The sequence below is a fragment of the Halomonas sp. ALS9 genome (assembly GCF_001651035.1).
Lineage (GTDB): Bacteria > Pseudomonadota > Gammaproteobacteria > Pseudomonadales > Halomonadaceae > Vreelandella.
The window spans coordinates 57672-115342 of sequence record NZ_LXRG01000076.1; the positions used below are offsets into that span (position 1 = coordinate 57672).

At 54.5% G+C, this 57671-nt stretch carries 47 protein-coding genes and 4 tRNA genes (2 of these 51 cut by a window edge); 34 read left to right on the forward strand and 17 right to left on the reverse strand.

From position 1 onward, the window contains the following. On the reverse strand, nucleotides 1-3 hold the 5' end (the start) of the coding sequence (gene trxA / locus A6R74_RS06430; RefSeq protein ID WP_064233632.1) for a thioredoxin. The gene continues 321 nt to the left of window position 1, outside the view; the window shows 3 of its 324 coding nt (coding positions 1-3); it begins with the start codon at nucleotides 1-3; its stop codon lies beyond the left edge, outside the window. A gap of 513 nt (nucleotides 4-516) precedes the next feature. Between trxA and cysB the strand changes: the two genes are divergently transcribed. Further along, entirely contained in the window at nucleotides 517-1491 is a 975-nt protein-coding gene (cysB, locus tag A6R74_RS06435; RefSeq protein WP_064233633.1) for an HTH-type transcriptional regulator CysB, read from the forward strand. Nucleotides 1492-1500: 9 nt separating this feature from the next. Here cysB and A6R74_RS06440 read toward each other — a convergent pair whose 3' ends face one another. After that, nucleotides 1501-2121 carry a phosphoadenosine phosphosulfate reductase domain-containing protein gene (locus tag A6R74_RS06440; RefSeq protein ID WP_064233634.1) on the reverse strand — a complete coding sequence of 207 codons (621 nt, stop codon included), beginning with the start codon at nucleotides 2119-2121 and terminating at the stop codon, nucleotides 1501-1503. 159 nt (nucleotides 2122-2280) lie between these two features. Continuing rightward, entirely contained in the window at nucleotides 2281-3636 is a 1356-nt protein-coding gene (gene pabB, locus A6R74_RS06445; RefSeq protein ID WP_064233635.1) for an aminodeoxychorismate synthase component I, read from the reverse strand. A gap of 308 nt (nucleotides 3637-3944) precedes the next feature. On the opposite strand from pabB, the gene A6R74_RS06450 reads away from it, so the two are divergent. The 6 genes from A6R74_RS06450 to prpD all read left to right on the forward strand — a co-directional run bounded on the left by A6R74_RS06450 (nucleotide 3945) and on the right by prpD (nucleotide 12325). Next, the gene (locus tag A6R74_RS06450; RefSeq protein ID WP_240488181.1) at nucleotides 3945-4745 is read left to right on the forward strand and encodes a GntR family transcriptional regulator; all 801 of its coding nucleotides are present in this window, start codon (nucleotides 3945-3947) and stop codon (nucleotides 4743-4745) included. Between the two features lie 35 nt (nucleotides 4746-4780). Further along, a complete protein-coding gene (prpB, locus tag A6R74_RS06455) occupies nucleotides 4781-5671 on the forward strand; it encodes a methylisocitrate lyase (RefSeq protein ID WP_064233636.1) in 891 nt (296 codons plus the stop codon). Nucleotides 5672-5746: 75 nt separating this feature from the next. Further along, on the forward strand, nucleotides 5747-6874 hold the full coding sequence (gene prpC, locus A6R74_RS06460; RefSeq protein ID WP_064233637.1) for a bifunctional 2-methylcitrate synthase/citrate synthase: 1128 nt from the start codon (nucleotides 5747-5749) through the stop codon (nucleotides 6872-6874). A 66-nt stretch (nucleotides 6875-6940) separates the two neighbouring features. Then, nucleotides 6941-9553, forward strand: a complete 2613-nt coding sequence (gene acnD / locus A6R74_RS06465; RefSeq protein ID WP_064233638.1) for a Fe/S-dependent 2-methylisocitrate dehydratase AcnD — start codon at nucleotides 6941-6943, stop codon at nucleotides 9551-9553. Nucleotides 9554-9568: 15 nt separating this feature from the next. After that, on the forward strand, nucleotides 9569-10747 hold the full coding sequence (gene prpF, locus A6R74_RS06470; protein ID WP_064233639.1) for a 2-methylaconitate cis-trans isomerase PrpF: 1179 nt from the start codon (nucleotides 9569-9571) through the stop codon (nucleotides 10745-10747). Nucleotides 10748-10816: 69 nt separating this feature from the next. After that, nucleotides 10817-12325, forward strand: a complete 1509-nt coding sequence (gene prpD / locus A6R74_RS06475) for a 2-methylcitrate dehydratase (protein ID WP_064233640.1) — start codon at nucleotides 10817-10819, stop codon at nucleotides 12323-12325. A gap of 68 nt (nucleotides 12326-12393) precedes the next feature. Here prpD and A6R74_RS06480 read toward each other — a convergent pair whose 3' ends face one another. Further along, on the reverse strand, nucleotides 12394-12675 hold the full coding sequence (locus tag A6R74_RS06480; RefSeq protein WP_064233641.1) for a ComEA family DNA-binding protein: 282 nt from the start codon (nucleotides 12673-12675) through the stop codon (nucleotides 12394-12396). A 241-nt stretch (nucleotides 12676-12916) separates the two neighbouring features. Here A6R74_RS06480 and pyrF point away from each other — a divergent pair, with 241 nt between their 5' ends. Next, nucleotides 12917-13618: an orotidine-5'-phosphate decarboxylase gene (gene pyrF, locus A6R74_RS06485; RefSeq protein ID WP_064233642.1), complete on the forward strand. Its 702-nt coding sequence runs from the start codon at nucleotides 12917-12919 to the stop codon at nucleotides 13616-13618. A 17-nt stretch (nucleotides 13619-13635) separates the two neighbouring features. Here the strand turns inward: pyrF and lapB are convergent, their stop codons facing one another. The 3 genes from lapB to A6R74_RS06500 all read right to left on the reverse strand — a co-directional run bounded on the left by lapB (nucleotide 13636) and on the right by A6R74_RS06500 (nucleotide 15556). Continuing rightward, the gene (gene lapB, locus A6R74_RS06490; RefSeq protein WP_064233643.1) at nucleotides 13636-14841 is read right to left on the reverse strand and encodes a lipopolysaccharide assembly protein LapB; all 1206 of its coding nucleotides are present in this window, start codon (nucleotides 14839-14841) and stop codon (nucleotides 13636-13638) included. Continuing rightward, on the reverse strand, nucleotides 14842-15147 hold the full coding sequence (locus tag A6R74_RS06495; protein WP_064233644.1) for a LapA family protein: 306 nt from the start codon (nucleotides 15145-15147) through the stop codon (nucleotides 14842-14844). It abuts the gene before it with no gap. 112 nt (nucleotides 15148-15259) lie between these two features. Next, on the reverse strand, nucleotides 15260-15556 hold the full coding sequence (locus A6R74_RS06500; RefSeq protein WP_007113226.1) for an integration host factor subunit beta: 297 nt from the start codon (nucleotides 15554-15556) through the stop codon (nucleotides 15260-15262). A 204-nt stretch (nucleotides 15557-15760) separates the two neighbouring features. On the opposite strand from A6R74_RS06500, the gene A6R74_RS06505 reads away from it, so the two are divergent. Together A6R74_RS06505 and A6R74_RS23030 are read left to right on the forward strand one after the other, a co-directional pair. After that, nucleotides 15761-16054 (forward strand): FAD assembly factor SdhE, encoded by a 294-nt coding sequence (locus A6R74_RS06505; RefSeq protein WP_064233645.1) that lies wholly within the window; start codon nucleotides 15761-15763, stop codon nucleotides 16052-16054. Continuing rightward, a complete protein-coding gene (locus A6R74_RS23030; protein WP_240488182.1) occupies nucleotides 16014-16442 on the forward strand; it encodes a hypothetical protein in 429 nt (142 codons plus the stop codon). The genes A6R74_RS06505 and A6R74_RS23030 overlap by 41 nt, the downstream gene beginning before the upstream one ends. A 10-nt stretch (nucleotides 16443-16452) precedes the next feature. Here the strand turns inward: A6R74_RS23030 and nadB are convergent, their stop codons facing one another. From nadB to uvrY, 7 genes are all read right to left on the reverse strand, one after another. Then, nucleotides 16453-18048 carry an L-aspartate oxidase gene (nadB, locus tag A6R74_RS06515; RefSeq protein ID WP_064233646.1) on the reverse strand — a complete coding sequence of 532 codons (1596 nt, stop codon included), beginning with the start codon at nucleotides 18046-18048 and terminating at the stop codon, nucleotides 16453-16455. A 248-nt stretch (nucleotides 18049-18296) separates the two neighbouring features. After that, nucleotides 18297-18383 (reverse strand) — tRNA-Leu (locus A6R74_RS06520). A gap of 68 nt (nucleotides 18384-18451) precedes the next feature. Further along, a tRNA-Cys gene (locus A6R74_RS06525) sits at nucleotides 18452-18525 on the reverse strand. An 11-nt stretch (nucleotides 18526-18536) separates the two neighbouring features. Then, nucleotides 18537-18611 (reverse strand) — tRNA-Gly (locus tag A6R74_RS06530). Nucleotides 18612-18691: 80 nt separating this feature from the next. Continuing rightward, nucleotides 18692-19240, reverse strand: coding sequence for a CDP-diacylglycerol--glycerol-3-phosphate 3-phosphatidyltransferase (gene pgsA / locus A6R74_RS06535; protein WP_064233647.1), 549 nt, complete (start codon nucleotides 19238-19240; stop codon nucleotides 18692-18694). 96 nt (nucleotides 19241-19336) lie between these two features. Beyond that, nucleotides 19337-21151, reverse strand: coding sequence for an excinuclease ABC subunit UvrC (gene uvrC / locus A6R74_RS06540; RefSeq protein WP_064233648.1), 1815 nt, complete (start codon nucleotides 21149-21151; stop codon nucleotides 19337-19339). A gap of 41 nt (nucleotides 21152-21192) precedes the next feature. Continuing rightward, complete coding sequence (gene uvrY, locus A6R74_RS06545) at nucleotides 21193-21843, reverse strand: UvrY/SirA/GacA family response regulator transcription factor (protein WP_064233649.1); 651 nt, start codon at nucleotides 21841-21843, stop codon at nucleotides 21193-21195. A 173-nt stretch (nucleotides 21844-22016) separates the two neighbouring features. Here uvrY and A6R74_RS06550 point away from each other — a divergent pair. Further along, a tRNA-Ala gene (locus A6R74_RS06550) sits at nucleotides 22017-22092 on the forward strand. 87 nt (nucleotides 22093-22179) lie between these two features. Here A6R74_RS06550 and argF read toward each other — a convergent pair. Beyond that, complete coding sequence (gene argF / locus A6R74_RS06555) at nucleotides 22180-23100, reverse strand: ornithine carbamoyltransferase (protein WP_064233650.1); 921 nt, start codon at nucleotides 23098-23100, stop codon at nucleotides 22180-22182. A gap of 254 nt (nucleotides 23101-23354) precedes the next feature. Between argF and grxD the strand changes: the two genes are divergently transcribed. From grxD to A6R74_RS06595, 8 genes are all read left to right on the forward strand, one after another. After that, nucleotides 23355-23705 carry a Grx4 family monothiol glutaredoxin gene (gene grxD / locus A6R74_RS06560; RefSeq protein ID WP_064233651.1) on the forward strand — a complete coding sequence of 117 codons (351 nt, stop codon included), beginning with the start codon at nucleotides 23355-23357 and terminating at the stop codon, nucleotides 23703-23705. A gap of 160 nt (nucleotides 23706-23865) precedes the next feature. Further along, nucleotides 23866-25914 (forward strand): DNA polymerase III subunit gamma/tau, encoded by a 2049-nt coding sequence (dnaX, locus tag A6R74_RS06565; RefSeq protein WP_064233652.1) that lies wholly within the window; start codon nucleotides 23866-23868, stop codon nucleotides 25912-25914. 84 nt (nucleotides 25915-25998) lie between these two features. Further along, nucleotides 25999-26325 (forward strand): YbaB/EbfC family nucleoid-associated protein, encoded by a 327-nt coding sequence (locus tag A6R74_RS06570; protein WP_064233653.1) that lies wholly within the window; start codon nucleotides 25999-26001, stop codon nucleotides 26323-26325. Between the two features lie 3 nt (nucleotides 26326-26328). Continuing rightward, nucleotides 26329-26934 carry a recombination mediator RecR gene (gene recR, locus A6R74_RS06575; protein ID WP_064233654.1) on the forward strand — a complete coding sequence of 202 codons (606 nt, stop codon included), beginning with the start codon at nucleotides 26329-26331 and terminating at the stop codon, nucleotides 26932-26934. A 47-nt stretch (nucleotides 26935-26981) separates the two neighbouring features. Continuing rightward, entirely contained in the window at nucleotides 26982-28118 is a 1137-nt protein-coding gene (rnd, locus tag A6R74_RS06580; RefSeq protein ID WP_064233655.1) for a ribonuclease D, read from the forward strand. After that, nucleotides 28115-28423, forward strand: a complete 309-nt coding sequence (locus A6R74_RS06585; protein WP_064233656.1) for a YcgL domain-containing protein — start codon at nucleotides 28115-28117, stop codon at nucleotides 28421-28423. The genes rnd and A6R74_RS06585 overlap by 4 nt, the downstream gene beginning before the upstream one ends. 6 nt (nucleotides 28424-28429) lie before the next feature. After that, complete coding sequence (locus tag A6R74_RS06590) at nucleotides 28430-29005, forward strand: acyl carrier protein phosphodiesterase (RefSeq protein WP_064233657.1); 576 nt, start codon at nucleotides 28430-28432, stop codon at nucleotides 29003-29005. 35 nt (nucleotides 29006-29040) lie between these two features. Beyond that, complete coding sequence (locus A6R74_RS06595; protein ID WP_064233658.1) at nucleotides 29041-29496, forward strand: YcgN family cysteine cluster protein; 456 nt, start codon at nucleotides 29041-29043, stop codon at nucleotides 29494-29496. Here the strand turns inward: A6R74_RS06595 and A6R74_RS06600 are convergent. After that, nucleotides 29474-32965: an EAL domain-containing protein gene (locus A6R74_RS06600; protein ID WP_064233659.1), complete on the reverse strand. Its 3492-nt coding sequence runs from the start codon at nucleotides 32963-32965 to the stop codon at nucleotides 29474-29476. The genes A6R74_RS06595 and A6R74_RS06600 overlap by 23 nt on opposite strands. A 526-nt stretch (nucleotides 32966-33491) precedes the next feature. Here A6R74_RS06600 and A6R74_RS06605 point away from each other — a divergent pair. From A6R74_RS06605 to A6R74_RS06615, 3 genes are read left to right on the forward strand one after another with little or no spacing between them, the layout of a single operon-like run. Continuing rightward, nucleotides 33492-38054 (forward strand): EAL domain-containing protein, encoded by a 4563-nt coding sequence (locus A6R74_RS06605; RefSeq protein WP_082906609.1) that lies wholly within the window; start codon nucleotides 33492-33494, stop codon nucleotides 38052-38054. 1 nt (nucleotide 38055) lies between these two features. Next, nucleotides 38056-39543 (forward strand): GAF domain-containing protein, encoded by a 1488-nt coding sequence (locus tag A6R74_RS06610; RefSeq protein WP_064233660.1) that lies wholly within the window; start codon nucleotides 38056-38058, stop codon nucleotides 39541-39543. Continuing rightward, nucleotides 39536-40120, forward strand: a complete 585-nt coding sequence (locus A6R74_RS06615) for a biliverdin-producing heme oxygenase (protein WP_064233661.1) — start codon at nucleotides 39536-39538, stop codon at nucleotides 40118-40120. The genes A6R74_RS06610 and A6R74_RS06615 overlap by 8 nt, the downstream gene beginning before the upstream one ends. Here A6R74_RS06615 and A6R74_RS06620 read toward each other — a convergent pair. Next, entirely contained in the window at nucleotides 40068-42170 is a 2103-nt protein-coding gene (locus tag A6R74_RS06620; protein ID WP_064233662.1) for a S9 family peptidase, read from the reverse strand. The two genes, A6R74_RS06615 and A6R74_RS06620, sit on opposite strands and share 53 nt — an antisense overlap. Nucleotides 42171-42232: 62 nt before the next feature. Here A6R74_RS06620 and A6R74_RS06625 point away from each other — a divergent pair, with 62 nt between their 5' ends. The 12 genes from A6R74_RS06625 to pstC form a co-directional block, all read left to right on the forward strand. After that, nucleotides 42233-42658, forward strand: coding sequence for a hypothetical protein (locus A6R74_RS06625; RefSeq protein ID WP_064233663.1), 426 nt, complete (start codon nucleotides 42233-42235; stop codon nucleotides 42656-42658). Nucleotides 42659-42727: 69 nt separating this feature from the next. After that, on the forward strand, nucleotides 42728-43507 hold the full coding sequence (locus A6R74_RS06630; protein WP_064233664.1) for a class II glutamine amidotransferase: 780 nt from the start codon (nucleotides 42728-42730) through the stop codon (nucleotides 43505-43507). 212 nt (nucleotides 43508-43719) lie between these two features. Then, a complete protein-coding gene (locus A6R74_RS06635) occupies nucleotides 43720-45390 on the forward strand; it encodes an AMP-binding protein (protein WP_064233665.1) in 1671 nt (556 codons plus the stop codon). Nucleotides 45391-45565: 175 nt separating this feature from the next. Beyond that, the gene (gene hrpA, locus A6R74_RS06640) at nucleotides 45566-49585 is read left to right on the forward strand and encodes an ATP-dependent RNA helicase HrpA (RefSeq protein ID WP_064233666.1); all 4020 of its coding nucleotides are present in this window, start codon (nucleotides 45566-45568) and stop codon (nucleotides 49583-49585) included. A 126-nt stretch (nucleotides 49586-49711) separates the two neighbouring features. Continuing rightward, nucleotides 49712-50833, forward strand: coding sequence for a beta-ketoacyl-ACP synthase III (locus tag A6R74_RS06645; protein WP_064233667.1), 1122 nt, complete (start codon nucleotides 49712-49714; stop codon nucleotides 50831-50833). Nucleotides 50834-50872: 39 nt separating this feature from the next. Continuing rightward, complete coding sequence (locus A6R74_RS06650) at nucleotides 50873-51667, forward strand: MlaA family lipoprotein (RefSeq protein WP_064233668.1); 795 nt, start codon at nucleotides 50873-50875, stop codon at nucleotides 51665-51667. A gap of 128 nt (nucleotides 51668-51795) precedes the next feature. Beyond that, a complete protein-coding gene (locus A6R74_RS06655) occupies nucleotides 51796-52989 on the forward strand; it encodes a PP2C family protein-serine/threonine phosphatase (protein WP_064233669.1) in 1194 nt (397 codons plus the stop codon). Beyond that, the gene (locus tag A6R74_RS06660) at nucleotides 52979-53497 is read left to right on the forward strand and encodes an STAS domain-containing protein (protein ID WP_064233670.1); all 519 of its coding nucleotides are present in this window, start codon (nucleotides 52979-52981) and stop codon (nucleotides 53495-53497) included. Before A6R74_RS06655 ends, A6R74_RS06660 begins: the two co-directional genes overlap by 11 nt. A 137-nt stretch (nucleotides 53498-53634) precedes the next feature. Further along, complete coding sequence (locus tag A6R74_RS06665) at nucleotides 53635-54831, forward strand: multidrug effflux MFS transporter (RefSeq protein WP_064233671.1); 1197 nt, start codon at nucleotides 53635-53637, stop codon at nucleotides 54829-54831. Between the two features lie 48 nt (nucleotides 54832-54879). After that, entirely contained in the window at nucleotides 54880-55611 is a 732-nt protein-coding gene (locus A6R74_RS06670) for a sulfite exporter TauE/SafE family protein (protein ID WP_082906611.1), read from the forward strand. A gap of 120 nt (nucleotides 55612-55731) precedes the next feature. Further along, nucleotides 55732-56742 (forward strand): substrate-binding domain-containing protein, encoded by a 1011-nt coding sequence (locus A6R74_RS06675; protein WP_064233672.1) that lies wholly within the window; start codon nucleotides 55732-55734, stop codon nucleotides 56740-56742. A 168-nt stretch (nucleotides 56743-56910) separates the two neighbouring features. After that, a protein-coding gene (gene pstC / locus A6R74_RS06680; protein WP_064233673.1) for a phosphate ABC transporter permease subunit PstC crosses the window boundary here: on the forward strand, nucleotides 56911-57671 show its 5' portion. 496 nt of this gene lie beyond the right edge of the window; 761 of the gene's 1257 nt are visible here — the first part of the coding sequence; it begins with the start codon at nucleotides 56911-56913; the stop codon falls past the right edge of the window.

The following is a 57671-nucleotide window of genomic DNA, read 5'->3' on the forward strand; positions in this document are numbered from 1 at the left end:
CATTTGCTTCTCCGTTTGCGTTGCTCTTACTGTTTCGTTGCCTCAAATGGAGCAACGGTCATTACGCGATCAATTGGCGCTCGTTCACCACGCCTCATGTCTATCGCGATAAGCGTGGGCAGATGTTAGCGGGCGCGGAGGTTGCTGGCAAATTTCCTGCATAGTGAGTTAACTAAATAGCAGAAATTAATGAGTGCTGGTAGGGCGTTTTTTTTATAATATAAAGATATTATTATGATGTTTTTTATTCTATATGGTGCTGTAGAGTGTCGAATCGACAGCGCAACCTCCCAGACGCGATGAATAGCAGCGCTTGGGGTGTTGATTGAATGGGCTGACAAGGTTTTTTGAAAGGGTTTGTTGATAGGGTGTGTTGATAAGGTTTGTTGATAAAGTTTATCGAAAGAGCTTGTTGATAGAGCTAGTTGATAGAGCTAGTTGATAGAGCTTGTGGAAAGAGTTTGTCGATAGGTACGGCCTACATAGATCTGTTTAGAGAATAAATAAGGTGAGGATATGAAGCTACAGCAGCTACGCTATATCTGGGAAGTCAATCGACATAACCTAAACGTCTCAGCCACAGCGCAAAGTCTATTTACCTCACAGCCAGGGATTTCCAAGCAGATACGTTTGTTGGAAGATGAACTTGGCGTCGAGATTTTTGCCCGTAGCGGTAAGCACCTGACTCGGGTTACGCCTGCCGGGCAGTCGATTATCGACCTGGCCGGGCAGGTGTTGCGTCTGACAGAAAACATCAAGCAGGTGTCTCAGGAGCATAGCGATGAGCGCCGCGGTAGCCTAGCCATTGCCACAACTCATACCCAGGCTCGCTACGCGCTGCCCCCCATTATCAGCGAATTTACTCTGAAATATCCGGATGTGGCCCTGCATATGCAGCAGGGTACGCCCAAGCAGATCGCGCAGATGGTCAGCGAAGGGCAAGCCGATTTCGCCATCGCGACCGAGTCGTTAGAACTGTTTACCGATTTAGTGCTGCTGCCGTGCTATCGCTGGAACCGCTGCGTACTGGTGCCTAAGGGACATCCTTTGGCAACCCATGACGGCCCGCTAACCTTAGAAGCGCTCGCTGAACACCCGTTGGTGACCTATGTGTTTGGATTTACTGGCCGCTCGCAGTTAGACGACGCTTTTAAGGCCAAAGGCCTAACGCCCAATGTGGTGCTGACTGCCGCTGATGCTGACGTGATCAAAACCTACGTACGGTTGGGCATGGGAGTTGGCATTGTGGCGCATATGGCCGTGGATGAGGCGCTTGATAATGATTTGGTAGCGCTCGATGCTAGCCATTTATTTGCGAGTTCCACTACCAAGATTGGTATTCGTCGTGGCACTTTTATGCGCGGCTATATGTATGATTTCTTGGAGCGTTTTGCGCCTCACTTAACCCGTGACCGGGTCGAGGAAGCGCTAATGGCAGGCCCGCGTCACGAACAGACGCTGTTCGATGGCTTAGACCTGCCCGAATATTAAGTGGCGGGGTTAATGCTGTAAATGCAATCCGCATTCGCGCTTCTCTTCCACTTTGGTGGGGTCGAAGTAGTCGAAGTTGTCGGGCAGATTATGAGCCTGTAGGTACTGGTACATATCTTTAGCACTCCACTGCAGCAGCGGAGCCACTTTCAATAGGCCATCGCTGTTGCGGCTAACCGGCTGCATTTTGGCCCGCTCAGGGGTGTCTTCAGCGCGCAGCGCGGTAAACCATACGTCGGGCTGCATTTCACGCAGCGCGCGTTCAAAAGGCTCAATTTTGACTTCCTGAGTAAAGGCTGCGTGGCGTGGGTCGTCGATACCGGGCATAGGGCCTTCCAACGCTTCACGGTGGGCGCGGGTGCGCTGGGGAATAAAGCTCACCAGATTGAGATTGAGCTGTTTAATGACCTCGTCAGCAAACTGATAGGTCGCCTCAGTATTGTAGCCGCTGTCCATCCAGACAATGGGAATATCCGGGCGCACCTGGGTGACCATATGCAAAATCACTGCCTCAAAGGGTCGAAAGTTGGTGGTGCAAATAGGCCGCGCGCCCTGGGCAAGCGCCCACTCGACTAATCCTTGGGGGTTATTTGCGAAATCTCTGTTAATCGCTGCAAGCTCTGAGGACATGCTGCCTCCTAATCGGGAATTAAATGTCGGGAATTAATTATCGATAGTTAAATATCGAAAGTTAAATAATGCTGACTAGGCTACCAAACAGGAGGCAGCGAACCCCAATACCGTTTAGTTTGGCTTTTATATTCCTTTTTGATATAGAGCTCGCGCTGCTTATTCCAAAGCGCCAATTAGGTGACGAATTTTATCCAGCGTCTCGGTGTACTCTTCCTCCGCCTGGGAGTCTGCTACTAAGCCTCCGCCGCCCCATACATGCACTCTTCCTGCCTCGGCCACCATAGTACGAATAGCGATGGAGGTGTCCATGCTGCCGCGTACATCCACATAGCCTAAGCTGCCGCAGTAAACGCTGCGCTGGCAGGGCTCCAGCTCCTCGATGATCTGCATCGCGCGAATTTTGGGTGCGCCGGTAATTGAGCCGCCGGGAAAGGCCGCCTTAAGCAGTGCCAGTGGTGTGTAGTGGCTGGCCAGCGTTCCCTGCACCACGCTAACCAAGTGGTGCACGTTAGGGTAGCTCTCTAAGCGACATAGTTGCGGAACGCGAATGGAGCCTGGCTGACAGACTCGGCCCAGGTCATTGCGCAGTAGGTCGACAATCATCACATTCTCAGCGCGATCTTTAGTGCTGCTCATTAACTGTTCAGCCAGCGCCTGATCTTCTTCAAGCGTCGCGCCTCGCGGGCGGGTACCTTTTATCGGCCGTGTTTCGACCTCGCCGTTGCGGCACTGAATAAACCGCTCGGGCGAAAGTGACAGTACGGCCTTATCGCCCCAGGCCATAAAACCTGAATAGGGCGTGGGGGTTGCTTTGCGTAACTGTAGGTATGCCTGCCACTCATCCCCTTGGTAATCGGCATAAAAGCGCTGAGCCAAATTGATTTGGTAGCAGTCACCCGCCCGAATATAGCGCTGCACGGCGTTAAAGCGCTCGACGTACTCGGCATGGCTAAGTTCTGCTTTGAAGGTATCAGTTACTGCGAATGGGCTGGGCGGCACTGGCGTCTGGGTAAGCCAGCTCTCCACTTGCTCACGACGCTGCGAGGTGGCGATTAACCACGCCTGCTGAGCCATGTGATCCAGTGTGATGCACCAGTCGTAAAGCCCTAAACGGGCTTGGGGTAGTGTGACTGGGCTTTTCTGACCGCTTGGGATGGATAAGGTTTTACGACCAAGATCGTAGCCCCAGTACCCTATTAGGCCGCCTAGGAAAGGGAGTTCGCTGGTTTTATCAGGGATATCCAGTTGGTTCAGTAGCCACTGCTGAAGGGCAAAGGCATCGTTGACCAAATGCGCCGGCGGGCTAAGCTGATCCGACGCGATACTTGCTTCGCCATAATGACCAACTTCCAGCGTAGCAAGCGGGTCGCTACTGATGATATCAAATCGACCGGTGGCGACAGGGCGACCACTATCGAGTAGCACCGCGCCGGGCCTGGCACGCAGGCAGGCGAATATCCCCAATGGGTCGGGTGAATAGGGCAGGGCAGTTATCGTCAACGCCTTGATCATTAAGCAAACGCCTGGCCAGTTAGGGCGGGCCATTTTAGAGTGGCGTAGACGATGACACCAGCACAGGGCTTCGACGCCTTTCTCACGTTCGACCTTTATGCACTCCCATCTCGCAGAGCGCTAACGCTATTTGCCAGTAGCGCAATTCATATAACGAATGACCAATAACAGTTTGATTGTTGACAGGCCAGGTTTTGTTGTCACTGCCAGTACAACGAAAGGCGTATAAAATCGGCTAACATGGCTAGTTGACGGTTTAATTATCACGCGCTAGAGTCTGTTTACTTTTCAATTGTCGACAATTCCCCATGGATACACTCGCTACAAGCTCACTATCTCGCTCACTGAAAGCCGCTGAAGTGGCATCCGACAGCGATGAGTCTGAGGACGCAATTTCTGCAATCTCGGCTTCTGAAGCAACCGTGCCTGAAGTTCGCACGCTCGCCGAGCGGGTATTTCATCAGCTACAGGATGCCATTGTGCGCGGCGAGCTTGCGCCCGGCAGTAAAATAACCGAGCCAGGGCTATCTAAAACCTATGGTATTTCTCGTGGCCCGTTGCGCGAGGCGATGCGGCGTTTGGAAGCCCACCGCCTGATTGAGCGCGTTCCTCATGTGGGCGCACGGGTGGTTAAGCTTTCGATGAAAGAGCTTCTAGAGCTGTTTGACCTGCGTGAAGCCCTTGAAAGCATGGCGGCGCGTCTGGCCGCTGAGCATATGTCACCGGAAGAGGTTCAGGGCTTGCGAGATGTGCTGGCGCTGCACGAAGGCCAGGCGGATTTAAAGCGTGGTGAAGCTTACTACCAACGCGAAGGTGATCTCGATTTTCACTACTGCATCGTCCAGGGCAGCCATAACAAAATGCTCATGAACCTACTCTGCGACGATCTTTACTACCTTGTGCGCCTTTACCGCACTCAGTTTAGTGCCAGTGGTACGCGGCCCCAGCGCGCTTTTGTGGAGCACCACCGCATTGTGGATGCCATAGAAGCGGGCGATGCGGAGCTGGCCGAGCTGCTAATGCGCCGCCATGTCAGCGCCTCCCGCACCAATGTGGCAGATCGTTACGCCGCGGCCCTGGAACAGTCAGCCGCTAAATCGCAAAGCTAAAGCATAATTAAAATCAGCAACAGGAGAAACGCCCCATGTCCCAGATGACTCCCGGCGCCCGCTTTCGGGCCGCGCTTGAGGCTAACCGCCCGCTGCCAATCCTAGGCACCATTAATGCCTATACAGCGCTGATGGCCGATAAGGTGGGCCATCAAGCGATCTACCTTTCCGGTGGCGGCGTGGCTAACGCCTCGTTCGGCTTGCCGGATTTGGGCATGACGACCATGAACGACGTGGTCGAGGATGCCCACCGTATTTGCGGCGCGACCGAGCTGCCGCTGTTGGTGGATATCGATACTGGTTGGGGCGGCGCCTTTAATATTGCCCGTACCGTCAAAGAGATGCAGCGCGCTGGCGTTGCGGCGATTCATATGGAAGACCAGGTGGCACAAAAGCGCTGCGGTCATCGCCCCAACAAGGCGATCGTCTCGCAGCAGGAGATGGTCGACCGCATTAAAGCCGCGGCGGATGCCAAGATCGATCCCGATTTCTACCTGATTGCCCGCACCGATGCGTTTCAAAAAGAGGGTCTTGACGCCGCCATTGAGCGCGCCAACGCCTGTGTGGAAGCGGGTGCAGATGCCATCTTCGCCGAAGCGGTGCACACCCTGGATGATTACAAGGCTTTCTGCCAGCGGGTCAACGCACCGATTCTAGCCAATATCACCGAATTTGGCGCAACACCGCTGTTTACTCAAACGGAGCTTGGCGACGTTGGCTGCCGTATGGTGCTTTACCCGCTATCTGCGTTCCGCGCCATGAACGCTGCGGCCCTGCAGGTCTATCAAAGCATTCTGGATAACGGTCACCAAAAAGAGGTTGTGCCGTTAATGCAAACCCGCGACGAGCTCTACGATTTCCTGAACTACCACGATTTTGAGCAGAAACTGGACGCCCTTTTTGCCGAGAAAGGTGATGACCAGTAAGCCTGCCCTCGTCGCCGAGACTAAAGTTTAATGAAATACACAATTTAAAATAAAAGCAGTAATAGGAGACACACCATGGCTGATAAACCCGTGACAGGTGCAGGACTACGTGGTCAAAGCGCCGGTTCCACCGCGCTATGTACGGTAGGCAAAACAGGTTCAGGCCTGACCTACCGTGGCTTTGATATCAAAGAGCTCGCTGAAAAAGCCAAATTTGAAGAGGTCGCTTACCTGCTATTGAAGGGCAAGCTTCCCAACCAGGCTGAACTGGATCACTACATCGCCAAGCTGAAAAGTCTACGTGGGCTGCCCGAGGCGCTGAAAACAGTGCTTGAGCAAATTCCCAAAGATGCCCACCCGATGGATGTGATGCGCACTGGCACTTCGATGCTGGGTAATCTGGAAACCGAGGAGAACTTCGACCAGCAGCAGGACGTTGCCGACCGCCTTCTGGCGGTGCTGCCCTCGATTATCTGTTACTGGTACCGCTTCTCTCACGACGGCGTGCGCATTGATACCGAAACGGATGACGACTCGGTAGGCGGCCATTTCCTTAATATGCTACGCGGTGAGCCTGCCTCTGAGTTGCATGCGCGGGTGATGAACGTATCGCTGATTCTCTACGCCGAGCATGAATTTAACGCCTCTACCTTTACCGCTCGGGTATGCGCCTCAACGCTTTCTGATATGCACTCCTGCGTCACCGGGGCGATTGGCTCGCTGCGCGGCCCGCTTCACGGCGGCGCCAACGAAGCAGCCATGGCGATGATTGAGGACTGGCAGTCGCCGGAAGAAGCGGAAAGCAAGATCATGGGCATGCTGGAACGCAAAGATAAGATCATGGGCTTCGGGCATGCGATCTATCGCGAGTCCGATCCGCGCAATGCGATTATCAAGCACTGGTCCAAAAAGCTGGCTGACGATGTCGGCGACAAAGTGCTCTACCCGGTTTCCGAGCGGGTTGAAGACGTCATGTGGCGTGAGAAAAAGCTGTTCTGTAACGCCGACTTCTTCCACGCCAGCGCGTATCACTTTATGGATATTCCCACCAAACTGTTCACGCCGATTTTTGTGATGTCGCGGCTCACCGGCTGGGCGGCCCACGTGTTTGAGCAGCGCGCCAATAACCGCATTATTCGCCCCAGCGCCGATTATACGGGCCCCGAAAAGAGCGAGTGGGTGCCGATAGAAGCGCGAGACTGATTCGCGTGCTGCCCGGTGGCTTGATCACCGGGCTTTTTTCAGCCCCTTCTTGTGAGTCTTCCTGCTATGAATACCCAATACCGTAAACCACTGCCTGGCACAGCGCTGGAGTTTTTTGACGCTCGCGAGGCAGTGGAAGATATCCAGCCCGGTGCCTATGCACAGCTGCCTTACACATCCCGCGTGCTAGCGGAGCAATTGGTGCGCCGCTGCGATCCTGGGCTGCTCACCGATGCGCTAAAACAGCTGATTGAGCGTAAGAGCGACCTGGATTTCCCTTGGTATCCTGCGCGTGTCGTTTGTCACGACATTCTCGGCCAAACTGCGTTGGTGGATTTGGCCGGGCTGCGCGACGCCATTGCCGAAAAGGGTGGCGACCCTGCCAAGGTTAATCCCGTCGTGCCGACCCAACTGATTGTCGACCACTCGCTGGCGGTGGAGCACGCTGGATCGGAAGAGGGCGCTTTCGAGAAAAACCGCGCCATTGAAGATCGCCGCAACGATGATCGCTTCCACTTTATCAACTGGACGAAGACGGCCTTTGAGAATGTCGATGTGATTCCCCCCGGTAACGGCATCATGCACCAGATCAATCTGGAGAAGATGTCGCCGGTGGTGCAGAACCGCGACGGCATTGCCTATCCGGATACCTGTGTGGGTACCGATAGCCATACGCCCATGGTCGATGCCCTGGGTGTTATCTCCGTAGGCGTGGGTGGCCTGGAAGCCGAAAGCGTGATGCTGGGCCGTGCCTCTATGATGCGCCTGCCGGATATCGTCGGCGTAGAGCTGACCGGCAAATTGCAGCCCGGTATTACCGGCACCGATATGGTGCTGGCGATTACCGAGTTTCTACGTAAAGAGCGGGTAGTCGGTGCCTATCTTGAGTTTTACGGCGAAGGCGCCGATGCGCTGACGGTGGGCGATCGCGCTACCATCTCCAATATGACCCCCGAATACGGCGCCACGGCGGCGATGTTCTATATCGATGGCCAAACCATCGATTACCTGAAACTCACCGGTCGCGAAGACGAGCAGGTAGCTCTGGTCGAAACCTATGCCAAGCACACTGGCCTCTGGGCCGATAGCTTGACCGAGGTTGAGTATGAGCGGGTGCTGACCTTTAATCTCTCGTCGGTCACTCGTACCTTGGCAGGGCCTTCTAATCCCCACGCCCACCTGCCCACCTCAGAGCTTGCCCAGCGTGGCATTGCCGTGGGTCTGGAGGCGGCGCAGGCGGAAGAGAAAGCGGGTAAAATGCCCGATGGTGCGGTGATCATCGCCGCTATCACCAGCTGCACCAACACCTCTAACCCGCGCAATATGGTCGCCGCCGGGCTGATCGCCCGTAACGCCAATCGGCTTGGATTACTGCGTAAACCTTGGGTGAAGTCGTCGCTGGCGCCGGGCTCAAAAACGGTCAAGATGTACCTGGAAGAAGCCGGTTTGATGAGCGAACTGGAGAATCTCGGCTTCGGGGTAGTGGCCTACGCCTGCACCACCTGTAACGGGATGTCCGGGGCGCTGGATCCTAAAATCCAGCAGGAGATTATCGAGCGTGATCTCTACGCTACGGCGGTGCTTTCCGGCAACCGCAATTTTGACGGTCGTATCCATCCCCATGCCCAGCAGGCTTTTTTAGCGTCACCGCCGCTGGTGGTCGCTTACGCTATTGCTGGAACGATTCGCTTCGATATCGAAAAAGACGTCCTGGGTGTGGATCAGGCGGGGAGCCCCGTCACTTTGAAAGATATCTGGCCAGCGGATGAAGAGATCGATGCGATTGTCAAAGCGTCGGTGAAGCCGGAGCAGTTCCGCCAGACTTATATTCCCATGTTCGATCTGGACAAAAGCGGCCGCGCCCAGGTCAGCCCGCTTTATGACTGGCGGCCGCAAAGCACCTATATCCGCCGTCCGCCCTACTGGGAGGGCAATATGGCGAAAGTACGCACCCTTAAAGGCATGCGGCCGCTAGCGATTCTGCCGGACAATATCACTACCGATCACCTATCGCCCTCTAACGCGATTCAGTTGAACAGCGCGGCGGGTGAGTACCTGGATAAAATGGGCGTGCCGGAGGAGGACTTCAACTCCTACGCCACCCACCGGGGCGACCATCTCACTGCTCAGCGCGCGACCTTCGCCAATCCGAAGCTATTTAACGAGATGGTGCGCGACGCCGACGGCAACGTAAAACAGGGTTCGCTGGCGCGGGTAGAGCCGGAAGGCGAGGTCAAGCGCATGTGGGAAGCTATCGAAACCTACATGGCCCGCAAGCAGCCGCTGATTATTATTGCCGGAGCGGATTACGGCCAGGGTTCCTCACGTGATTGGGCGGCCAAAGGCGTGGCGCTGGCGGGCGTGGAGGCAATTGCCGCGGAAGGCTTTGAGCGTATTCACCGCACCAACCTGATTGGGATGGGAGTGATGCCGCTGGAGTTTGAGCCAGGTACCACGCGTATCACGCTAGGCTTAGACGGCACCGAAACCTTTGATGTGGAAGGCGCCGTTTCGCCCGGGGCAATGCTGACGCTGGTCATTTATCGCCAAAACGGTGAAGGCGAGCGCGTACCGGTGAAGTGCCGTTTGGATACCGCCGAGGAGGTGTCGATTTACACCGCTGGCGGCGTGCTGCAGCGCTTTGCCCAAGACTTTCTCGAATCCACCAGCGCTGCATAGTCGGAGATAACGCTTATGCATTATGCCCCTCAGATTAAAATCCCCGCCACCTATATGCGTGGCGGCACCAGTAAGGGCGTGTTTTTTAAACTTAGCGATCTACCCGCAGCCGCCCAGCAGCCCGGCGTCGCGCGGGATCAACTGTTGCTGCGGGTGATAGGCAGCCCCGACCCTTATGAGAAGCAGATTGATGGCATGGGGGCTGCCACCTCAAGCACTAGTAAGACGGTGATCCTGTCCAAAAGCGAGTCTGCCGAGCACGATGTGGATTACCTGTTTGGTCAGGTCTCCATCGACAAGCCCTTTGTGGATTGGAGCGGCAATTGCGGCAATCTCTCTGCGGCGGTCGGTCCCTTTGCGATTGCCAATGGGCTGGTTGATTCGGCGCGTATTCCTGAAAACGGTGTGGCCGAGATACGCATTTGGCAGCTGAATATTCAAAAAACCATCGTCTCACGGGTGCCCATCGTTAATGGCGAAGTGCAGGAAACCGGTGATTTTGAACTGGATGGAGTGACCTTTCCCGCCGCTGAGATTCCGGTGGCCTTTATGGATCCTGCGGACGGCGAAGGGGCCATTTTCCCCACCGGTAATCTCATTGACCAGCTTGACGTTCCCGGCGTGGGGATACTGGAAGCGACGCTGATTAATGCCGGTATTCCCACCGTATTTATTAACGCCGCAGATATTGGTTATACCGGAGCCGAGCTGCAGGATGTTATCAATGGCGACAACAAAGCGCTGGCGATGTTTGAAACCATTCGTGCTTATGGCGCAGTGCGGATGGGGCTAATCAGTGACATAAGTGAAGCCGCCAACCGTCAACACACACCCAAAGTAGCCTTTGTTGGGCCTTCAGTGGATTACGTTTCATCGAGCGGAAAAAACGTGCAGGCGGTCGATATCGATCTGTTGGTGCGAGCGCTCTCCATGGGCAAGCTGCACCATGCCATGATGGGCACCGCCGCAGTGGCTATTGCTGCTGCCGCGGCCATTGAAGGCACGCTGGTAAACTTGGCGGCAGGTGGCGGCAAACTTAATGCCGTAACCTTTGGGCATCCTTCGGGTAGCCTACGCGTCGGTGCAGAAGCAAACCTGATAGAGGGGCGTTGGCAGATTGAACAGGCGGTTATGAGTCGCAGTGCGCGGGTATTGATGGAAGGGTTTGTAAGAGTTCCTGGTGACAGCTTTTAGGATGCATTCCTTGGGCCATACTGACTTGAGCCATACTGAGTAGGTGATTCAACAGCAGGAGAGCGCGCTATGATTTCCAGACCGTCTGCAAAATCTTCAGCCACATCAGAAGCCAATGAGCGGCCTGATTACGACCCCGAGTTACAGGCTATTGCCGACTATGTGCTCAATTATCAGGTGGAATCTCAAGAGGCATTGGAAACCGCCCATTACTGTCTGATGGATACGCTGGGCTGTGGGCTACTGGCGCTGCGTTTTCCTGAATGCACCAAGCATCTGGGGCCGATCGTGGAAGGCACTGTGGTGCCCTTTGGGGCACGGGTGCCGGGTACGTCTCTACGCCTTGACCCGGTGAAGGCGGCGTGGGACATCGGCTGTATCATCCGCTGGTTGGATTATAACGATACTTGGCTTGCCGCCGAGTGGGGCCATCCCTCCGATAATCTGGGTGGGATACTTGCCGTGGCTGATCATCTTTCCCAGCAGCGGGCAGCGCAAGGCGAAGCGCCGCTGGTGATGCGCGACGTGCTTAACGCCATGATCATGGCCCATGAGATCCAGGGCGTGCTGGCGCTGGAGAATAGCTTCAATCGCGTCGGTCTGGATCACGTGGTGCTGGTGAAAGTGGCCTCTACCGCGGTGGCCGCAAAGCTGATGGGGGCTAATCGCGAGCAGTTACTCTCGGCTCTCTCTCATGCCTGGGTAGATGGCCAGAGCCTGCGCACCTATCGCCATGCCCCCAATGCTGGGTCGCGTAAAAGCTGGGCCGCTGGGGATGCCACATCAAGAGGCGTGCGCTTGGCAGATATCGCCCTGCGAGGTGAAATGGGTATCCCCAGCGTGCTATCGGCTCCCCAATGGGGCTTCTACGATGTGCTGTTTAGTCATGCCAATAAAGATTTGGGCCTAAAGCCGGAAGCTGACCGCCGCCTGCGCTTTCAACGTGAGTTTGGCAGCTACGTGATGGAGAACATTTTGTTTAAGATCTCCTTCCCGGCGGAATTTCACGCCCAAACAGCCTGTGAAGCTGCCGTGACGCTGCACCCGCAGGTGAAAGACCGCTTAGCTGAGATTGATAAGATTGTACTCACCACCCACGATTCGGCTATTCGAATTATTTCCAAAACCGGCGCGCTCGCCAATCCAGCGGATCGCGACCACTGCCTGCAATATATGACCGCGGTGCCACTTATTTTTGGCTCGCTGACCGCGGATCACTATGAAGATAGCTTCCATGCGGCTCATCCGCTGATAGATGAGCTGCGCGACAAGATGGTGGTGGAGGAAAATGTCGAGTATTCGGCGGCTTACCACGACCCTGATAAACGCTCCATCGCAAATGCAGTACAGGTGTTTTTCCGCGATGGCACGTCAACTGAGAACATCGCGGTAGAGTATCCGCTAGGCCATCGGCGTCGCCGAGAAGAGGGGATGCCGCTGTTAGTTGAAAAGTTTGAGCGCCATTTAGCGACTCGCTTTCCGGCAAGTCGTTGCCAAACCATTGCACAGCTATGCAGTCAGCGGACAGCGCTTGAGGCGTTGCCAGTACACAAATTTATGGATTTGTGGATGATTTAAAGCGAGCTATAACAATGCCCGGCGGCTTATGCACACCGGGCTATTACGGTGGTTAACGAAGACTCACTCTACTCAAACGTGACTTGATCACGCATGCGGTCGACGGTGGCAGAACCAATGCCGCTGACGCGCTCAAGATCTGCAGCACTTTCAAAAGCGCCATTGGTTTCGCGCTCTTCAATGATCGCGTCGGCTCGGCTTGGGCCAATGCCCGGTAGTTCGGCCAGCAGTTCGGCGTCGGCAGTATTGACGTTAATCGGTGCTATTTCTTGGGCCAGTACGCTACTGGAAAGTCCTAAGCTAACGCTAAGCAGTAGTGCGGCCAACATTGCTTTAAATGTCATGTTCATCCTCAATGATCCTTTTAATAACGTTGGAGTACGTGGGTTGCATAGACGACGTTGATAAGCGTCGCTGCATCACTAACTTAGCTTTATTGAAAGCGCGTTTCTGTAAGAGATCTATGACGGCGTTTGTAAGTTTTTTGCTATCGGCATATGGCAAATGGCTTACATATAGCTTTTATACTGAGGACGCGAGGAGTTGAAGAGAGGCTGATATAATGGTCTAAACCGTATTTGGAGTAACGTTGTGGTCACTGATTCCCCGATTATTATTGCCCTTGATTACCCTTCGCTAGACGCTGCGCTGTGTATGGCTGATCAGTTGGATCCCGCCCGCTGCCGAGTGAAAGTAGGTAAAGAGCTGTTCACCCGCAGCGGGCCGGCAGTGCTTGAGGCGCTCCACGGGCGCGGGTTTGAAGTGTTTCTAGATCTTAAATTTCACGATATTCCCAATACCGTTGCCAGCGCAGTGCAGGCGGCGGCGGAGCAGGGCGTGTGGATGGTCAACGTGCATGCAAGCGGCGGGCGGCGGATGATGGAGGCAGCCGTGCAACGCCTGGATCAACACGCCTTAACGACCCATTTAATCGCTGTTACCGTATTGACCAGTATGCAGGCCGATGATTTGACAGAGCTGGGTATTAACACCCCGCTCGCCGAGCACGTGGAGCACTTAGCGCTGCTTGCAAAGCAGAGTGGTTTGCAAGGAGTGGTCTGCTCGGCTCAGGAGTCCGCGCGGATTAAAACGCTATGCGGTGAGTCGTTTTTGAAAGTAACCCCCGGTATTCGGCCAAGCTTTGCAGCCGCTAATGATCAGCAGCGGACGATGAGCCCCAGCGAAGCCATTGAGGCGGGAAGCAGTCATCTGGTCATAGGACGACCCGTTACTCAGGCCGTCGACCCTATGGCCGCGCTGGAGGCGATTGAGGCCGAGTTGGCGCCCCGCTAAACGATTAGCGGGGCTGACTATTCACCCTCTACGCCAATGACTGGCTTGATCGTGCCCCAGTAGCGGCAACTGGGGCACTGCCACTGTAACGCGTCGCTGGCAAAGCCACAGCGTTGGCAGCGGTGACGCGTTCGGTTAAGCAGCAGCGCATCGGTATGATGCTTTAATAGCAACAGGCGCGTATCAGGGGAAGGTTTTCCGCTAAGCCGCTGGCTTTCAATATACAGATCGATCAAATAATCCAGCCCGCCTAAGCTCGGCACAGCGCGCAATCGCTCACCGATTAACTCAATCGCTTTGTCGACACCGTCACGCTGATGTACGAGCTGCCCTAGCGCAATAATAGTACTGGTGTATGGCGCTTGCTCAAGTAGCCGATAAAGGTGAGCCTCAAACCCCACCTCATCATTATTGCGCAAATAGGCGTGCTTAAGGGCGGGCAGCATGGTTGGAATATGCGCTATCTCTTGGCCCGGTATGTTGTCTAATCGTTCAATTGCGCGGGCATAATGACCGTTGTCCATCTCTAATTCGGCCAGCAGCAGCGTGGCGCGAACGCAGTTTGCATCTAGTTGTAGGGCTCTTTTGAGATGTTTTTTAGCCAGTGGTCGGCTGGCTTCGCTAATGTCTTCCAGCGCCAGCTCACATAGCCAGTGAGCCGCGGGGCGTCGCATCTTAGGGTACTGTTTAAGCAGCGGCTGGATCACGTCGAAGGCTTGCTGCCAAGCTTTTTCGCGCTCTAATAAATCGACGAGCAATTGTTTGGCAGCATAGCGGTGGTCGTCATCACCGCTGTTTTCCAGCAGCGTATTGAGTAGTCGCTGCGCGCGGTCATGCACTCCAAGCGCCATAAAATCCCGGGCAAGCTCGAGCTGTATCTGTTCGTTGGTATGTTGCGAAAGGGCGGGCCGCGCCAATAGGTTTTGGTGAATGCTAACCGCTTTATCGGCTTCGCCTCGGGCGCGAAACAGTTTGCCGAGGGCGATATGAGTGTGAACGGTGTCGCTGTTGACCGAAAGCACGTTGATAAAGGTATTGATCGCTTCGTCGGGCTGCTCGTTAAGCAGGTAGTTAAGCCCGACGAAGTAATCACGGGAGAGCGCCTGCGAGGAGGACGCGGACGGTTGGGAGCGATGTCGGCGGCGTCCGGCTTGGCGATAACCTAACCCGTAACCGATGGCAATGGCGACCAACAGTACGCTTAGCAGCGCGACATCCAGCATTTATGCCAGTTCCTTGAACTCCTGGGTGCGTAGGCTATCAAGCTCTTTACGCTGCTGCTTATTCTGTCGCTGACTGCGGGCCAGGGTCGCTTTTAATCGCACATAGACGCCCAGCATGGCGAGCATGCCCAGCACAACGCCAAACACCAGTGTTGCTAGCAGCCAAACCGATAGCGATACCGCTGGCAGCTCCAGCCAAATAAGGTTTAAGGCAATGGTTTGCTGATTGTTAACGGCAAACAGAATACCTACCAGCACTACTATCAGTAAAATAACGGCTAGAAACAGCCCTTTGATCCAACGCATTTGAGTTTCCTAGTCTGTGACGTTCACGGTAGCGCTATTGTGTACGACTCGAGCCGCGCCGTCATCCCGCAGAAGGTCTAGGCTTCTATAAATCCTATTTAATAGTCGCGTTTTAGTAGCCAAGTGCTCGGCTAGCATCTACCTGCTCGCGTAGTTCCTTGCCTGGCTTAAAGTGCGGTACATACTTGCCTTCCAGATCAACGGCGTCGCCTGTTTTTGGATTGCGTCCTACCCGCGGCTCCCGGTAGTGCAGTGAAAAACTGCCGAAACCACGGATCTCAACGCGACCACCGCTAGAAAGAGAATCCGTCATATCGTCCAGGATAATACGCACCGCCGTTTCAACATCTTTGGCGGACAACTCCGGCTGACGCATCGCAATTTGTTCGATTAATTCAGATTTAGTCATCGGTTGGCTCCCTGCGAACATTGAAGGCCGTGGCGCTTGCGACCTCGCTAATTTCAAATTCAGCATACTGCGCAAATCAGTATAAAACAATTCAGATAAAACAAGGTTCTACACTAATTAACAGCATAGGTGATGGTGGGCGCTGGCGCGACCCTACAGCTTAGGTATACTGGTTTTTCATTTCTTAGATCGGAGCGGCTGACGTTGAACGACGACAATTCCCCAGCAGCCATTTTGCGCAAACGGCTTTACTGGCACTCCCGGCGCGGTATGTGGGAGCTTGATCTGCTGCTTATACCCTTTCTTGAACAGCGTTTTGACCATCTCAGCGAAGCGGATCAACTTGCCTATCAACAGCTCATTGAAGGTGAGGATCAGGATCTATTTGTTTGGCTGATGCACCGGGAGTGGCCTGAGGAGCCTAGCCAGCGGCGTATCGTACAGATGATTATTGAGCATGCTGAAACCACCGATAATTCTGCCTATCGTACCCTCTAAGTATTGGCTACTTGCCCAATGTGGGCTGTTGTTCGGCATAGTGGCGATGAGCTATTGGGTGGGGGGTAAGCCAGCAGCAATAGCAATGGTTATGCTAGGCGGTGTCCTTGGATGGCGCGGCTATATTCGTCAACCCAAAGGCGTGCTTTCGCTGGCGTCTGCAGCGCCACAGGTTCAAGGCCGCTGGCTGTGTGAGTCGCAGTCAGCGGAGGGTTCACTGACGCAAAGCGAGGGCCTGGGGGATGCGGATCAAGTACGCTGTGACTATTTAGGGCCCTGGTTAATCGGCCTGTATGTGGGTAAGCAGCGGGTTTGGCTCTGGCCGGATAGCGCAACTAAAAAAAGCCTGCGTGAGGTACGGCAGTTATTCCACCGCCCTGGCCGCTAGCGTTTTTTTCTCACGCTTGTGTTAAATCGGTTATCGAAAGCGAAGAGGCAGCGGCTTTGGGTTGTTGGTGGGGCCAGTCGGTGGAGTAATGCAGCCCGCGGGACTCATGGCGTTGCAGGGCGGCGAGTACCGTCAATATGGCCAGTTGTAGTGTCTGGTGTAAGCGTTTGCCTTCCGGGGAGGTTAGGGCCCCTTCTAGTTCTTCCAGGCTGTTTAGCAGTGCCTTTAGGTTCGCCAGCGCGGCGGTTAGCCCGGTTGCGCTACGTACAATCGAAACATGCTGGCTCATGGTGGCGCGCATCTGTTGGCGTATATCACTGAGCACTGTCTCGGGCACGGCGGTGGCTGCGGCCCGCCCCGGGGGCTGAAGCTCGCCACAACGGGTCGTTTGGTCGTGTTGTTCCGGCGCTTGTGTGAGCAACGCTTGAGCACAGCTGCGGGCAAATACTAAACACTCTAACAGTGAGTTGCTGGCCATACGGTTGGCGCCGTGGAGGCCCGTGCACGCGGTTTCTCCGATGGCATAGAGGTTGGCAACATCGCTGGCGCCTTGCAGGTTGGTGGCGACACCGCCGCAGCTGTAGTGGGCGGCAGGCACCACGGGAATGGCCTGCTGGGTGATGTCGATGCCTCGGGTGGCACAGTGCGCCAGAATAGTAGGGAAGTGGTGGCGAATCGCTTGTTCACCTAAATGGCGAATGTCCAGCCACACATGTCCCAGTGAGCTGTGCTGTATTTCAGCATCAATGGCGCGGGCGACTACATCGCGAGGGGCTAACTCGGCGCGCTTATCCAGCACCAGCATAAACCGCTCTCCCGCCTCGTTAAGCAAATGACCGCCTTCTCCGCGAACTGCCTCGCTAATCAAAAACGCCGGGCCTTCAGGGTCAAACAGGCAGGTAGGGTGAAATTGCTGGAACTCCAGATTCATTAACCGAGCGCCCAGCTCTGCGGCCATCATCATGCCTTCGCCACTGCTCGGAGCGGGGGTAGTCGTGTGACGGTAAAGGCCGCTTGCGCCGCCGGTTGCCAGCACGGTATGGCGTGCGGTGATTGAGTGCCATTGGTGGTTAGTATCGTTGCCGTAGGCGCCGCGGCAAGCGCCTTGGTCATCTTGTAACAGGCCAACCACGGTTAGGTCGTTGCGCTGGGTTATGTTGGGATGTCTTGCAACGCTGTCTAATAAGGTGTCCACCACGGCGCGGCCTGTGGCGTCGTCAGCGTGGATTATACGCCGGGCATTGTGACCACCTTCACGGGTCAGGTGATAAGGGTAGCGCGCGGTGGGGTCGGGCTCGGGTGTAAAAGGAACGCCCTTATCAATCAACCACTGAATGGCAGCGGGCCCGTGGGTAACAGTAAAGCGAACGGCCTCGATATCACACAGCCCATCGCCAGCAATAAGGGTATCGTTGATATGCGCGTCGAGATCGTCATCCGGCGAGAGCACGGCAGCAATGCCGCCTTGGGCCCAGCGGCTAGCGCCTTGGTCATCTTGAGCGGGGCGCACCAGCGTTACTGACCTGTGATCAGCCACTTCCAAGGCAAGGGTTAACCCAGCGACGCCGCCGCCAATGATAAGTACATCGGATGTTGGCGTACTCATAGTGCCCGCTCCCTCTTGATACTGACCGAATTATTGCAAACCCTGAATGTCGCTAGCGTTGCCGATAGCAACTGGTTAGGAGGCAGGCATCATAGCGTGGCAATTCGCGTTTAGCGATGTTTTCGGATAAGAAATACGGGATGTTTGAGCGCAAGAATAAGCGCAGCTGAAAGCAGCGTATAAGAATGAGTAAAATGAAAATAAACGAATATGGGGGAAACTGGAAGGGAGTAATCTAGTTTGTAAAATGGTGCCCGGAGCCGGACTTGAACCGGCACGGGGTTACCCCCGAGAGATTTTAAGTCTCTTGCGTCTACCGATTTCGCCATCCGGGCTAGACATTACAAACAATCATACTGCAATGCTGTTTCGTGCTACTTAAAACATCACTGCTACACAAATATGGAGGCTGGAGTCGGAATCGAACCGGCGTACACGGAGTTGCAGTCCGCTGCATAACCACTCTGCCATCCAGCCTCAAAAGTCGTTGGAGCGGGAAAGGAGATTCGAACTCCCGACCCTCGCCTTGGCAAGGCGATGCTCTACCACTGAGCTATTCCCGCTTGACTCGAGGGCGAATTATACGGATCACCGCCAAGTTGTCAATCAATTAATGTGCGCTCCTTATTGCCTTATCAGCAGCTTACATAGAACGGCTAAGGTGCGGCCAGGCGGCTTTCAGGTACTGGATCATCGACCACAACGTCAGGATAGCGGCGCTATACAGCACTACAACGCCCAGCAGTGCAAATTCATGGGTCGGCGGAAGTGCCAGCAAGATTAGCAGCGACACCATTTGCAGGGTCGTTTTCAACTTGCCTACCCAGGAAACCGCCACCATGCCACGTTTGCCCATTTCAGCCATCCATTCGCGCAGCGCCGAAATGACAATTTCACGGCCAATAATGACCAGCGCTGGAAGCGTTAGCACCAGGGTGTCATAAAGCTCAATTAATAACGCCAGGGCCACGACCACCATGAGTTTATCGGCTACTGGGTCTAGAAAGGCGCCAAAAGGCGTTGACTGGTTCCAGCGACGCGCCAAATAGCCGTCCAGCCAGTCGGTGATGGAGGCCAATCCAAACAGGCCCGCCGCCACGGGCATGCTCCAGCTGAAGGGTAGATAAAATAGCACCACCAGCAGTGGAATAAAGGCGATTCTCGCCAGTGTCAATATATTGGGTATGTTCATCGCAGGGTGCGATCCTTGCCGGAAAATCAGAGGATTCGAAGTGTCTGGGGCTCATTCTATCCCCCTTGGTCGATAGCATCCATGCCAAACGGGCGTTTATCCGTTGAGTGCCCGATAAATACTTTCTGCTAACGACGCATTAATGCCCGGTACCCGGGCTAACTCATCGCGGCTGGCCTTTTGCACCCCTTGAAGGCCGCCAAAAAAACGCAGTAACTCGCGCCGACGTTTAGGGCCAATGCCGGGGATGTCCTGCAAGGTGGAGGTGCGTCGCGCTTTATCGCGCTGAGCGCGGTGGCCAGCAATGGCAAAACGGTGTGATTCATCGCGAATATGCTGGATCAGGTGTAAAGCGGGGGAGGCCGGATCCAGGTCGAGCGGGTTGTCAGCGGTTTCTACAAACAAGCTTTCAAGCCCCGCTTTACGCGTAGTGCCTTTGGCAACGCCCAGTAGCATTATGTTGCTGATGTCGAGTTGTTTAAACACCTCGCGGGCCATATTGAGCTGCCCTTTGCCGCCGTCGACGATCAAAATGTCGGGGGCAATCGCTTCGCCACTTTTTACTCGCTTAAGACGCCGTGTCAGGGCTTGTTGCATAGCGGCGTAGTCGTCGCCGGCGGCTACCCCCTCAATGCGGAAGTGGCGGTAGTCGCTTTTACGGGGGCCTTGATGATCAAATACGACACAGGAGGCAACGGTTGCCTCTCCGTGACTATGGCTAATGTCGAAACACTCCAAGCGCTGCGGCGTTTCTGCTAAGCCCAACGCTTTCTGCAGGGCGGTAAAGCGCTGGGTAAGCTGGGTTTGATTAGCCAGTTGCGAGGCCAACTGTTGCTCGGCGTTGGTAATGGCGAGCTGTTGCCACTGGGCGCGGTGACCGCGTACTTGGCTGGTAACGCGAATGCGCTTGCCTGCCTGCTGGGTTAGTGCCTCGGCAATCAGGTCGCTATCGTCGAGGGGATGGCTAGTAATTACTTCGCTGGGCACGTTGTGCGGTTGACCAAAATAGTATTGGCTAACTACTTCGGTGAGCAGTGTCTCTAGCGGCAGATCCAGGTCGTTTTTGGGCGTGTGATGGCGCGCCCCCAGCAGCCGGCCGTCGCGGACGCTTAGCACTGAAACGCCAAGCGCGCCGGGGCGCTGGGCGAGGGCGAAAATATCGGCATCTCCGCCGCCGGTGTCGACAAACTGACGCTGCTGAAGCTGTCGCAACTGTTGAACCTGATCACGCAGGCGAGCGGCCTCTTCAAAGTTAAGCGCCTGGCTAGCGGTTTCCATTGCTTCCATTAATTCTTGTGTAACACGCTCACTTTTACCTTCAAGGCACATTACCGCGTGTTCGAGATCCCGGCGGTAGTCTTCGGCGGAAATATAGTCGACGCAGGGGGCGCTACAGCGCTGTATCTGATATTGCAAGCAGGGGCGCGAGCGGTGGGCAAACACGCTGTCTTCGCAGTTGCGAATATGAAATATCTTTTGCATCAATGCCAGGCTTTCGCGCACAGCGCCGCTGCTGGGGTAGGGGCCTAAGTAGCGTCCATCGTCGCTGCGTTGCCGGGCGCGTTTGTACTCAAGGGCCGGGTAGGGGTGGCGGTCAGTGACAAATACAAACGGATAGGACTTATCGTCGCGCAGCAAAATATTGTAGGGCGGACGCAGTTGTTTAATCAGCGTTTGTTCGAGCAGCAGCGCTTCGGTTTCGGTACGCGTGACGGTGACTTGAACGTCAGCGATACGCCCCACCATGGCCTGGGTTTTGGTGTTCAACTGACCACGAAAATAGCTGGTAAGGCGCGTTTTTAAGCGCTTGGCTTTGCCCACATAGAGGGTGTTGCTTTGCTCATCAAGCATCCGATAAACCCCCGGTGAGGAGCTTACCGAGCTTAAGAACTGTTTTGAATCAAAGGTCATAGCAGCGTGTCGATACCCGATAACAGCAGGGGAGGGTGGGGTTATATTTGAGTCGCGTCAAACCCCTCTACCAGCCCGTGGCGGAGCGCTAGATGAGTCAGCTCGACGTCGGTGGCTACCGGTAGTTTATCAAACAGTCGATAACGGTAGGTATTGACCGTTTTAGGGCTTAGATGCAGACGATCGGAGATATCTTGTACGCGCTGGCAGTTCACAATCATAAGGGCGATCTGTAGCTCACGGTGGGAGAGATGGCTAAACGGATTATCCTCATCGGTAAAATGTGACATAGCCAGCCGTTGGGCAATTTGTTGACTTACATAGCGTCGGCCGTGGAAGACTTGGCGGATGGCATCGGTCATTTCTGTTGCATCTGCGCCTTTGCTCAAAAAGCCTGAGGCGCCGGCTTCCAGCATGCGACGCAGTACGCTGTCTTCCATATGTGCAGTTAAGATCAAAACCTTGACGTCTTTCATATTTCGGTGAATACGCCGAGTGGCCTCAAGCCCGCCAATGCCTGGCATGCGAATGTCCATCAGCACGATGTCGGGTTTTAAATGACGGCACTGGGTCACGGCACTTTCACCGTCGTCGACCTCGCCCACAATTTTAATGTCACGCTCTTCGTTTAGCAGGTGAGCGATGCTAGTTCTAACTAGGTGATGATCATCGGCGATAAGTACAGTGATCAATGGACAGGCTCCTGCATGGAAACATCATGGGCTCAGGCGTTGGCCTTGTACTCTAATGCATAGAGTGCCACAGCTAACGACAAAGGAGAATTAGTTAGCCGCGGATGATGTGAATACTTGACCAGGACAAAGGTACAACGTAGTATTCGCCTCGCTGTTGAAGGATAGCATGTGGGGCCTTAGCTCAGCTGGGAGAGCGCAACACTGGCAGTGTTGAGGTCAGCGGTTCGATCCCGCTAGGCTCCACCAAGTTAATCCCTGCCAAAACAATCTTTACCGAAATTCTAGAAAAAAGCCTCGTTATTCAGACGAGGCTTTTTTTATTGAAAAAAACGATTAGTCAGCGACTTTTCCTAGTAGTAAAAATTCAATCAGTGCTTTTTGGGCATGCAGGCGATTCCCTGCTTCCTGCCAAACTACTGCGCGGGGGTCGTCGAGCAGGGTGTGACTGATTTCTTCGCCGCGATGTGCGGGTAGGCAGTGCAGGAAGAGTACGTCTTGATTAGCCTGATCGAGCATGGCTTCTGTCACTTGGAACCCGGCGAAGTCGGCCTCACGTTTTGCCTGCTCCTCTTCCTGGCCCATAGAAGCCCAAACGTCGGTGGTGATCAGGTCGACCTGCTTTACCGCTTCCTGGGGGTCGTGTAGTAGCGTTACTTGATCGCCAGCGGCTGCCATAATATCGGCACGAGGCTCGTAGCCTTTCGGGCAGCAAATGCGCAGATGAAAACCGAACTGTCGAGCGGCATTTATCCATGAATGGCACATGTTGTTGCCATCGCCAATCCACACCGCTGTGCGTCCTTTTACACTGCCGCGTAGTTCAGTCCAAGTCATTACGTCGGCAAGCAGTTGGCAGGGGTGATAGTCATCGCTCAAGGCGTTAATCACCGGTACGCTGCTGGCGCTGGCGTAAGTTTCTAGCCCCGCGTGAGAGAAGGTACGAATCATTACCGCATCGACCATTTCAGACAGTACTCGAGCGGTGTCTTCAATTGGCTCGCCCCGGCCTAGCTGAGTATCGCGGGGGGAGAGGAAGAGTGCGTGGCCGCCAAACTGTGCCATTCCCGTTTCAAACGAAACCCGCGTACGTGTCGATGATTTTTCAAAGATCATCGCCAGGGTGCGGTTAGGTAATGGTGTATAAACAGGACCTTGGGCTTTGAGATTGGTTTTGATCGTAATGGCGCGCTGGATCAAATAGTCCAGTTCATCCGGGGTCAAATCTAGCAAGGTCAGGAAATGGCGTGTCGCCATAAGAGCTTCTCTCCGCGCAAAAACACTATCCTAGCGATGCTGCAGGGGATGCGCAACGCGGACGGCATGCGTAGAATGCCCTTTACACGTTAAAACCGAGCGCTCTACTCAGGTACTGGTCTTAAGAACCATATTAAGTACTAGTCTCAAGTCCTCATTACAAGGGCTAGGTTCACGAGCTAGGTTCAAGGGCTAGGGCCGAGCCAAGTAAATGAGTGAGAGAGCATCGGTCATTGATAAGCAAGGAGAATAGTATGAGCACGACTGCCGAAAACATTCAGCGTCAAATTAGCGAAAACCCGATTCTGATTTACATGAAAGGTTCGCCCCAACTGCCCCAGTGTGGGTTTTCTGCCCAGACCGTTCAGGCGTTGATGAGCTGCGGCGAGCGCTTTGCGTTCGTTAACGTCCTGGATAACCCTGATATTCGCGCTGAACTGCCTAAGATTGCTAACTGGCCCACCTTCCCGCAGCTGTGGGTAGAAGGTGAACTGGTGGGTGGCTGCGATATCGTGGTTGAAATGCACCAAAACGGGGAGTTGGAAAAGCTGGTAAAAGCCGCTGCTGAGCGTGCCGGTGCGGCGGAAAGCGGTGGTAACGCCTAAGCGTTGTCGAATATTCCGCCTGTTTCTGGCGGTTGGCGGGCTGCGGTGCAACCGCTAGAATGGCGTTTGTTATCGCATCGTCTTTGTTATGCATCGTGGCACTTGTCTCGCGCTGGCTCCAGCGCGAGACAAGTCTGCCCGCCGAAGGAAGTACAGCTTCATGAGTTATCAGGTTCTGGCCCGCAAGTGGCGGCCTCGCACATTCCACGAACTCGTGGGCCAGGCCCATGTTCAGCGCGCCTTGGTCAATGCCCTTGATCAGGGCCGTCTGCACCACGCCTACCTATTTACGGGTACCCGCGGCGTGGGTAAAACCACATTAGCGCGTATTCTTGCCAAGTGTTTGAATTGCACGGCCAATGGCCGTGGTGATGAAGGCATTACCTCTACCCCGTGTGGACAGTGCGATAGCTGTCAAGCAATCGATGAAGGGCGTTTTGTTGATCTTATTGAGGTAGATGCGGCGTCAAGAACTAAAGTAGAAGATACCCGGGAACTGCTGGATAACGTTCAGTACGCGCCTACCCAAGGGCGTTATAAGGTGTACTTGATTGATGAGGTGCACATGCTCTCCACTAGCAGTTTCAATGCGCTGCTGAAAACGCTGGAAGAGCCGCCTCCCCACGTTAAATTTTTGCTGGCGACCACCGACCCGCAAAAACTGCCGCCGACGGTGCTCTCGCGCTGCCTCCAATTTACCCTCAAACATATGCCGCCAGAGCGGGTGGTTGAGCACCTTACCTATGTGCTGGGTGAAGAGGGCGTCGCCTTTGATGAGAGCGCCTTGTGGCTGCTGGGTAAAGCAGCGGAAGGCTCAATGCGCGATGCCATGAGCCTAACCGACCAAGCCATTGCATTTGGTCAGGGAGCCGTCCGTCATGCGGATGTGGCTGCCATGCTAGGCACCTTGGATCATCGCCATATTCTCGGTTTGGCAGAGGCCCTGGCCGATGTAGATGTGCAGCGGCTGTTAGCCGAAGTCGCTCAGTTAGCTGAGCAAGGCCCGGATTTTGCCGCGGTGCTGGATGAGCTATCAAGCATGTTGCACCGTTTGGCGGTGGCACAAATGGTGCCTGACGCCGTAGATAACAGCCACGGTGATCGTGACGTTATCCTGCAGTTGGCAAGCCGTTTCACCGCTGAAGATGTTCAACTCTATTACCAGATTGGTATTCAGGGTCGCGGGGACATGGTGCATGCCCCTGATCTGCGTAGCGCGTTAGAGATGACGCTGCTACGCATGCTGGCGTTTCGCCCTCAAGGCGTGCCGAAGCCTCCACGTACTCCTCTACCTCTCCGCCGGGAGCCTTCTGAGGCAACTGCGACTGATGTGAGTGCTCAAGCGTCAGTGGTAGAGACAGCATCACGCGAGTCGCAGCCTGCGGCAGAAGCTGAAGCCCGTTCAGGCGCTCAGCCAGAATCTCAGTCAAAGCCGCTGGCGGAGGCTCAGCTTCAAACGTCCGTGCCTTCCGCTGAAGAGGAGCCGCCGCTGCAAGAGCCACCCCCATGGACAGTCGAAGCTGATGCAGCAGTGATAGAGAATGAAGCTGCCCAGCAAACCGCAGAGCCAGCGGCGATGGCTGAGCCGGAACATGCTGCTGAACCAGAGCCAACCTTAACGCCCGGCCCCGCCTCTGAGCCCGAGGCCTTGGAGCCCGCCACGGCTGAGCCACCCACAGCTCAACCAGAGGCACTTTCTGAAGCCATTCCAGAAACCCGGCCAGAAGCCATTCCAGAAACCATTCTAGAGACTGTTCCTGAAGTCGTTTCTGAAGCTGTTTCTGAAACCGTTTCTCAAACCCTGCCAGGCAAGTTGGATAATACTAAGTGGTTGGAGTGCTTTGACTCCCTGGGCTTGGGTGGCTTAACTCGTAACCTGGCGGGCAATTGTTTGGTCGAGGGTGACGACGGCACGCTGCTGACGCTTCGCCTAGACCCCAGTCAAGAGGCCATGCAGGCGGAGGTGCACCAAACGCGCATCGAACGGGCGCTGAAAGAGCAGGGCATGCCCCGGCGCATAGCGTTTTACGTGGCCGAGTTGTCTACTAGCATGGAAACACCCCGGCAGCGCGAAGAGCGTCTTAATAAAGAGCGCCACGCCCAGGCGGTTGATCTACTCAATCACGACCCCCATGTACAGAAGTTACAGCAGGCATTTGGTGCAAAGCTGATAGAATCCAGCGTAAAGCCTGCCGACGCGGCACGCTAAACGCTTTTAATTCAGCCGAGACAGCAACTTTTTTAACTAGAACGTTTTATTAACAGTTTAACTACTTACGTTGGAGATAAGGCCATGTTTAAAGGTGGAATGGGCAATTTGATGCAACAAGCCCAAGAGATGCAGGAAAAAATGCAGCGCGCCCAAGAAGAAGTCGCTAATACCGAAGTGCAGGGCGAGGCGGGTGCCGGAATGGTTAAGGTTACCATGAACGGTCGCCACGACGTTTCCAACGTGTCCATTGACCCCAGCGTCATGGAAGAGGACAAAGAGTTGCTGGAAGATTTGTTAGCAGCGGCGGTCAACGACGCAGTACGCAAGTTGGAAGTTAGCTCTAAACAGAAGATGGAAGAAGCAACGGCGGGCTTGAACCTTCCCCCCGGCTTTAAGATGCCGTTCTAAGCAATGCGCTTTTCTCCTCTCGTTGAGCAGTTAATGGATGCTTTTCGCATACTGCCAGGCGTTGGGCCTAAAACGGCCCAGCGTATGGCAATGCATCTACTTGAGCGCGAACGGCCAGGTGGGCAGCGACTTGCTGCGATTATTCAACAGGCGATCGAAGAAGTCGGTTATTGCCAACGTTGCCGCACGCTCACCGAGGCTGATATTTGCATGCTGTGCGAAAGCCCGCGTCGTGATGATGCGCTGCTTTGCGTGGTAGAGTCGCCTGCCGATCAACTGGCGATTGAAGAAGCCGGTGGCTTTAAAGGCCGCTACTTTGTGCTTCACGGCCACCTTTCGCCGTTAGACGGCGTGGGGCCAGAGTCAATTGGTTTAGACTTGCTGGAAGCGCGTGTTGCAGAAGGACTCATTGAAGAGGTGGTGTTGGCGACTAACCCTACCATCGAGGGTGAAGCCACTGCCCACTATATTGCTGCGCTGCTATCCGAACATGGCGTCAAACTTTCTCGGCTTGCCTATGGCGTGCCCATGGGGGGTGAGCTGGAATACGTTGATGGCGGTACCTTGAGTCGTGCCTTTAATGGGCGTCTGCCGTTTGCCAGCGAATAAGCCTACCTAAAACGCAAGCGCTAAAGCGTTTGCGCCAACTTGGAAGAATGCTTTTGTCCTCTCTTACTCCCTCTTTTCAATGGCTTGATACCCCAGATGCGCTTGATACAGCGTGCGAGCAAGTTGCCGATGCCTCTGTAATTGCACTGGATACCGAGTTTTTCCGAGAGAACACCTTTTTTCCAGTCCCTGCGTTGATTCAATTTACCGCCGGTGAAGAGGTTTATCTGATTGATCCAGTGGCCGTCCCGTGTAGCGATAAATTCCGCGCCCTGCTGCAAAATAGTGCCATCAAGTTACTGCATTCCTGCAGCGAAGACCTGGAAGTCTTTCAGCACTGGGCGGGGGTACTGCCTGAGCCGTTAATCGACACCCAGGTGGTACAGGGGTTCTTGGGCGAAAACCCAGGCATGGGGTATCAAAAGCTGGTCGAATTTTGGGTGGGTGAAACCCTGCCTAAAGAGGAAACTCGTTCAAACTGGCTAGTGCGCCCGCTGTCGCCAGCGCAGTGCCATTACGCCGCGCTGGACGTTATCTATTTACTCAAAGTCTGGACGCTACAGGCTGAAAAGCTTGCCATGCTTGGGCGCCGCGAGTGGGTAGACGATGAGTGCGCTAACCTAATCGAACAGGCCGGGCGCAGTGTTGATAACGATCAACAGTGGTATACCCGTCAACGTCAACTATGGCGCCTCACTCCCCGTCAAATGGAAGCGTATCGGCTGATGACTACGTGGCGTGAAGGCGAAACTCGCCGTCGCAACTTGCCGCGTAATTGGTTGATTAGTGACAAACTGCTGTTTGCGATCGCCGAAAAGATGCCCAGTAATCGCTTCGAACTCGCAGAGGTGGAAGGCGTTAAACCGATGCTAATCAAAAAAGAGGGCGATGCACTGCTGGCGATGGTTAAACAAGCCCTGCACTGCGATGAAACGGGACTACCCAAGCGTTGGCCAGACCCCATGCACCCGACATTCAAGTCGCGTTTTAAAGCGCTCAAGAAGGCGGTAACCGACAAAGCCAATGACTTAGGGGTGGCGCCAGAAATGCTCATGCGCCGCCGCGATATTGAAACACTGGTGATGCAGGACTTGGCGGGGGAACCTTACAGCTGGCCGAGCGGTTGGCGGGGCGAGTATTTGAATACCGCGTTAGCCAAGGCTCTTGAGGAGCGAACAGCATGAGCGACAAACTGATTTGCGAGGTTTTTAAAAGCTCGCGTAAAGATGAAATGTATTTATACGTCGATAAGCGTCAAGGGTTGGCCGATGTCCCAGAGCAACTGCTGGAAACATTCGGCAAGCCGGTGCCGGTGTTTACTATGCTGTTGACCGCTGACAAGAAATTGTCGCGGGTGAATGCAGCAGACGTGGTGGAAGGCATTAAAGATAAAGGGTTCTATTTGCAAATGCCACCGCCGAAAGAGGCCTATTTGCTCGACGTGCATCGCGCCCACGTTGCTTCACACGCTGATAAAGCGCCACCATAGCCGGCTATGAACTTTCTTGCCCATGCCTGGTTGGTGAGTGCCGGTAGCGATGATTTTCTCTACGGCAATTTAATTGCCGATGGGGTTAAGGGGCGCGATTTAAGCGCCTGGCCTAGCGCCACTGCGCTGGGTATTCGCCATCACCGCCGGGTGGATGCCTGGGTAGATAGCCATCCTAGCGTCATTGATGCACGGCGGCGTGCGCCAGCTGGTCAGCGTCGCTATGCGGGTATAGCGCTGGATATGGTGTGGGATCATTTTCTAGCCCGGGATACTGCAGGGATGGCGGATCAAGAGGCGATTGTTGAGCGTTGTTATCGGCTGCTCTCCGCACGGCCCGCGCCGAACCGGCTGGCAGGTATGATGCCGATTCTCGTCGAGCACGACTGGCTAAGAAGCTATGCGGACTTTTCCTTTACCTGTCGGGCGGTCGCAGGAATTGGCCGACGTTTATCTGGCCCCAATCAGTTGGCTGCTTTAGTGCCTTGGCTGTACGATGATTATCAAGCGTTAGAGAGCGATTTCCGGACACTATGGCCCGCGCTATTAGCCGAGTTAAGCCACCAAGATACATCCCCATAATAAAGAATTTTTCCGTGACAATGAGGCAGGCGAAGATGGAAACCGCAATGCGCGAACGTTTTTGGGAGCGCTTTACCCTTGAAGAGCTAACGCCCCAGGAGTGGGAGGCGCTATGCGACGGCTGTGGGCAGTGCTGCCTGCTGAAGTTGCACGATGAGGATACCCAGGAGTTGGCGGTGTTGAATGTAGCCTGTCGCCTGCTGGATATCCACAGCTGTCAGTGTAGCGATTATGCCAACCGTTTTGACACTGTGCCCGACTGTACTCAGCTGACGCCTGCGTTGGTTAAAGAGTTTACCTGGTTACCACAGAGCTGTGGCTACCGGCGGGTGGCGGAAGGGCGCAAGCTGGCGGGTTGGCATCCGCTGTTAAGCAATGACGCCGAGCGGGTTCACCGCAAAGGGGTCAGTGTGCGCAGCTTTGCGGTGTCCCAGGATGAGGTGCCAGAGCAGCAACTAGAGTCGCATATTATTGCTGTACTGCCGATGTGACTGAGCCCCGCCTTGCCGTTAACCAATTGCATAGCGCCTCGAAGGGCATGGGGCGAGCGAACAGGTAGCCCTGAAAAATATCGCACTTCAAGGCCACCAACTGTTGGTGCTGTTGTGACGTCTCTACTCCCTCGGCTACCACCATCAGCTCTAGATGGTGCGCAAGGGCAACTATGCCTTGCACGATGGCGGCATCCTTGCTGTTGTTGGCAATATTGTTGATAAAGCTGCGGTCAATTTTTACCTTATCAACGGGTAAGTGGCGCAAGTAGCTCAGGCTTGAAAAACCAGTACCGAAATCATCAATCGCAACACTGATCCCCATCTCGCGCAGCGCATGCAGCCTAGCAATCGCAGCGTCGGTATCGTTCATCAATATGCCTTCGGTTAACTCAAGTTCTAGCGACGTTGCGCTGAGCCCAGTGGCTGCAAGCGTGGTGCTGAGCGAGCTTAAAAAACTTGGCCGGTGAAACTGCATCGGCGAAAGGTTGACCGAAATACGGCAGTGGCTGGGAAGCTGCGGCTGAAGAATGAGAAAATCCCGTGCGGCGCGCTCAATCACCCATTGGCTTAAGGCGATAATTTGCCCTGTCTCTTCTGCAATGGGTATAAATAGATCTGGTGAGATCGCGCCTTTGACCGGATGATTCCAACGTACCAGTGCTTCAAAGCCCTGAACGTTTCCATCGATTGCTAACAATGGTTGGTAATGCAGCTCAAACTGTTCATTTAGAATGGCTTCCTGCAAATCGTTTCTTAGCGTCACTCGTTGCGTGAGCTTTTGATTAATATCCTGAGTGAAGGTTTGCAAGGCGTTGCGACCTTGCTGCTTGGCCTTATACATCGCCATATCAGCTTGCTGGAGTAACTCTTCAGGTTGCGTCAGATGTTTGTCATTAAGCGCAATACCAATGCTCGCCGAAAGGTAGAGTTCGTGGCGCTCAATGCGGTAAGGCAGAGCAAGCGCTTCGAGCAGGCGCTCGGCAATTTCTTCTGCTTGCTGGGGGCTTTCAAGATCCGGTAATAGCAATACAAACTCATCGCCCCCGAAACGACACAGGGTATCGGAAGGCCTGATGGCTTGCTCAAGCCGCCTGGCAACGTTGATAAGCACTTGGTCGCCAATGCCATGCCCGAGCGTATCGTTGATCGGTTTAAATTCATCCAGGTCAATAAACAGTACCGCTAGCTGCTGCTTATGACGCCGTGCAAGTTCGACGTCATGGCGCAAATGATCTTCAAAAAGAGCGCGGTTGCCAAGGCCTGTTAGCACATCGTGGGTAGCATGAAAAGCGAGTGCGTTCTCATGATCCCGGCGCTCAGAGATATCGTTTATGCTGCCGACAAAGTGCGTTACTTGGCCTTCAGGACTTCGCACTGGAGAGAGAAATAAGTTGTTCCAGAATGCTTGACCGTTTTTACGATAGTTGCGGAGGGTCATGGTGATATCGTGTTGCTGCTCAAGCGCATGCTGTATATCAGCAATTTGCTGTGGGTCGGTATCTGGGCCCTGTAAAAAACGCCAGCTGCGACCTTGTGCTTCTTCAAGCGTATAGCCTGTCATGTTCACAAAGGCAGAGTTTACATAAAGAATGGGGTAATCCGTTTGCTGAGCCTCACAAATTAAAATGCCGTTGCTACTGGCTTCCAAACTGCGTTGATAGATACGTAGCTGAGACTCCTTTTGGCGCAGCGCAGTCATCTCTTTGGCAATTCCGTAAACGCCTACGACTTGATCCATTACCACGGTCGGTAAAAACGACACATCTAACTGGCGTGCGTTGCCCTGTTGGTTGATGACCTCTAAGTCAAAGCGCTGGGCAATACCCAGTAATGCTTGTTGGAAGGCGGCATCCACGATGGGGTGATGTTCAGGGGCGACAAAGTCTTTCCAATGACGACCAAGAATCTGTGTTTCGTTAGTTTCAAGAAGGGTGAGCATGGATCGATTGACGCTTAAATGATAACCGCTCAAATCTAGCGAAAACACCGCATCAGGGTTTTGTGTAAACAGCGAGCGAAACCGTTGTTCGCTATCCTGCAGGGTCTTTTTTGCTTTCGAAAGTTCACGCGTGCGTTGAGCACGGGCAGATATCAAGGCAAAGCTGAAAACCAGCTGGTAAGTGAGCAGCAGCCCTGAAAGCCCCACCCCAGCGGCTATAAAGTGAGCTAGTTTTATGGGCGGGTTGGGGAGTTCCGAGAGAGCCAAATTGATGATCGTTCCTCCCGGTAGCACCATCGTATGCTCAGCGAGCATTGGCGGCTGTGGCCCGAGGAAAGAGGCTTGTAATAGGCCATTCCCTTCATGAATGAGGGAGCCGTTGGAATGGGTTATATGCAGCGAATAAGTGCTATTAACCACACTGATTTCCCGCTTGATAAGTAGCGCTAAGTCGATGGCAGCCACGAGCTGATAGGGCTGCTCTGGCTGCTTGACAGAGAGCAGCGCTAGCGTAGGGCGTTCATAGTCGGGAAACGACCACTGGATGACATTTCGCTGCTGATTAAGCCAAGTCAATGTTGCTAATGTGCTCAACTGCTCATCAAGCCAAAGTAGAGCACTGTCATGGCGAGAACGGCGCCATAGGTCATTGGCCGTAGGATTAAAGTACGCAATGGCTAATATGCTTGGATAATCTGTCCAGTAGCGCTCAACCTCCCGGTTTCGCGATGTGGGGTCGGCAAAGACCTGGCGCCACCGTTCTGTTAAGCGCTCTAGTACGATTGCCCGCGACGTCAGCATTTGATCAATATTGACCGCAATACCTTCCAGGTTTTGCTGTGCGTTTCGATGCATGTCTTCATGCTGGTTCCAGCTGACTAAAAACCAGCCTCCCATGCTCAGGCTAACCCCAAGGATTCCTGCCAATACAGCGGCACTGCTTAAGGATGTTTTCAAGTGAGGAACATGCAGGCTCACCATCATCATGGCAATGCCAAATAAAAAGCCGATCAGGCCGGGGATCAATGCGCTGGCGCGGGGTAACCAGGCGGGCACGGGCCACCCATGATGGGCCGCTAAAGTAATACAGCCAACCATCCATAAAAATAGCCCACCGAGTTGCCAAATACGGCGCTGCCAACGTCCTTGAGGGCCTACCCAGAGACAAAATGCAGCCATAAGTAATATCGGGGCGGCTTGACTAGGCAGGCGTTGATGACCACTCAGCAAGGAGGCTGCGTTATATGAAGGGTCTAGGGCATTGTGTACCAATGTATAGCAGGCAACCGCGGCGAGTGCGATGGAGGTTGCTTTGCGAAAACGTTCAAAGCCAGCCATCACTGCGCTGAGGCCTAGACCACACAATAAAATCACCAGCGCGCTATCGGGTAGCAGAGCGAGCGATTGAGGCTGGTGAACGTCAGGAAAAAAGCCCAGCAAAAAGCCACCTGCACCAATCACAATGGTGGACACCAGCAGCATAAGTAAGCCCGCTTGAAGTGCAAGTTCGCGATTATTAACGTCCATTAGCTATTATGTATGCATCCAGTGAAGGGTGTATTGACGCCTGTTTACATAAGGTACCTTTAGAAACCAATAGCTCACCAGGGGATATCATCAACGCAAAGAGGAAATACCCCTTCATTAGCGCCTATTAATTTATTAAGCCTATGTATTTAATATTTTTTTGTGTTTTGAGATTAAGTTGACAAGCCTTTTCTAGGCATAAAGGAGCATATGGTTTTTTGTAAAATATGCGCTTCAATCGTTATAAACGTCGACTATGCATCGTTCCTTATGGGTGATACGGCAGTTCAACCTTACCCGACACTGCCAGGATGCCATCATCTCATAGGTTAAATGTAGCAAAATTATTAATCAGAACTAGGCCATTAGTAGGTTCAGAGGCTTCAGGTAAAGGTGGGTAGTAGCCTAAGCCATTGCTGCATTATAAGGCAGGAGTTTATTGACCTATTTCACTCGCTTGAAAAGTCGCTTTGCCTGGCGAGGCGTGTAGACTGCTAGCGACTATACCGTTTAGTAAAGGACTGCTATGACCGCTGCTACTCCCCCTTTAGCTCCTCCTCTTGTGGTGGGTATCGGCGCTTCTGCTGGCGGATTAGAAGCCATTGCTAAGCTAATTAAACCGCTCGATCCTGATATGTCGCTGGCCTATGTCGTGTTGCAGCACGTATCGCCAACCCATAAAAGCATGCTGGTGGATATCTTAAGTCGTGAGACCCGCCTTCGGGTGCGGCATTTTGAAGATAATCAAATCCCGGAAGCCGGGGTGATTTACGTGGTGCCGGCTAATACCAGTGCCTTGATTGAAGACGGTATTTTTTATGCCACGCCCATTGAGCCGCATGTAGTACCTAAGCCCTGTATCAACGATTTTTTTATCTCTTTGGCGGCGGATGCCCACGAGGCGGCGGTGGGGATCGTGCTATCCGGCACCGGCTATGATGGTACAGCTGGGCTGCGAGCCATTATGGCGGCTGGCGGTATCACCATGGTGCAAACGCCGGCCAGTGCTAAATACAGCGGCATGCCGCAGTCGGCGTTAAACGCCGGTGTGATTGACTATGTATTGGATGCTGAGGCAATGGCGCCGCGCTTAGCCGAGCTTGTCCAGGTGCATGCAAGCCATGAAAGTAGCCAGGCAGCCGTGCCAGAGCGTTTACTGTCACTACTGAGAGAGCATCGCCAACTCGATTTTTCCGGTTACAAAAAAAACGCGCTGAGTAGGCGAATACGGCGTCGGCTGATAGCCACCAATATGGCTGACATGCAGCAGTATTTAGCGTTAGTGGAGTCAAGTCCGGCTGAGTTAGAGCTGTTGGGCCGTGATATTTTAATTTCGGTAACGGCGTTTGTGCGCGATAAGGCGGCATTTGATGCTCTGGACAGTGCTATTAGCAGCCTGATTGAGGATGCTGAGCGTGAGCCGATCCGGATATGGGTAGCAGGCTGCGCGACCGGAGAAGAGGCTTACTCCATTGCCCTGATGATTGCCGAGGCGAAGCGACGCCACGGCGATGCCAGTCGGGTCGTGCAGATATTCGCCACAGATATTGATGACGATGCCTTGGAAGTCGCCCGACGGGGAAACTATATTGGCGCTGCCTTGGAAGCACTGCCCCCTGAGTGGGTCGAACGCTATTTCATTGCGACAGAGCAGACCTTTGAAGTGAGCAAAGAATTGCGCGATATGGTGGTGTTTGCCAAACACAATTTGGTCGATGACCCACCGTTTTTACGTTTGAATCTGGTTTCTTGCCGTAATGTACTTATCTACTTTAATAACGAATTGCAGGCGCGTGTTCTCCAGCGCTTCCATTTTGGTTTAAGGGCTAAAGGGTTACTGTTTCTGGGCCGCTCGGAAAGCATCTCCCAAACCGAAAGCCTATTTACCCCGCTTAATCGGCGTGAGCGCCTTTTCAGTAAACAGGGTGAGAGCCGCGAAGTGGCTGTACGAACCACCCAAAGCGCTGGCGAGACGCCTCTGCAGCGTCGACGGGATCGTGATATGCAGCAGCTGTTAGATGCCTTGGTTGCCCATATGGAAGCGACGGTGGCAGTGTGTGATGCGCAAGGGAGCGTGCTGCATGCGGCGGGCGAAGTAGCCAAGTTTCTACCCTTTACTGCTAGTCGCAGCCAGGTGGGTATCGGTGATGTGATTAGCCCTGCTTTCCGTGGCGAGCTGATGGCGATGCTGCGTCAGTTTCAAACACAGCGAGAACCACAATTAGGGCGCCGTCGACGCTTTGAAGATCGCTGGTGGCGGCTCAGTGTGCGGGCGCTCGCAGAGGGCGATGACGACTATCGTGTGCTGGTGATGATCACCCCCCAACCGCTTGTTGAGCCTGCGTTTTCTAGCGATGGCTCGTTAGAACGGCTGATGGAGCCACTGCCGCCTGGTCAAGGCAATAGCTTAGAAAATGAGCTGGTGGCTACCCGTGAGCATCTTCAAGCACTGATTGAAGAACTGGCCACGGCTAACGAGGAGATGCAGTCGCTCAATGAAGAGGCCCAAGCATCTAATGAGGAGCTTCAAGCCACTAATGAAGAGATGGAGGCCGCCAACGAAGAGCTTCAGGCGACCAACGAAGAACTTATAAACCTTAATGAAGAGCTGAATATAAAATCCGGCGAGTTGACTAGGCTCAACGCAGAGTACACCTATCTCTATGACGCGCTTGATTTCCCACTGCTGGTGTTTGATACCGACTTCTGTCTAAAGCGCTATAACGCACCCGCGGCGCGCTATTTTAATTTCCGACCTACCGCTCTTCAGCGTCATGTGGCGGGGTTAACGTTACCTACGGCGCTTAGCAACCTTGAAGAGCAGCTAGTCAGTGTCATGGCCAGTGGGATGCCTGAAGAGGACGTGGTCGAGGACAATGGAAGGTTGCTACAGCGCGTATTGACCCCCGGTGTTAGTCGTGAGGGCAATGTAGAGCTGCTGATTGTGACACTGATGGACATTACTGACCTTAGCCACGTGCAGGCCAAGCTACGTCAATCTCAGGCGCAGTTGCATGCGTTGATGGAAAATAGCACGGTGATGATGGCGCTCAAGGATCTCAATGGTCGCTACACCTTTGCCAATCCCCAGTTTTTAAACACCTTCGATCTCTCTCAAGACGCGCTGGTGGGCCGTAACCCGTTTGAGGTATTTCCTGAACCCTACGCTAGCTCCGTATGGGCAAGCGATCTTGAGGCGCTGCGCTATCAGCGTATGGTAAAAGCGGAACACGTGCTCACTAGTTCAGCAGGAGGCGTGCGCATTTTTTCGTCGGTTCATCAGGTACTACGCGATGAACAAGGCCATCCCAATCTGATTCTGACCGAAGCCGAAGATATAACCGCTCGCAAACAGGCTGAGAGGGAAATGCAGGTGGCCGCCAAAGTCTATGAGCAGGCGGGAGAGGCGATTGTTGTCATCAATGCCTTGGGCAATGTGCAGTCGGTTAATGCTGCCTTTACGCGGATTACCGGGTTTACCACCCAGCAGGTGCTCAACACGCCTGCGCTCCCGCTGCTCTATAGTGACCAGGAGAATGGACAGGAATTAGAGCCGCCGGGCACCTGCCATATTGTCTGGGAACTGGTTCAACAGAATGGTTTTTGGCAGGGAGAGGTGTGGAACCATCGTCAAGATGGCACGCTATTTTCCCAGTGGCTAACGCTTAACAGCATCGAGCCGGACAGCCATGAAGAGATGCTCTATGTAGCGGTATTTTCAGATATTACCCACATTAAAGAGTCACAGCAGCACGCAGAGTACCTCGCCACCCATGATGCCTTGACGGGGTTACCCAACCGCACACTGTTTCAAGATCGCCTTCAGGTGGCCATTGCCCACGCGCGGCGCAATAATCAAATCAGCGCGCTGATGTTTTTGGATCTGGATAACTTTAAAAGTATTAATGATACTTTGGGTCACGATGCGGGCGATGAGTTACTGATCCAAGTGGCTGGCAGGCTCCGTGAGCTAGTGAGGGAGTTGGACACCGTGGCTCGCCTTGGGGGCGATGAATTTACCATTATTATATCCGATACCACGATTGAAGGCGCCGAGCAGGTAGCCAAGCGAATTGTAGAGGCGCTGGCAAAGCCCTTTGATGTTCGTCGTCACTCGCTATTTGTGACCTCGAGTGTTGGCTTGGCCTTCTGCCCTGATGATGGCGACGATGTGGCTGGCCTAACCAAAGCAGCGGATACCGCTATGTACCGTGCTAAAGAGAACGGTCGCGATCGGTTTGAGCTGTTCAAACCCGAGCTACAAGAGCGCTTGATGCGCGATGTGGCCATTGAGCACGCGCTGCGCGAAGGGATGGAGCAGGGCCGCTTAAGGCTAATGTATCAGCCTAAATTTACCAGCGCGTCTCCCCATAGCTTAGTCGGCGCCGAGGCGCTGCTGCGTTGGAGTGACCCCGTGCTGGGGGAGGTCAGTCCGGCTGATTTTATCCCCGTTGCCGAAGCCACTGGATTGATTTTAGAGCTTGACCGGCATGTTGCGTTGTTGTTGATTACTCAATTAGCTCAGTGGCTGGCCGATGGGGTCTGCCCACCTCCGGTGGCGATGAATGTATCTGCCCGCAGTTTCCAGGAAGAGCGTTTCATCTCTCATTTGTTCGCTTGTTTGAAACAGTACCGGGTTGCCCATGAGTTGATTCAAGTGGAGATTACCGAAAGCACCCTGGTCGATCGTTCAAGTGCGGCATTGGGCAATATTGAAAAACTGCGTGAAGCGGGGATTAAACTAGCGGTGGATGATTTCGGCACCGGCTACTCATCGCTCGCCTATTTAAAACGGCTGCCGTTGGCCGAGCTTAAGATAGACAAAAGCTTTGTAGACGGGCTTGACAGTGCAGACGAGAGCGACCAGGCGATTGCACTGGCGATTTTAGGAATGGCCAAAGCACTTAATATCCGCACCGTCGGAGAGGGCGTGGAAACCCACTCCCAGTTGAGTTGGTTGACCGCAAACGGCTGTGATTACGTCCAAGGGTATTTGTTATCCCGACCACTACCACTGGCTGAGTTTACCGTGCTAGCCGCGGGCTATGCTCCCCCTTTTAGCAACGATGATACGGGAAGGAACGCCTGACATGACGATGCAAAGCGGGTTTATTGAGCAGTGTGAGCAAGAGCAACTGCATCTTTCCGGTGCTATTCAGCCCCACGGCGTGCTCGTGGTGAGTGACCTTCAAGGCACTATCAGCCATGTGTCTGAAAATATCCTGCATTGGCTCGGTGTGGAGGCAGGGCTTGAATCGCTACTGGATCAACCGCTGCCCGCCTTTCTTGAGGAGGTGCATAGCCGGGCACCAACCCTTTCAGAAGGCGAGCGTTATACAGGCCAGAGCAATATCGGATCCCAAGAGTTCGATGTAGTAATAAGCCATAACGGTGAACAACTGATATTTGAGCTTTACCCGGTTGATGCTCATGCCGACCCCATGCCGAAGCAAGGAGAAGCTTATCCTGTGCCTGAAAATCGTCAGGGGCTTGAAGCACAGTGCCAGCAGCTGTTAGACACGCTATTGGCGTTGAGCGGTTTTGACCGTATCCACTACTACCGCTTTATGCCTGAGGGCGACGGCGAAGTCACCGCGGAGGCGCGCCAGCCTGAGGTAGCGGGCAGCTATTTAGGCTTACGTTTTCCGGCCAGCGATATCCCCCAGATAGCGCGCCAGCTGTATATGAAGAATCCATGGCGCTCTATTCCCAATAGCAGTGCTGAGCCTGTGGCGGTTGTGGGCCGCGAGCGGAACGCCATTCCCAATCTTTCATGGGTTGATTTGCGCAGCGTATCGCCTGTTCATTTGGAATATATGGCCAATATGGGGGTCGGTGCAGCGATTTCTCTCCCCATTACTCAGGCGGGGACGCTTGATGCGCTGATTTCTTGCCACAGTGCGGTACCAAAGCAGTTAACGGTTAGCCAACTACAGGCCATGAGTGCGCTTTCAGAAGCCTTTAATCTACGTCTGCGCGACTATAAAGCGCGTAGGCGGTTACAGGTGCTCGATGGCATGCAGCGCCAGTTTGACCAAGCTAAAGACGTGCTAATGCGCCACGGTGAGTTAGCGAGCGCCTGGCCCGAATTAAGCCACTGGTTAATGGATTCCTTTGCAGCGGATGGCGCCATCCTGCAGGTGGGTGGCGACACTTATCATGCTGGAGAGGGGCTGTCGGCGGCTGGAATTGAAGTCGTGGCGGAGGCGGCGCGGTTTGAAACGTCGTCGGTATGGATAAGCGATAGCTTGCGAAGCGACTGTCCCGATATGCCGCTGAGTGAAATCGCCGGCGTTGCAGTGGTAAGTGATTTACCCCTTGATCAGTACCATAGCGTTAATCTTTACCTTTGTCGGCTTGAACACCTCTATGAAGTTACCTGGGGCGGTAACCCTGACAAACCCGTGGATTACCGGGACGGTAGCCGCGGGATCGCACCGCGGCGTTCGTTTGAAGCCTGGGTAGAGCAGCGGGTGGGCCACAGCCGCCCCTGGTCAGCGAATACTCGTATGTACCTGCTGAAACTGCGCGCGCTACTGCAACAGGCTAAGTCGTTTGCCCGGAAGACGGATGAGTAATCCCACCCTGAGGGAATGGCTTAAGCGTGAAACGCGCGTGGCTCACCATCAAGTGGATCAGCATCCCGCTCTGAAGCTGCTGCTTAGTCGGGAATTAACGGTTGCAAAGTATGCTACAGCGTTAAGCGCGCTTTATGCGCCCATCGCAAGCCTTGAGCAGGCGCTGAGTAGTGGCTTACAGGCTCACGCTATGGATTACCGATTAATGCAGCGTGAGCCGCTACTGAAGGCAGATATTCAGCGATTGGGTAGAAGGGTGGCGTCGGTGCCCCTCGCGCCACTGCCGACCAGCCCGGCCAACACGGTTGGTATGCTCTATGTGCTCGAAGGCTCACGTTTGGGCGGGGCGATGATTGCCCGTCACGTCGAGAGCGTGCTGGGGCGGCAGGTGCCTTTGCAGTTCCTCACTGCCCATCCCTTAACAGGCGAACAGTGGGCTGCTTTTTGGCACTTTGCGGAGTACCGCTGCCCGCTATCTACGTGGCCTGCAGTGCTTGCCGGGGCGCAACAGGCCTTTGAGCGCTTTACTCTGGATTTGGCTGCGTTTGCGGGGCCAAACCCAGTGCCCATAGAATAAAGGCATCTTGCCGCGCAGTATCGCGCCAGGCCTTGAAGCGGCCCGATGCGCCGCCGTGGCCACTGCTCATATCGGTACGCATCAGAATTGGCGCTGACCCTTGCTGCTGTTGAGACACTTGGGCATAGAGCTTGGCAGGCTCCCAGTAGCTGACCCGGGTGTCAAACCAACTGCCCTCAATCCACAGCGCAGGGTAGGCCTGGGGCTGGATATTGTCGATCGGTGAGTAAGCGCGGATGCGGGCGGCAACCTCTGGCGCTTCCGGGTTTCCCCACTCGCTGTACTCCGCGGTGGTTAGCGGTAGTTCCGGATTCTGCATGGTGCGCAGCACGTCTAAAAAGGGTACATCTAGCAGCGCGGCGCAAAATTTTTCCGGTGCACGGTTAACACAAGTGCCGACCAGCAGCCCACCGGCGCTGGCACCATAGGCAGCGATGCGCTGTGAATCGCTGACACCCTGTTCGACAAGTGCATCACGCGCGGCCAGGAAGTCATTAAAACTGTTTTCCTTGTGCGCCATTTTACCGTTTAAGTACCAGGGCTCGCCGCGTTCGCCGCCACCGCGGACATGGGCAACCGCAAAAGCTGCACCGCGTTCAAGCAGCTCCAACCTAGCGATCGAGAACCAGGGGTCGAGCGCATCACCGTAGGCGCCGTAGCCATACAGCAGTGTGGGTTGGGGTTGGCCCGCCAGGTCGGCGCGCATCACTACCGATATGGGCACCTGCTCGCCATCGTCGCTGGTGGCCCAAAGGCGTCGACTGATTAGCTGTTGCGGTTGTAAATTGCCGTACACAGGCACCCGCTTCAGCAGTGTCCGTTCGCCGCTGGTGAGATCAAGTGCGAACCAGCTGGGCGGCTGGGTAAATGACTCTTCACGCAGATGCACTATCTGTGTATCGAAGTGCGGCGCATCTTCCAGCATCTGGGAGCAGGGTTGCTCGGGCAGTGCCAGATACTCATCCTGCGTGCATCCGTGCTGGGCATCGAACAGCAAATGCCGCAACCGCACCTGCGCCTGGGCATGATCGCGCTCCGCCAGTATCAGCCCCCAAGCGAACGCATCAACGCCTTCCAGGGTGGCTTCTTCACGGTGGGCGATTAACGTTTGCCAATTCAATTGGGGCTGACCAAGCTGACTTTCGGGCAGGAAGTCGAGCTGGAAGTGAGCACCAGCCTGGTTATGCAGGCGATAAAAACTGCCTGGTCGGTGATCAATGCTGTACTCAACCCCCGCTTGGCGCGACTGAATACACTGGGGGGGTGAATCAGGGGAGTGAGCGGGCAACAGGTGAATTTCACTGGTGTCTTTTGAGCCACTTTCGAGCAGCAGCCATGACCGCGAACGCGTTTTGCCGATGCCGAGCCAAAACTCAGGGTCTTCTTCGCGCAGTACCAGCATGGGCTCTTTTGAGGCCATCAAGTCAGCCAATGTCAGCGAAAAACGCCAAACGCTATCCGGGCGCTGGGTATCGTCAAAGCGGGTAAACAGCAAGGTAGCCGTGGTGGCCGTTTGATCTTCTGCCCAGCACAGCCCCGCGCCAATATCGCTCAATAGTTGCACCGGCTCCCCGCTAGGTAGTGCTTTCAGCCATAGCGTAAAGCGCTCATCGCCTTGGGTATCTTCTGTCCAGGCTAGCCATTGCTCATCAGGGGAGAGCGCCATATCGCCCATATCGTAGAAGTCGTGCTCGTTGGCGCGAGCTCTGACGTCAAAAAAGCATTCGTGCTGTTCCGGCTGAAGATTGGGGTGGCGCCACCAGCAAGGGTAGTCATCTTCGGCGCCGGTCTCGCTCCAGAACGTGAAGTGGTCAAGCGTTGTCTTAAGGCTGGTCACGGCTAATTCGCGGCGTGCCAGGTGACTCTGGTATAACGCTTCCTCCAGCGGGGCAAGCGGGGCAAACCAATCGGCTTGTTGCTGGTTGGCGGCCGTTAAGAAGGCGCTGACTTGCGGGTCGTCGCGCTCCTCTAACCAGTGCCATTGCGGATCATTAGCGCGATAATAGCGTGCAGCGGGTAAGCCTGAATGTATGCCTTGCTGTGCTTTCATAAATTGATAGGTACCATAACGGGAAATCAACGTCGGGTGAGTTCACCCACATGAGGGGTATTATGCTGTTTGCAAATTCAACGCCAATGCTTTGGTTGAGTTATTACGGGCTGTCGCTGTTAGTGATTATCGCGGTCTATTTTGCGCTCACTTTTCTGCCTCGCTTGCCGCGTCTTGTGCTGACCTGGACGGTTGCCGGGGCGGTATGGATCCCCGCTACTTTCCGGCTACCGCTAATAGAAGAGGGTGAATTCTATACCGGTTGGGCACCGTCGGCGATGGTAGCGGCGGTTGGCTTTTTAGAAAATAACGGCTCGGCGCTACGTGGCGGGCTGATGTGGCTGGTGTTAGGCATGGCGCTAGGAGCGCTTATTGGCGTTGCACTTTGGTGGTGGCGCCGCCCTGGCGAGGCTGAGTATGTGACCCAGGAAGAAGAAAGTGATGATGAAGGCGAATCGCCACGCCGTCGCGAACCGGTGATTGGTTGATGTCACGTTTGAACGATGTCTTGGTGTTTGTGTATGAGTACGTATATGTGAACCGTATGTGTGAATCATATGTGTGAACTGTTGGGGATGAGCGCCAATGTGCCCACCGACATCTGCTTCAGCTTTTCGGGCTTTTTGCACCGCGGTGGGGGCACTGGTCCCCATCGTGATGGCTGGGGAATCGCCTTCTATGAAGAGGGCGGCTACCGCGACTTTCGTGATCCTCATCCGTCAGTCGATTCGCCCATCGCGCGGTTGATTTGTGACTACCCGATTAAGTCCAATGTGGTGATTAGCCATATTCGCCAAGCGAATGTAGGGGGCGTAAAGCTTGCCAATACTCATCCATTTACCCGAGAAATGTGGGGGCGGCCCTGGTGCTACGCCCATAATGGCCAGCTAAGTGGCTGGGAGAGCTTAACATTAGGCAACTACACCCCGGTTGGCAGCACCGATAGCGAGCATGCCTACTGCTGGTTAATAGGTGAGTTACGCCGCACCTTTCCTACACCTCCTGCTACACCTGAACCACTCTGGAAGTGCTTGCATCAGCTGTGTGAGCAGCTAAGAACGCTGGGGGTGTTCAATATGCTGCTCTCCGATGGCTGCTATTTGTATACCTATTGCACCACTAAATTGGCGCATATTACCCGCTGTGCGCCCTTTGGCGATGCGGAACTCTCCGACGCTGAGATGACGGTGAATTTTGCCGAACACACCACGCCTAACGATATTGTTTCAGTGATTGCCACCGAGCCTCTTACTCATAATGAAGCATGGCAGCGCATGGTGCCGGGTGAGCTATTGGTCTGGCGAGATGGAGAAATTCAGGCACGTTACTGTCCATAAACGTAGGTATTGCTAAAGTGAAACAAGAGAAGTAGCACTGAATTGAACAAACCTGACTATGGGCTAAAGTTTAAACGTAAGTTTCAATCGATCGTTTTACAGCCTGTTATAGGTCGTATATCGTTGGGCTTCTTAAGCTACTTTTTAGACTAAGACCAGCGACAACAACAAGGTCGGTGATCCTACGCCGACGCCGATAGCGGAGATTGCCCATGAGCGAACACGCCAACGCCGCCGTTTTACGTGGCCCAGCGCTTGAAGGGTTGGATCAATACGATTCAGTCACGGATGTTTTTCATAACGCAGTAGCACGTTTTAAGGACAAACCCGCTTTTTCCTGTATGGGAAAAACGCTCACCTTCGCTGACCTTGACCGCCTCTCAGCGAATTTTGCGGCTTGGCTTCAGCATGAAACCGACCTCGTTCCCGGCGACCGTATTGCTATCCAGTTGCCTAACGTACTGCAGTTCCCGGTAGCGGTATTTGGCGCGCTGCGGGCAGGCTTAGTGGTGGTTAACACCAACCCGCTGTATACCGAGCGGGAAATGGCCCACCAGTTCAAGGACGCCAACGCTAAAGCCATTGTTATTTTGGCCAATATGGCCGACAAACTTGAGAAAGTACTCGATAAAACAGATATCGAGCGCGTTATCGTCACCCAACTAGCCGACTTGCACGATGTGCCCAAACGCTGGTTAATCAATGCCGTAGTTAAGCATGTTAAGAAAATGGTGCCTGCTTATTCGCTGCCCGGTGCGGTTGGTTTTCGCGATGCGCTGAAAAAAGGCGCATCGCTAAGCCATAGCGAGGACAAGAGGAGCCCCGACGATTTAGCCGCGCTTCAATATACGGGCGGCACTACGGGTATGCCAAAGGGGGCCATGCTGACCCATCGCAATCTTATCGCCAATATGCTGCAAGCGCGGCAAGCGATTGGGCCGCATCTCAGCGATGGTGAAGAACTGGTTATCGCACCGCTTCCGGTTTATCACATCTATACCTTTACGGTTAACTGTCTGTTCTTAATGGAAACCGGTAACCACTCATTGCTAATCACCAACCCTCGCGACCTGGATGGGTTTGTCAAAGAGCTCAAGGGGCTGCCTTTTACTGCCTTTATCGGCCTCAACACGCTGTTTAATGCGCTGTGTAATCGCGACGACTTCAAGCAGCTCGATTTTTCCAAGTTGAAGCTGACGATCTCCGGCGGCATGGCGCTGACCAAAGCAGCGGCGCAGCGTTGGGAGCAAACGACCGGTTGTCCAATCGCTGAGGGGTATGGTCTGACCGAGACGTCTCCCATTGTTAGCTTCAACCCCACTGATGCGATCCAACTAGGCACTATCGGCAAGCCCGTGGCAGGCACCGCGGTAAAAGTCGTCGATGCCGACGGCAACGACGTGGCACTGGGCGAGCCGGGAGAGCTGTGCGTGCAAGGCCCGCAGGTGATGAAAGGCTACTGGCAGCGCGACGATGAAACTCGCGTTTCGATTGATGAGGATGGCTGGTTCCACACGGGTGATATCGCCGTGCTGCAGGAGGATGGCTATATTCGCATCGTTGATCGTAAAAAAGACATGATCTTGGTCTCTGGCTTCAACGTTTATCCCAATGAAATCGAGGATGTGGTTGCCGCCCATCCAGATGTCCTTGAGTCGGCAGCGGTGGGTGTGCCGGATGAAAACGCTGGCGAAGTGATTAAGCTGTTCGTGGTGAGCAAAAATAGCCAGCTTGATGAGAAAACGCTACGTGACTGGTGCAAAAAAGAGCTGACCGGTTACAAGGTGCCTAAAATCATCGAGTTTCGTGACGAGTTGCCCAAAACCAACGTGGGCAAAGTGTTGCGCCGACAACTGCGCGATGAAGCACCCGCAAAAACCTAGCTATTAAAAACTAGCTTTTAAAAACGTAGCTGTTAAAAACTTAGCTGTTAGATAACGCCCCAGCGCTGCGTTAGGCGTCGTGGCGCTGAAAGCGTTACAATAGTCGGCCCGCTCACCTGTGCGGGCTGATTTTTTTATAGTTCTTTTTAATGACCCTTGTTAAATCGCCAAGCGAATGGAAGCCGACCCTATCGTGACCACTGACACATCCCTAGCCCCTACCGATAGCCAACGCCTTGCGTCGCTGAAACAGGCAGCGGGCGATGTGATGCTGCGCGATGCAGAGCGGCTGGAACGACGCCTAGCTGGGTTGAGCCGTCGCGTGCGCGATAACAAGCCTATCAGCCGTGGTTTGGACGAAGTGCAGCGCGAGCTTGATCGCGCCCAGCAGCAGCTTAGCCAGCGTGAAACCCAAAAGGTCGCCCTCAACTACCCGCCGAAACTGCCCGTGGTCGAGCGGCGGGAAGATATTATTAACGCCATACGCGATCACCAAGTGGTGGTGGTCGCAGGGGAGACCGGCTCGGGCAAAACCACCCAGTTACCCAAAATGTGTTTGGAGTTGGGGCGCGGCCGCCGTGGTTTGATTGGTCATACTCAGCCGCGCCGCCTGGCTGCCCGCAGTGTCGCCAGCCGCCTGGCGGAAGAGCTGGAAGTCTCTCTGGGCGAGCAGGTGGGCTACCAGGTGCGCTTCACCGACCAAAGCAGCCCAACAACCTTGGTCAAATTAATGACCGACGGGATCTTGCTGGCCGAGACGCAGAATGATCCGCTGCTGCTGCGCTACGACACGATCATTATTGATGAAGCTCACGAACGCAGCCTGAATATCGACTTTCTGCTCGGCTACCTCAAGCGCCTGCTCCCTAAGCGGCCCGATCTAAAAGTCATCATTACCTCGGCGACCATCGACGTGGAGCGCTTTGCCAAGCACTTCGGCACGGCCAAAACGCCTGCACCGGTAGTAGAAGTCACCGGGCGCACCTATCCCGTTGAGGTGCACTACCGGCCGCTGGTACGCGACGAGGACGATGAAGAAGACCGCACGCTGCAAGAGGGCATTCTCCACGCGGTGGAAGAAATTGAAGCGATCGAGCGGGAGAAAGGTTGGCTGCACGGCCCCCGGGACGTGCTGGTGTTTTTACCCGGTGAGCGCGAGATCCGTGAAACTGCCGATACCCTGCGCCGCGCCGAGCTGAAAGGCACCGAAATTCTGCCGCTCTACGCTCGGCTCTCTAACGAAGAACAGAACCGCGTGTTTGCCCCGCACCGCGGGCGGCGTATTGTCCTCGCCACCAACGTTGCGGAAACCTCGCTAACGGTGCCCGGTATTCGCTACGTGATCGACCCAGGGCTGGTGCGTATCAGCCGCTACAGCTACCGCTCCAAGATCCAGCGACTACCGGTGGAAGCGGTTAGTCAGGCCAGCGCCAACCAGCGCAAAGGCCGCTGCGGGCGGATTGCCGAAGGCGTGTGTATTCGCCTCTACAGCGAAGAGGATTTTCTCTCCCGGCCCGGCTTTACCGACCCCGAAATTCAGCGCACCAACTTAGCGTCGGTCATCCTTTCGATGCTGGGGTTAAAGCTTGGCGATATCGAGGCCTTCCCATTCGTCGATCCGCCGGATAGCCGCTTTGTAAAAGACGGTTTTCGGTTACTGTTCGAGCTGGGCGCGGTGGATGAAAAGCAGCACCTTTCTCCGCTCGGGCGTAAGCTGGCGCGGCTGCCGATTGACCCACGCCTGGCGCGCATGGTGCTGGCCGGTACCGAATTCGGCAGCCTGCGCGATGTGCTAATCGTCGTCTCGGCGCTGGCCATCCAAGACCCCCGCGACCGACCGGCGGATAAGCGCCAAGCCGCCGACCAAGCCCACCAGCGCTGGCACGACCCAGATTCCGACTTTGTCGCTTTGTTGAACCTCTGGCACGGCATTGAGAATGCCCGCGAAGCGCTGTCGGGTAATCAGCTGCGCCGCTGGTGCCGAGAGCACTACATCAATTACCTGCGCATGCGCGAGTGGCACGACACCTTCCGCCAGCTCCGCCAACTGCTGCGCGATATGGATATCGAAGTGCCCGCGCCGCCGCCCCGCAATGAAGACGAGAGCGAAGAGCAGGCGCGCCAAATGCGGCGTAAAACCTCGGGCAAGGTGCATCAGGCGCTACTTTCGGGGCTGCTCTCCAACCTGGGCACGCTGGTGGAGAACCGCGAGTATCTCGGCGCCCGCAATCGTAAATTTATGATTCACCCTGGCTCTGGGTTGGCCAAGAAGTCGCCCAAGTGGATCATGGCGTTCGAGATGGTGGAAACCTCCAAGTTATTTGCTCGCACCGTGGCAAAAATCGACCCTCAGTGGATTGAACCTCAGGCGCAGCACCTGGTTAAGCGCAGCTACAGCGAACCCCATTGGGAAATGAAACGTGCCCAGGTTGTCGCTTTTGAGCAAGTGACGCTGTTTGGTCTGCCGATTGTGGCGCGGCGCAAGGTACATTACGGGCCAATCGCTCCCCAGGAATCCCGAGAGCTGTTTATTCGCCGTGCGCTGGTGGAAGGGGAGTTTCAAACCAAAGGTGCCTTCTTTGCCCACAACCGCGCACTGATCGACGAAGTTGAGGCATTGGAAGATCGCGCTCGGCGGCGGGACATACTGGTCGATGAAGACACCCTGTACGATTTTTACAACCAGCGCATTCCGGCTGAAACCGTCAACGGCAAGGGATTTGAGCGCTGGCGCAAACAGGCCGAGCAGCAAAACCCGCAACTACTCCACTTCGATATTGATTCACTCAAAGCGCGGGATGCGCAGGACGTCACCCAGGCACAGTACCCCGATCATTTAATCCTGGCGGGCGTGGCCTATCCCGTCAGTTACCACTTTGACCCTGAAGCCGAAGATGACGGTGTTACGCTGACCGTTCCCGCCGCCATGCTGCCCCAGGTGCCAGTTCACGCGTTGGAGTGGCTGGTGCCGGGGCTGCTGCGCGAAAAGTGTATTGCGCTGTTGAAGTCGCTGCCGAAAAGCATCCGCCGTCAGGTGGTGCCGATTCCCGATTGGGTGGATGCGGCGTTGGAGACTCTGGTGCCCGACCAGCGCCCGTTAACCGAAGCGCTGGGCGAGTTTATTCGTCGTCGGACATCCACGCGGGTGCATCCTGACGACTGGCGCCTGGATTTGCTTGAACCGCATCTGAGCATGAATATTCGCGTAGTCGATCACGCGGGCGAGACCTTGGGGCAGGGGCGTGATCTGCGCGCCTTGGAACAGCGCTTTGAAGCCGCCGCCAGCGCAGGCGCTCAGGCGCTGGCCGAGCAGGTTAGCCATGAGCCCGCCGTTGCCGGGTTACCCAAAACGCCGCTGCCTGCTTCGCGTGTTACCACCCAGGCCGGCATCCGCGTAGAGGCGTATCCTGCCTTGGTTGTTGCTGACGTTGCAGCTGACGCCCGAGAGTTCAAGGTGGCGCTGTTTGATCACCCGGCAAAAGCGGAGGCTGCCCACCAGGAGGGCATCGCCCGACTGGCCATTGCCAAGTTACCCGAACAGGTAAAAGCGATTAAACAACTGCCGGGGGTTGAGAAGTGCGCACTACTGTTTGCCAAAGTGGGCAGTAAACAAGCTTTAGTCGATGATCTGTTGCTTGCGGTATTTACCCAAGTGGTCGCCCAGCACCCCCTGCCGCGCTCAGAAGGGGAATTTAGCCAGCGTCTAAACGCTACCCAAAGTCAACTCGTTGATGAAGCGAAAGCGCTCTTGGCACGGGTAGAGGTCGCGCTAAAAGGCCATCTGGCGGTCAGTAAGGTGCTCAAAGGGAAGCTTAATTTTGCCCTGGCGTTGGTGTACAGCGATGTTAGCGCGCAGATGCAGCGTTTGGTCTACCCAGGCTTTATCCGCGATGCAGGCGCATGGCTAGATGAATACCCGCGCTACACCGAGGCGGCGCTCATTCGGCTTGAAAAAGCAGCCCGTGAACGTGGCCGCGATCAAATGGTGATGCAAGATGTCCAGGCATTAGAGGCGCGCTTTGATGCCCGCCGCGAAAGCGAGCGCCGCGGGCGGGTGGAAGACCCAGAACTGGTCGCTTTTGGCTGGTGGTTGCAAGAGCTTAGGGTGTCGCTATTCGCTCAGCAGTTGGGTACTAGCATGGTGGTGTCGGTGAAACGATTGGAAAAGCGCTGGCAAGAGATCACTAGCGTTTAGCAGTGGTTGGAAAAAGTTGCTGGAAAAACCGCTATTTTACGCACACAGTAACGTGATGGGTTCGCCGTAAGTCGCACGCTACATTGATGGCCGGTCACGTCGGCAAGCCGCTTAGAGGAGATTGGCATGACACATGTGGTGATTACCGGTACAGGACTCTATACACCGGAACACGCCATTGATAATGCGGCCCTGGTGGCGGCATTTAATGCTTGGGTAGACAGCGAGAATGAACAGCACGCCGGCGCCATTGCGCGCGGCGAGCGCGAACCACTGGCGCACTCAAGCAGCGAATTTATCGAAAAAGCCTCCGGTATTCAGAGCCGTTACGTGCTTGATGCGTCAGGAATCCTTGACCCACAGCGTATGCGGCCTAAACTGCCGCAGCGGGGCAATGATGAACCTTCGATTCAGTGCGAGATGGCGACAGCCGCTGCACGGCAGGCGTTGGCTGCTGCCAAGGTAGATGCTGCTGACATAGAGCTGGTGATCGTTGCCTGCTCAAACCTAGAGCGCGCCTATCCCGCCGTGGCGGTAGAAGTGCAGCAAGCCCTGGAAACAAGCGGCTATGGGTTCGATATGAACGTGGCCTGTAGCTCAGCGACGTTTGCTTTGGAAACGGCTGCCAATGCCATAGCTTCAGGTAGTGTTAAGCGCGCCTTGGTGGTCAATCCAGAAGTTTGCTCGGCGCACCTCAACTTCCGAGACCGTGACAGCCACTTCATTTTCGGCGATGCTTGCACAGCAGTGGTACTAGAAAGTAGCGCAGTCGCGATTGCCGACGAGCAGTTTGAAATCCTCGGTACGCGGTTAGTTACCAAGTTTTCCAACGCGATCCGCAATAATGCTGGATTTCTAAACCGCGTAACGGACAGCGATCCGCTGGCCTTGGATAAGCTTTTTGTGCAAGAAGGGCGGCGGGTGTTTAAGGAGGTTTGCCCGATGGTGGCTAAACTGATCACTGAGCATCTGGCCTCCTTAGGGTTAGCCGGTAGTGATCTTAAGCGCATGTGGCTTCACCAGGCTAACCGGCATATGAACGATTTGATTGCCCGTAAAGTATTGGGTTATGACCCGAGTGAAGTTCAGGCGCCGATCATTCTAGACCGTTACGCCAATACCAGCTCAGCGGGCTCTATTATCGCCTTCCACCTCCATCGCGAGGGGCTTGAGGAGGGTGACATTGGTGTAATTTGCTCCTTTGGGGCAGGGTATAGCGCAGGCAGTGTGGTCATCCGGCGTTTGTAAGTTTGTAAGTGTGCAGCGGAATTGAAAAAGGAAAATGTCATGTGGCAGTGGTTAAATAACGAGAAGCCTGCGCTTTCTTTGCGTAGCAAAGGGTTGCCTCTACTGCTGGTGACGTTACTTGGAACCGGTGGCTGTGCCAGCACGCAAATGGCGGAAAATGCGGCTCCCGAAGATCCATGGGAAGGCTTTAACCGCAAAGTGTTTACATTTAACGATGTGCTGGATCGCTACGCGCTTAAGCCGGTGGCAAAAGGCTATCGCACCATTACCCCAGACCCAGTGGAAACCGGGGTGGGTAATTTTTTCTCCAATTTAGGCGAAGTGCGTACCGTGCTTAATAGCGTGCTGCAAGGCAAACCGAAGAATGCAGGCCTCGCCACATCGCGCTTTTTGATTAACTCAACGGTAGGCATTGGTGGCTTATTAGATTATGCCACCCTGATGGAAATTACCGCGGATAAAGAAGATTTCGGACAAACGTTGGCCGTGTGGGGTTGGCAAGATTCGCGCTATTTGGTGCTGCCTTTATTTGGTCCCAGCACGTTACGGGATACCACCGGTATGCCGGCTGATATGGCGGCCTATCCTGTTACCTATGTTGACGATGACGCCGTTCGATTAAGCCTTACCGCACTGAATGTGATCGATATTCGAGCGGGTTTGCTTGACCAGGAAGCGTTAATTCGCGGTGATCGCTACCGTTTTATTCGTGACGCTTACTTACAGAGCCGCCAATTTGAGGTGAGCGATGGAGAATTGGGCGATGACCCCTTCGCTAGCGAAACTTTCGAGTTTAATGACAGCGATTTTGAAGACGCTGGTTTTGAAGACTAAGGTTTTGAAGACTCAGTTTTTGAAGACTCAGGCTTCGAAAACAGTAGTTTCGAAGATAGCGGCTTTGACAACAGTGACCAGGATGATAGCGACTTTGGTGGCGACGAAGTCACCGATTGAGGCTTATGATGGATCATTCTAAGCAGTTGATCGCGGTGATCGATGAACCCGGTCGTGAACGCGATGCGCTGGCTGAAGCGATTACTTGCGACGGCATGTGGGTGTTTGCCGCTGAAGATATCAATAATCTACCCGCTGGCACGGCGCTAATTGTTGCCCACGCCAGAGCTGTTCCGCGTCAGCAATGGTCGCAGTTAACGCGTCGCTTACCTACGCTGGTGGTCAGCGACTCGCGCCAGGATGCCGACTTGATCAAGGCGATTGATGTAGGTCTGGTGGATTATATCGTCCACCCCCTACGTCACGCTGAGCTGTTGCGACGAATGATCCGTAAGGCCATTGAGCTTAACGATCTGGCACTGGAGCGCGAGCGGGATCATGCACGTCTAGCGGAGTTAAATGAAAGCTTAGAGACTCATCTGGCGCTATTGCGCATGGATCAGCAGAGCGGCGGTCATATCCAGCGGCGTTTACTACCGTTACGCCCCAAAGTAATTAACGGCGTGTATTACGACTACGTATTTGCACCTTCGCTTTATTTGTCCGGTGATTTCCTTGATTATCAACGCTATAACGAGCGTTACAGCGCCTTCTATTTTGCCGATGTATCGGGGCATGGCGCCTCGTCGGCATTCGTCACGGTGCTGCTCAAATATTTATGTAACCGTTGGCTGAGTGAGTGGGATGGTCAGCACCCGGAAAATCTGCCGCCAGATTGGCTAAAGGCGATGAACCGAGAGCTGCAGGGCACCGATATCGGCAAACATGCCACCTTATTTGTCGGTGTTATTGACCATGAGTCGCATACTCTGCACTATTCGCTCGGCGCGCAGCTTCCTATGCCCCTGTTAGCGGCGGGGGGAGAGCTACGTCGTTTAGAAGGCGAGGGAATGCCGGTAGGCCTTTTCCCCGATGTGGAGTATCCTGCGCTTAGCTGTGTTTTGCCGAGTGACTTTCGTTTGTGGCTCTGCTCAGATGGTGTATTGGAATGCTTGCCGGGTAAAACGCTCGACACGCGGCTCAAGGAGCTTGAGCAATTAGTAAGTGAGAGTGTCACGCTTGAGCAGTTGCGCGATCGGCTAGCAGAAACAAACGCTCTTCTTGCTGAAGGAGATGCGGAGTTTGATGCCAATCAAGAGCGCGATGCTTTACCCGATGATATTACAATCATGATGGTGAGCGGATTTGGTCATGCTGATTGAAGAAGGCCGCATTAAAGCGGCGTTCAATTCTGGTGTTTTTGTTTTAAAACTGTGTGGTGATGTGCGCTTGACGCTCTGCGCCACGTTGGACACCCAAGCTCAACGTCTTGCCGAGACGCCGGGGTTGCATGCCGTATTGATTGACTTGCGAGAAGCGACCAACGTGGATTCGACGGCGCTTGGCTTTCTGGCCAAGGTCGCGATGGCAGTCAAAGGGCGGCTGGAGCAATCACCGACGATTATTGTCGATAACCCTGACGTGCGACAGATGTTGGACGTAATGGGTTTTTCGCGTTTTTTTACGCTGATGGAAGCGCCACTACAGCAGGCGACTACGCTTAATAATGCGCTTGAAGAGCTTCCCCAAGAGCCCGCAGACGAAGAAGGGCTGCGTGATCGGATCCTTGAAGCCCACCGCATTTTAATGCACATGAACGAGCATAACCGCGAGCAGTTTCAGCCCCTGGTCGAGATGCTTGAGTCGCAAGACGCCACCACGCATCATTAAACGTCCCTCATCCTGAAAAGCCCCTGGTCATCCAGGGCTATTGATCGATAGCATCCAGTCCCGACAAATGTCTCAAAATCGGCTATGATTAGCGGCCTATCTATTCCAGTGCGTTCATTATCGCCTTAAGGAGACCCATGGATCTTAATCCTCGTCGGGTAGCACTGTTGGTGGCCGCCAACACGGCGCTGGCGCCTTTTGCTATCGATGCCTACTTGCCCGCCATGGGGGTCATTGCGGAGAGCATCGGGGCCAGTATTCACCGCACTGAACTCTCCATTAGCGTGTTTTTGTTCGGCTTTGCGTTGGGCCAGCTATGTTTTGGGCCGCTTTCGGATCGCATGGGCAGGAAGCCAGTGCTCCTGGGCGGTTTGGTGGTGTTTATGCTCGCTAGCCTTGCCATTACCCAGGTGGAGAGTTTGCCCACGCTATTGGCTTGGCGGTTTATCCAGGCGTTGGGGGGCGGGGCCTGTGTCGTCAATTCAGCGGCGATTGTGCGCGACTGCTTTAGTGGACGCGAGGCCGCTAAAGTCATGTCGACCATGGCGATGATTATGATGCTGGCGCCGCTAGTGGCACCTACTGTGGGTAGTTTACTGCTGCACATTGCCGGTTGGTGGCTGATTTTTGTGTTCTTGGCCGTCTATGCAGGCTTTTTACTCTGGCTATTAGGCACGCGCCTGCCTGAAACCCGCGATATGTCGCTGCCCGCCGCTTCTCCGCGTCAGGTCATCCGCAATTACGCCAGTGTACTGAAGCATCGTGAAGGCATGGGGTATATTTGTGCGGTTGCCGCCTCCTTCGCGGGCCTGTTTGCCTTCGTGACCGCTTCGCCGTTTCTATATCTTGATTATTTTGGCCTCTCGCCAGCCACCTATCCGCTGGTGTTTGGGGTCAACGTGGTAGTGATTGCGCTGTCTAATCGGGTCAATATTCATCTGCTGCGTAAGCGTACTCCCCAGCAGAATTTACGCCTGGGTCTTCTTATTCAGCTTATCGCTGCACTTGGGTTGGTCGCAGCCACTGCGCTCAACATGGCGTCGTTAATCATTGTGGTGCCGCTGATTATGCTGTTTACCGGTATGATCGGGCTGATCACGCCCAACGCGATTTCATCGCTGTTGGATCATTTTGGCCATATCAGCGCCACGGCAACGGCGCTGCTGGGCGGTATACAGTTTACTTGTGGGGCGCTGGCCGGTGTGATGGTAGGGCTATTTGAGGTTGAACACCTTTGGCCCATGGTACTCACCATGCTGGGCGCTGCGTTACTGGGCAATATTGGCGTACGCAAACTAACCAAGGCGCCCAGCGTTGAAGAACAACAGGGATAACTAGTAGGAATGAAACCTAGGAATGAACCGTAGGGATGAACAGCACTAATGGATAGCCTGCTGGTCTGGGTCAATATGCCCATGAGCACTTGGTGGGCTTGCTCCGGCGTACTGCTGCTGGGTGCCTTTGTACAGCGCGCGACCGGTTTTGGCTTGGCCGTCATCGGTGCGCCGCTACTGTTGATGCTCGAGCCACGATTAGTGCCGGTCATTCTGGTGTTGTTTGGTTTTACTGTCTCGCTGATGATGGTGCGCCACTACTGGCATGAGGTGCGCCTGGATTCCATTGGTATGGCGTTAGTAGGGCGATTACCTGGCAATGCGTTGGGTATTTGGCTGTTGCTCGCCGCGCCGATGTTTGTATTGGAAAAGCTGATTGCGGTTATCGTGCTGTTTGCGGTACTGGTCACCTTGTGCCGCTTTCAACTGCCAGTGAACCGCATAACCTTGTTTGGCGCGGGGGTACTTTCAGGCATTTTCGGCACCGTTGCTGCCATTGGCGGCCCGCCCATTGTGCTGTTGATGCATGGCCTACCGGCTGATCGCGTACGTGGTAACTTAGCGGCGTTCTTTATTTTGACCTCCCTGTTGACCTTGATAACCCTCGCCCTGGCGGATCGGATTGAGCTATGGCATTTCCAGGTCGCGCTCACTTTCTTGCCTGCTGTATTGATCGGCAACGCTCTGGCGGATGGCATTGCTCACCGTTTGGACAGAAGGCTGCTGCAAGGGGCCTCCCTTGCGCTGTGTACCTTGGCCGCGCTCGGGCTGCTGTTTTAAGCACTTTCCCCCCTTAGCAAAAAAATCTCCTGTGTTGCCCGCTGTCATGAAGTTGTCATGGAGCCGGTGCAAAGTGTGTCCTGCGAAGGCCAGATCCCTACATGAACAGGAGTATTTCGCATGAACCGTATTCTAAAAACCACCGTGCTCGCGGCTGCCGTCATGAGTGTGGCAGGTGTTGCTCAAGCCCGTGATCAAATCAATATCGTAGGCTCCAGTACCGTTTACCCATTCTCCAGCTTTGTAGCGGAAGAGTTTGGTGCAACCACTAACAACCCGACACCTGTTATTGAATCAACTGGTTCAGGCGGTGGCATGCGTCTGTTCTGTAACGGTGTTGGCACCGGTACACCGGATGTTACCAACTCCTCGCGTCGCATGAAGGTGTCTGAGTTCGAACGCTGTGTAGAAAACGGCGTTACTGATATCACTGAAGTTTATATCGGCAGTGATGGTATTGCCTTTGCTCAGTCCAATGAAAATGAGCCGATGCCGGTTACCCGTGAGCAGATATTCCTTGCGGCTGCCGATATGGTGCCGGTTGATGGTGAGTTGGTGAAAAACCCTTACACCAACTGGAACCAGATCGACGCTTCACTACCTGATCGTGAAATCGTCATCGTAGGTCCGCCGACTACGTCGGGAACCCGTGACTCTTTCGATGAGTTGGTTATGGAAGCCGCTTCTGAAAGCTTCCCAGAATATGGTGAAGCTTACTCGGATATCCGTACCGATGGTGGCTGGGTTGACGGCGGTGAAAACGACAACCTGATCGTTCAGCGTTTGACCCAGGATACGACTGCCTTTGGTGTCTTCGGTTACTCCTTCCTTGAAGAGAACGACAACGTGCTGATCGGTTCTAGCATTGATGGTGTTGATCCGACACCAGAAACGATCGCAAACGACGAATATCCGGTTGCACGTACCATGTTCTTCTACGTTAAGAACCAGCATGCTGACGAAGTACCGGTCATGTATGAATACGCAGAAATGTTCGTGTCTGACATGATGATTGGTGAAGGTGGTCTGCTTAAGGATATCGGTTTGATCCTTCCGACCGCCGATGCGCTTGAGCAAGTTCAGTCTGATTTGGCGGATCGCAAGCAGCTTGCAAAGGAAGACCTGGAGTAAGTTAGCCTTACGACAGTAAAGAAGCCGGCAGCCCACGCTGCCGGCTTCTTGCTTTTCAAAAAGGCCTGGTGCAACGGCTGTTAGTTAGTGGCGTTGTCACAAAGCTGTCATGTTCTTGCCTTAAGGTGACTCGCAAACGGATCCATTGGTTAACCTGAGATATTAACGATGCAGACCAACCAGCTTTTTTTGATTTTTTGCAGCGTACTTCTGCTGCTTGGGCTTGCCGCCTTTTTTGTCGGGCGAAGCAAGGCCACACGTGTACGTGCATCGGGAACGTCGATGTATGCGCAGCCCGACCAGTACGCTTGGTTCGCTGTGGTGGCGACTGCTGGGCCGGCCATACTGGTGAGTGCGCTTGGTGCTTTCGTCATGCTGTTGATAGGCAGCGAGATACCTACTTTTTCCCTGCTTTTGGTGAGTCTCGCTGTGGCGGTGGTGGGGCTTATCGTAGGCATGAAGCTGATTCGCTCCAATTTTCATGCTCGCCGGGCGATCGAGTCGGTCATTCTCTGGGTGCTGGCAGGTGCCGCGACGATTTCGATCCTGACGACGCTGGGTATTTTGATATCGATCGTCGGCGAAGCTCTGAATTTCTTCCAGATGCACAGTTTCTGGGAGTTTATCACCGGCACCACCTGGGCACCCGGTAATAGCTTTCTAATAGCTGCTGGTCGGGGCGAGGGCGCTAGCGGTGGCGCCGAATTTGGTTCGGTACCACTATTTGCCGGTACTTTTATGATTACTGGTATCGCTTTGGCGGTGGCGGTACCTATCGGCCTGCTCTCGGCTATTTATATGGCTGAATTTGCACCCAGCCGAGTACGTTCATTTGCTAAACCCATGTTGGAGATTCTCGCCGGTATCCCGACAGTGGTTTACGGCTTCTTTGCCGCGATTACCGTCGCCCCGTTTATTGTGCAAGTAAC

Coding starts and splice junctions, on each gene's coding strand:
- A6R74_RS06645 (WP_064233667.1), top strand. CDS start 49,712: ATGACACATGTGGTGATTACCGGTACAGGACTCTATACACCGGAACAC.
- A6R74_RS06450 (WP_240488181.1), top strand. CDS start 3,945: ATGGATACACTCGCTACAAGCTCACTATCTCGCTCACTGAAAGCCGCT.
- lapB (WP_064233643.1), bottom strand. CDS start 14,841: ATGCTGGATGTCGCGCTGCTAAGCGTACTGTTGGTCGCCATTGCCATC.
- hrpA (WP_064233666.1), top strand. CDS start 45,566: ATGGAAGCCGACCCTATCGTGACCACTGACACATCCCTAGCCCCTACC.
- pgsA (WP_064233647.1), bottom strand. CDS start 19,240: ATGAACATACCCAATATATTGACACTGGCGAGAATCGCCTTTATTCCA.
- A6R74_RS06480 (WP_064233641.1), bottom strand. CDS start 12,675: ATGAACATGACATTTAAAGCAATGTTGGCCGCACTACTGCTTAGCGTT.
- cysB (WP_064233633.1), top strand. CDS start 517: ATGAAGCTACAGCAGCTACGCTATATCTGGGAAGTCAATCGACATAAC.
- A6R74_RS06440 (WP_064233634.1), bottom strand. CDS start 2,121: ATGTCCTCAGAGCTTGCAGCGATTAACAGAGATTTCGCAAATAACCCC.
- A6R74_RS06615 (WP_064233661.1), top strand. CDS start 39,536: ATGAGTAATCCCACCCTGAGGGAATGGCTTAAGCGTGAAACGCGCGTG.
- A6R74_RS06590 (WP_064233657.1), top strand. CDS start 28,430: ATGAACTTTCTTGCCCATGCCTGGTTGGTGAGTGCCGGTAGCGATGAT.
- A6R74_RS06570 (WP_064233653.1), top strand. CDS start 25,999: ATGTTTAAAGGTGGAATGGGCAATTTGATGCAACAAGCCCAAGAGATG.
- A6R74_RS06625 (WP_064233663.1), top strand. CDS start 42,233: ATGCTGTTTGCAAATTCAACGCCAATGCTTTGGTTGAGTTATTACGGG.
- A6R74_RS23030 (WP_240488182.1), top strand. CDS start 16,014: ATGCTGAAACCACCGATAATTCTGCCTATCGTACCCTCTAAGTATTGG.
- prpF (WP_064233639.1), top strand. CDS start 9,569: ATGCATTATGCCCCTCAGATTAAAATCCCCGCCACCTATATGCGTGGC.
- A6R74_RS06600 (WP_064233659.1), bottom strand. CDS start 32,965: ATGGACGTTAATAATCGCGAACTTGCACTTCAAGCGGGCTTACTTATG.
- argF (WP_064233650.1), bottom strand. CDS start 23,100: ATGGCGACACGCCATTTCCTGACCTTGCTAGATTTGACCCCGGATGAA.
- A6R74_RS06500 (WP_007113226.1), bottom strand. CDS start 15,556: ATGACTAAATCTGAATTAATCGAACAAATTGCGATGCGTCAGCCGGAG.
- A6R74_RS06620 (WP_064233662.1), bottom strand. CDS start 42,170: ATGAAAGCACAGCAAGGCATACATTCAGGCTTACCCGCTGCACGCTAT.
- A6R74_RS06650 (WP_064233668.1), top strand. CDS start 50,873: ATGTGGCAGTGGTTAAATAACGAGAAGCCTGCGCTTTCTTTGCGTAGC.
- prpB (WP_064233636.1), top strand. CDS start 4,781: ATGTCCCAGATGACTCCCGGCGCCCGCTTTCGGGCCGCGCTTGAGGCT.
- A6R74_RS06660 (WP_064233670.1), top strand. CDS start 52,979: ATGCTGATTGAAGAAGGCCGCATTAAAGCGGCGTTCAATTCTGGTGTT.
- A6R74_RS06635 (WP_064233665.1), top strand. CDS start 43,720: ATGAGCGAACACGCCAACGCCGCCGTTTTACGTGGCCCAGCGCTTGAA.
- prpD (WP_064233640.1), top strand. CDS start 10,817: ATGATTTCCAGACCGTCTGCAAAATCTTCAGCCACATCAGAAGCCAAT.
- pabB (WP_064233635.1), bottom strand. CDS start 3,636: ATGATCAAGGCGTTGACGATAACTGCCCTGCCCTATTCACCCGACCCA.
- A6R74_RS06675 (WP_064233672.1), top strand. CDS start 55,732: ATGAACCGTATTCTAAAAACCACCGTGCTCGCGGCTGCCGTCATGAGT.
- grxD (WP_064233651.1), top strand. CDS start 23,355: ATGAGCACGACTGCCGAAAACATTCAGCGTCAAATTAGCGAAAACCCG.
- A6R74_RS06605 (WP_082906609.1), top strand. CDS start 33,492: ATGACCGCTGCTACTCCCCCTTTAGCTCCTCCTCTTGTGGTGGGTATC.
- A6R74_RS06610 (WP_064233660.1), top strand. CDS start 38,056: ATGACGATGCAAAGCGGGTTTATTGAGCAGTGTGAGCAAGAGCAACTG.
- recR (WP_064233654.1), top strand. CDS start 26,329: ATGCGCTTTTCTCCTCTCGTTGAGCAGTTAATGGATGCTTTTCGCATA.
- A6R74_RS06655 (WP_064233669.1), top strand. CDS start 51,796: ATGGATCATTCTAAGCAGTTGATCGCGGTGATCGATGAACCCGGTCGT.
- A6R74_RS06585 (WP_064233656.1), top strand. CDS start 28,115: ATGAGCGACAAACTGATTTGCGAGGTTTTTAAAAGCTCGCGTAAAGAT.
- rnd (WP_064233655.1), top strand. CDS start 26,982: ATGCTTTTGTCCTCTCTTACTCCCTCTTTTCAATGGCTTGATACCCCA.
- uvrC (WP_064233648.1), bottom strand. CDS start 21,151: ATGACCTTTGATTCAAAACAGTTCTTAAGCTCGGTAAGCTCCTCACCG.
- A6R74_RS06595 (WP_064233658.1), top strand. CDS start 29,041: ATGGAAACCGCAATGCGCGAACGTTTTTGGGAGCGCTTTACCCTTGAA.
- A6R74_RS06495 (WP_064233644.1), bottom strand. CDS start 15,147: ATGCGTTGGATCAAAGGGCTGTTTCTAGCCGTTATTTTACTGATAGTA.
- nadB (WP_064233646.1), bottom strand. CDS start 18,048: ATGAGTACGCCAACATCCGATGTACTTATCATTGGCGGCGGCGTCGCT.
- A6R74_RS06670 (WP_082906611.1), top strand. CDS start 54,880: ATGGATAGCCTGCTGGTCTGGGTCAATATGCCCATGAGCACTTGGTGG.
- dnaX (WP_064233652.1), top strand. CDS start 23,866: ATGAGTTATCAGGTTCTGGCCCGCAAGTGGCGGCCTCGCACATTCCAC.
- A6R74_RS06665 (WP_064233671.1), top strand. CDS start 53,635: ATGGATCTTAATCCTCGTCGGGTAGCACTGTTGGTGGCCGCCAACACG.
- prpC (WP_064233637.1), top strand. CDS start 5,747: ATGGCTGATAAACCCGTGACAGGTGCAGGACTACGTGGTCAAAGCGCC.
- acnD (WP_064233638.1), top strand. CDS start 6,941: ATGAATACCCAATACCGTAAACCACTGCCTGGCACAGCGCTGGAGTTT.
- A6R74_RS06630 (WP_064233664.1), top strand. CDS start 42,728: ATGTGTGAACTGTTGGGGATGAGCGCCAATGTGCCCACCGACATCTGC.